Source organism: Mesorhizobium sp. B2-4-3, from assembly GCF_006442815.1.
In the GTDB taxonomy this organism is placed as follows: domain Bacteria; phylum Pseudomonadota; class Alphaproteobacteria; order Rhizobiales; family Rhizobiaceae; genus Mesorhizobium.
The window spans coordinates 1-56,008 of the sequence record NZ_VFVL01000034.1; the positions used below are offsets into that span (position 1 = coordinate 1).

The window sequence follows — 56,008 nt, forward strand, 5'->3', positions numbered from 1 at the left end:
GGCGGCCAGGCCAGAGGGGGGTGGGCGGCAACTCGACGCTGCAAGGCGAGCTCTTTGGAAGCTTCCGCTGCCGGCAGGCCGCAGAGACTAGCTAGCCATGCGCCCGCACCCCAAGCCCCAACCCTTCCCCCTCGACATGCTGGCTGTGAACCGCGCGAGCCCCGAGCATCTCACGCGCCAACTCTATCACGGCCTCGTCGCCATCATCCGCAGCCGCGCGCTGCCGCCGGGCTCCGAGCTGCCCTCCACCCGCGCCTTGGCCGCCGAGCTTGGCCTTGGTCGCAACACCATCGTTACCGCTTACGACCAGCTCGTCACCGAAGGCTATCTCGCCAACCGCCAGGGCGCGCGCCCGGTCATCGTCGACCTGCCGGACGGCCCGCGCGAGTCACCGCGCGAGGAACCGCCGGTGCCGCTGCGATCACCCTCGCTGCGCGGCCAGCAGCTGCTCAGCCAGCCCTATCATCACGGCAGGCCGGGCCACGTCGCCTTCCACCCCGGCATGCCGGATGCGCAGAGCTTTCCCTTCGGCGTCTGGGGCCGGCTGGTGGCGCGCCGCGCCAGCCATGGCGGCGAGACGCTGTTCGGCACCTATGACGTCACCGGCCACCCGGCGCTGAAGGAAGCGATCGCCGGCTATCTCTTCTCCGCCCGCGGCGTGCGCTGCCGCCCCGAGCAGATCGTCGTCACCACCGGCGCGCAGGCAGCCTTCGATCTTCTCGCGCGCCTGCTGCTCGACCCCGACGACACGGTGTGGATGGAAGAGCCCGGCTATTACGGCGCCAAGGCCGCCTTCACCGTGGCCGGCGCCAGGATCCTGCCCATCCCGGTCGACCAGGAGCGCGGCTGGCGTCTCGACCCGCCGGACCCGTTGCCCCGCCTCATCTATGTGACGCCGGCCTGCCAGCATCCGCTCGGCATCACTATGCGCATGGAGGAGCGGCTGCGCCTGCTCGATATCGCCGAGACCGCCAATGCCTGGGTGATCGAGGACGATTTCGACGGCGAATACCGCTTTCAAGGGCGCCCCGTGCCGGCGATCCAGAGCATGGACCGCGCCGGCCGCGTCATCTATGTCGGCACCTTCGCCAAGCTGCTGTTTCCCGCACTTCGCCTCGGCTTCATGGTGCTCCCCGTGGAGCTCGCCGGCCGCATCGTCAACGCGCTCTCCACCACCGGCCAGTTCGCGCCGCTGCTGCTGCAGGCAGCGCTCGCCGATTTCATCACCGAAGGCCACATGAGCCGGCACCTGAAGCGCATGCGCCGCATCTACGCCCAGCGCCGCCAGCTTTTTCGCGATATCGTGACCGAGCGCCTGCGCGACGAGATCACCCTCTCCCCCGCCGAAGCCGGCATCCAGGTGGTGGGCTATCTGAGGGAAGGCATCGACGACATCAAGGTCAGCCAGGCGGCGGCAAGAAGGGCCATCAACGTCTCGCCGCTGTCGAAATATTTCCAGAACACGGCGCCGACCCAAGGGCTGGTGCTGGGCTATGCGGCGTGCGATGCGGCGCAGACGCGGGATGGGGTGGAGAGGCTGGCGGCGGCGATACGCGAGACGCTGGGGTGAGGGGGTGCGGTGTTCCGGGGCGATATCAGGCTGCGCTCTGTATGCTGCGTTGACCCTCAATCTTCATAGCACTGAGCGCGGCTAGCCCCACCGCATAGCCCAAGGTCGGGTGAACTGCATCGCCAATCCACTTAGCGAGATGTTTGCGCTTCACCGCAAGACCGCTTGGCACAAAATCAAACCAATCTGGAAACCCCTGGATTCTAGCCGCTTCTCTTGGTGTTATAAGCCGCCGCTCAATGGGATGAACGTACCGCCCTTGCCCAGGTGTCCCGAAGCCGGTTGTTATAGTTTGCGCTGGTCGATCCCAATACATTCGCCCGTATACAGCCGTGTAGGATGTGCCGTTCTTATGGCAATCAGGCCTCTGGGAATCCGGCAAATCGTAAAGATTGTGGTCGAATAAATAGTTGATTCTCTCGGCGTTAATAGAAGAAACTACAGGAGTCGAATTTATTAACTCAATCGACTGCAAGTTGATAAGATCACCGATAGCCCAAGACAGTGGCATGCTTGAAGATTTCAACGCGTCAGAGAACGTCATAAGATAATCTTGGTTTAAGGGCGCCTCCTTCGATGCTACTAAAAAATGGCGAGCCCGCCGCTGCGCTGCTCCAAGATTGTCGGCCTTGATCACGCCCATGGAGGTAGAGTAGCCGGCTGACTTTAGAAGACCTACAGCTGTGGCGACCACATCGGAGTGCGAATTTTGCACAGTCGGTACATTCTCAATAATGACTGCTTTGGCTTTTAGTGCGACACCAAGCGCCACGGCGGTAACGTAGAGGTCATTTCTGGGGTCTTGACGACGGGTGTGGTTGTTTAGATTTGAGTGACCCTGGCATGGAGGGCCAGCAATGAAAACGTCGATCGACCCAATATTGTCAAGATCAGCGTGAACGGTCTCCGGTTCATAGCCAAATTGCGCGTTATCACCGAGTCCCAGTACATGAAAATCGACCAACGACGCGGCGCTAGCTGCGATTTTGCGCTTTGCACCCATATTGTAACTATGGATTTCCAGCGCCGCTGCGTCGGTGTCTATGATTGCTGGGAACTCAACCGCTCGGTTGACGGCCTGTGCCGCGAGGGCCATCCCCAACCCAAGGCCTCCTGATCCGCAAAAGGCGTCAACAATCCGGAGAGGGGCGCCTTTCTCCACTGACTGAACTTCGCTGCCGCGGAGCAGCGATTGCCACCAAGCATGGCGCGGCTCCAGCCCATCGTCGGCTAGATTAACGATAGATGTTTCCTCAGATTTGCCAGGAGCTAACTGCACCCTGCGCTTGAGCTTGGGCCCAATCCTCACATAGGTTTCATGCACTGAACACCTCACGCCGCGGCCGAGGCAATACGCTCCCATTGCGAATCGATGAAGCTCGTTGCCCGCGCCTCACTCATTAGCTCAAACATCAAATTAGTTCGAGCCCTTTTTAGCTGCTTCGCCAGTGCACGTATCTGAGCGATTTTCAGTCGGGGCTTGTCGTTCGCATTTGATGGGAACTGGAATGAAATCAGAGCGCGTGCGAACGTCCGACAATTTCCATAGCCCTGTCGGAAAAGATGGCTACGCCAAAAATCGATATCCCCCCTGCGTGCCAGGTCGTATTTGTCGGTGAGGTTATCGTCTACAGACAACTCCGCCCTAAGCCAAAGTCGATATAGAAGATTTTCAGTTGCCGCCCCGACGCCAAAGTTCTTAGGATCTCGGTCCTCGCCATACCTTCGATCAATCACGTTTTTGCAGTGGATCACGGCGAGCCAGGTCCAGAACTCCGGGTTCGCCAAGGCTGGATGGGCAGGAAGGATCTTATGCACATGAGCGGTGGCCGCAGCCTCAAAATCCCCGCCGCCGATAGCTCCCTTGGACGGTTTGTAGGTATCCAGCAATCCATTCAAAAATTTAGCCAACTGTTCACCGATGCCATCCCAGTCTTCATCGGCTCCATCATCGGAGTACCTCACTTCGGGCGGAGTCGACTCCGCCTGTCCTTCCCCGGGAAGGAGATAAGATCGCACTTCAGATCTGCTCATAATCGGATATGGCATAGCAATCCTTCCTACTTAATTGCTTGTACGACGGCGAGGCGGTCTTGAAGTATTGCGCGAGCACGGCCAGGAGTATTTATAGCATCTTTTAGCGCACTAAGGGTTATCGGTGAGCTCTTTCCCAGTTGTTGGAGAAGTGTTGCAAGAGGGCTACCAGAATGCGGAGTGTCTAAACTTTTCCATTCACTAAAGCTCTCGGTAAGAATTGACAAAACTATCTCAGTTGCCAAAAAAGGTTGAAATGCATCCCCCAAACTAGGGGAAGAGACAAGCTTATTATGCGCGTCTATGTGAATATAAACTCTCGCTACATAGGTGTCTTCTTCACTTTCCTCAGCTATGCCGCCGGCGTATTCGACGAAGTACAAAGTCTTAGGCGGAAAATGAGCAGCCACCCATTCCTCGTCGGTTCGCGTCCGAAGGTCAAAAAGAGTAGGGGTCGCGCGAGATTTTAGCGAAAAAGTTTTTTGCGCTAGCCAATGCCCTACGACGAACGGCGAGCCCGGCATTGGCTCGCGGTCATATCGAAGACAGATTGCTACAGTTAACTTGAGGTTTCTGCCTCCAGCAAAGCGGCCCAGTATCTCCGGTGAAATTGCCCAATCGGTAGGTAGAGACTCCGACAGAGGCAAACTAGCCAAGACTTCGGATCGCTTCAGAAACGGGTGCGTCGCGACGAGCACCAGTTCCAGATCGGATGCCTCGAGTCCCGATGGGAGCCAAGTCTCCGGGCCAACAACTGAAAAGAAAACGATCGGATCAAGTTTCTGAAAGGCAATTTCATCAAGATCAAAGGACGTTTCGTCTGAGATGTCACTGTCTTTGAAGAGCTTTATCCGACATGATCGAAGGGAATCTTCGGCGCTTTGAAGTTGGAAGAAAGGTCGAACTTCTCGAGGCTCTGTTCTGTGCCAAGCTGCAATCACGTTAAGCTCCCACGGCTTCGACTTCCGGAACGAAACGAACGGTCCACAGCGGATCGTATTTCTCTGTCTCGCACGAAAACCTCGAAGGCTTATCTGGAGACAGCACGAATGTCATCCATTCCGGGTTGTCGGGATCAACTTCAAGGGCGCTATCAGTTTTGATTGATAGCTTTAACGAATCGCCTGTGGCCCCATCTTCTATAATCGGGCACGTGACTTTCAACCGAACCTTTACAGCGCTGCTAGCTTCATCTGCCTTCAATCGAACGCTAAAGGTCGCCGCTAACTTTAACGCTTCACCGTCTGCCGAAGTGTGAGGTACCTTGTCGTATTCTAAGTGTATCGGAGCTGCCGCGACTTCAGGCTTTTTGGCAGTACCGCTCTTTGATGGTGATAATAGACTAGCAAGAGTTCGCTCAAGAAAAGTCAGTCGTTTCGGCTTGGAAGGCGTCGGAGGAGACGCCGTTTTCTGGGATGATTTTACTGTCTTTCTAATGCCCGAGAGGACCCGCTCCACGATCATTCGCTTAGAACCAGTCTGATCCTGCAGGCGCCTTGCCTCGGGATCCCACCGGTCATGAGCGGGCGGCTCAGAAGATCGCAAAACTAGATCAATGTCAGCAGAAGCGAGGAAGGCACCTGCCAAGACCGGCGTCCCAACGTTCCATTTCCTATAGTACGCTACAACCATCAGCGGGCTTCTAATGAGGGCAACCGAATCCGTCCTATCTTCAGCTACCGCGTAATCTCCATCCTCCTCCTGTTTGAGAACCGAAAGACCTAAGTAGCCGTCATTTTTGCCAATCGGCTTCTGAAACTGTGTTTTGCCGTCAGACGGCGATTTGCCGGTGGCGATGTCATATGCCTCGAGGAAAGGGCGAAGATGGTGTCGCTTCCTCGGCCTCGGAAGTTCCTCTTTTCCGTCCTCCCGAACGACGCGAACATCAAGCTTGTGGGAAATGAGGCGAGGCCACCACCAGTCCTCCACTCCCTCCAAGATGCCATCGGAAGACAGAAGAGTATCGACTATCAGCACGGACGTGCCGAGGTCGTCTGCACTACGATTGTCAAAGCCAAGGAGACTCGCCATGGCGTCTGCGGCATCGTTCAGCAATGGGTCGACGACCGGTTGGGCATCAGTTACGCTGGGAGAGTTGTCCAAGCCAAACCAGCCCCGACCCGTAAAGACTTTCTGCAGGTGTGCATGCTTACGATAGTATCCACACCCGAACAGAAGAGATAAAGGCTCTCCATTCTCATTTTTTGTTCGACTATATGCGAAAATCGTCTGTATACCAGAGTTTGCACTATATACAGACTTGCCATAGCCATAGGAACCGCCGGTTCCGTGTTCATCTTGCTCTTTGCCGCCATCGCCGAGGGTAAGCAGAAATTTGTAGAAATTTGAGTCGGAACTAGATGGGTCACCCTTAAGCCCCGTGGTGCCATGGTCGTTAATGTACAAAAGCCTAAGTGGAGTCTGCTTATCTGAAATTGTGGTTATGCAGTTGGGATCACGAAATCCCAAGCGATCAGCCCTCTCCTGAATGCTTGGCAGACCTGCGGCCTTGGCAAACGCGGCCTTGTGGGCGCCGGTGAGTGCCTTGGTGACAAAATCCACCGACACTTTCTGGTTTTCTTCTGCCCGAGCATCCACGCTGTTTTGGATGGCCTCCCTTGCAACAACAGCCTCAGGGTGCATACCCGAGGACGCCAAGGTGTTGGTGTACGCCTCGCCAACCGCGCCTCCCATGCGCGGGTTGGGCTCAAATACCCAGTTTGGCTTCTTTGATGCCTTCATTCCTACCCACTCCCAATTGCGTTTGCTTTGAAGCCCCCAAGAAAGCCTCAATATCGCCAATTGCTGCGTCCATGTCTCGCAACTGACACTGCCATACAGTCAGTACACGCCAACCGCGATTGGCAAGCTCATTCCTCTTGCGGTTGTCCCGCAATTTATTTGCCTCAAGCTTATCTGCCCAAAACGCTGCTCGCGTTTTCGGTCGAGTACCAAGTTTGCAGTTATGACCGTGCCAGAAACAACCGTTGACAAAGATGGCCGCCCTAAGCCTGGAAAACACTATGTCGGGCGTTCCTGGAAGGCCTTTGACATTGACCCGGTATCTCCAGCCTCTCGCGTGCAGCAAACTTCTGATCGTCATCTCAGGCTTGGTGCCGCGGTCTCGCACACGCGACATCAGTTCGCTGCGCTTTCTCGTAGTCAGATTATCCACGCCGCCAACTAATCCAGCTTGAACCCTTGTTCAGCACCTGTCACCGTCTCAGTAAACCGTGCCCGCGTCCCCTCTACAGCTTTCTGAAGGGCCTTCACGATCCTGCGGGCATCCTCCTCGCTGAATTCGTATGCCGCTCGATTTGACAGGTTTCCCACTAGGCGAATCTGCTCAAGTGCTCTGTTCACACGCTGGTTTGCCAACTTCACGAAGCTGGCTCGTTTGTCGCGCATTTCGTCCTCCAACCGGTATGACACATTTCCATAATGTGTGATACATCATGAAAATGTGCAAGATATGGTGCGGAGAAATATTCCTTTCAAGCAGGTCTGTCGAGGAACCGAGCGCGTCTTCAATGTCTGGATCCCATAGATTATCGCTGTTCCCGTTGAGAGATTATGCGTCTCGCTCGGTGCCTGCGATGAAAAGCTATGGACCATTCGACTGCCCTTCCCGAGAGATGGGTTACACTTTCGGCCCTTTGCGAGGAGAGCAAGGTGCCTTGGAAGGAGTGTAACGTCTTGGAAGAGCGGGCTGAAGTTACCACCTGCGGCCGCATCTGTTACAATCGCAGGAAGATCAACCTCAGCCTCGTCTTTGCCGGCCAGACCGTCGGCATCAAACAGGTCGAGGGCCATATCTGGCTGACCAGCTTCATGGACTATGATTTGGGATACTTCGATGATGAGACATGCAGGCTCGAACCACTCCAAAACCCCTTCGGGCCAAAAGTGTTACCCATGTCTCCGGTATAAACCGTAACCTATGTGTCCGGAACGGACCTTCGAGTAACTGGCGCACCCGACAGGATTCGAACCTGTGACCTCTGCCTTCGGAGGGCAGCGCTCTATCCAGCTGAGCTACGGGTGCTTCCCGGGAACCGGAAAACGAACCGGCCAGTAAGCCGGCCAGCCACGGCTTCTTAGCGGAAGCCGCTTCGGGCTTCAACGGCCAATTGGCGATTGTACGGGACTCCCCCTCCGTCCCGGCTTCGCCTGGGCCACCTCTCCCCACTCCGTGGGGCGAGGAACTGCGGCCCTCACCCCTCCGCCGGCGCCTTCGCCGCCCTGCGCCGCACCCGCCTTGCGGTGTGCTTCTGCTTCTTCGCGGTCAGCTCGTTCATCGCGTCGAGCTGCATCTGCTGCATTTCGGCCAGCCGCGTCCATTGGCGCGAGATGAGGTAGTCGAGCTTTTCGTGCAGGTGCCGCACTTCAAGCTCGGCCTTGAGGTTGACGCGGTACTCGTTGAAGGAACGCAGGCGGTCTTTCACCTCCTGGCGCTTCTGGCTCATCATGATCACCGGCGCCTGGATGGCGGCGATGCAGGAGAGCATCAGGTTGAGCAGGATGAAGGGATAGGGGTCGAAGGCACCGGTGGTGCCTTCGAACAGGTTGATGCCGATCCAGACCAGCAGGATGGCTGCGAAGGAGATCAGGAACCACCAGCTACCGCCAAAGGCGGCCATGTTGTCGGAGACGCGGTCGGGAAACGTCCGGTGTTCCTCGAACTCCTCCTCCGAGTTTTCCGAAATCGTGTCCTGTTTCGCGATCGATTCCACCACCTGGCGGTCGAGCTCGGAGAATTCGCCGTGCTCCTGCTGCAGCAATTCCTCCATGTAGCGCATGCGATAGCGGCCGAGCTCCTCGCGGCTGACGCGGGCGCCGCGCGGCAGGTCGGGATGGTCGGAGCGGATGCGGTCGGCAAGGCTGGGCCGCAGATCGTCGATGCGCACCAGGTCGCGCTTGCGGAATTTTCGCCCCGATATCGCCGAGGGTTTTTTCTTCGGCTTGACCCTGGTCGTGCCCGGAACATGCGGCTCGGAATCCGGCACGTCCGGCGCTTCGAGGATCTCGTCGGCGGCGGCTTGCGCATCTTCCGGCACCGTCTCCGCCTCGAGATATTCGCCGGCGATGTCGTTCTCGTCGTCGGGCTGCGCGGACGCCTTCGGGTCGCCTGCCATGGTCGGTGCTCCTGTTCGCGGGCTTTGCGGCTACGATACGCCAAGCCGGCGCAGCATATCCATTGCCAGTGTGAATCCCGTGTGACCGAACAAGTTCTTGTGATGGGCTGCGGGGCGGGCTTGCCCGGCCGCACTCGCATAGGGCGGCGCTCGCCCCCTCATCCGGCCGCTTACGCGGCCACCTTCGCCCCGACGGGGAGAAGAGGCTGGCGCCAACGCTGGCAATCTCCTCTCCCTCGGGGGGTCCGAAGGACGGGCGAGACCCGTGGCTCGCCCCGGAATGGTCAGCCGAGCGAAGCGGAGGCTGGGTGAGGGGGAGCGCCGCCGGAGATTCTCGCCACCCCTGGAGCAATCGTCTTCGCCGGCTGGCCTTGATCCAGATCAAGCCAGCCCCTGTGGCGGGCCTGATAGGCTGACTATATCGAAACCAGGCCTGAGCGTTCAGGCTCCCGCCACCTGGGGCGCGCGGCGCCCCGAGAAATGAGGGATCGCCACCATGTACAAGAAAATCCTGATCGCCACCGACGGTTCGGAACTCGCCCAGAAGGGCGTCGCTCACGGGCTGGAACTGGCCAAGGGCCTCGGCGCCACCGTGGCTTTCGTCACCGTCTCCGAGCAATTCCCGGCGCTCGCCTGGGGCGGCGCCATGGCCGGCTACGTCGCCGCCGACGAACTGGTCAACTATGAGGAAAGCGCGCGCAAATACGGCCGCGAGGTGCTCGACAAATGCAAGGCCGAGGCCGATGCGAAGGGCGTGGCCTCCAGGGGCATCCATATCGAGAACCGCACGCCCGCCGAGGCGATTCTCGAAGTTGCGGGCGCCGAAGGCAGCGACCTCATCGTCATGGCCTCGCACGGCCGCCGCGGCCTCGGCCGCCTGGTTCTGGGCAGCCAGACGGCGGAAGTGGTGTCGCTGACGGAGATCCCGGTGCTGGTGGTTCGGTAGGGTCCGCCGATATTCAGGTGAGGCCGGCCTGCGCGGGGCGGCGCCTCCCGTCAGTTCGTCATTCCAGGGCGGAGCGACGCGAAGCGTCGCGCAGACCCTGGAATCCATGCCGTTTCGCCTGCCGAAGAATGCAGCGGTGCAGAAAGAGGCTGTCTACGCTGGCGCTCCGGTGCCATTGTCTGCACCGTCGCGACGTTCACAGGTCACGGCATGGATTCCAGGGTCTGCGCGCTTCGCTTTGCTCCCTGCTCCGCCCTGGAATGACGAAGGAACGGCTTCGCCGTCCCTCAGGCGTCATTCCGGAAGAGCGGCAGGCGCTCCTCGCGACCGCCTACTGCGCCGGCAGCAGCGGCGCGCTGGGCGACGCCAGATCCGCCGACGGCAGATCGGATGCCGGCGAACCCGGCAGCGCCGACGCAGGCGTCGCCGAATCCGGTGGCGGCAGCCCTGGCAAAGCCGAGTCCGGCGGCGGCAATTGGGGAAGCGGCGAGCCCGGCTGCTGCCCGGAATACATCAGCCTGGGCTGGCTTGCATCGGCGGTCGTGGGCGCCACGCTGCGCTGGATCAGCGCCTCGACATGGTCGTTGCGCTGGCGCGCGGTATCGGCACCCATCACCACCACGATCAGATGCCTGCCGTCGGCATTGTAGGAGGTGACGATGTTGTAGCCGGAAGCTCTTATGTAACCGGTCTTGATGCCGTCGACGCCGCGCACCCGTCCCAGCATGTCGTTGTGGCCGCGCACCAGCCGGCCGCGGAACATGAAGTCGCTTTCGGAGAAATAGTGGAAGTGCTGCGGGAAGCGGTGTTCCAGCGCCATGCCCAGCACCGCCATGTCGCGCGCCGTGGTCACCTGGCCGTCGTCGGGCAGGCCGCAGGCATTGCGGAAACTGGTGCCGGTCATGCCGAGCGAGCGCGCCTTGGCGGTCATCATGGCGGCGAACTGGTCCTCCGAGCCGCCGCCCAGATATTCGCCCATGGCCACCGCCACGTCGTTGGCAGACTTCACCACCATGGCGCGGATGGCGGAATCGACGTCGATCGTCTCGCCGCGACGGAAACGCAGTTTCGTCGGCGGCTGCGAGGCGGCGTGGTCGGAAACCGGGATCCGCGTTTCCTTGGTGACGCGGCCGGACTCCAGCGCCTCGAACAGCATGTAGAGCGTCATCATCTTGGTCAGCGACGCGGGATAGCGCTGCGACCTCGAATTGACCTCGAACAGGGTCTTGCCGGACGAAGCGTCGACCACGATCGCCGCATATTTCTGCGGTTGCGCCGGCACGGTCAGCACGCTTTCCGGCGGCGTCGTGGTGCAGCCGGCAACCAGCGCGAGCAATGCCAATACGGCGATGAGTTTCTGGAGGAAAGGGAAGGGACGGGGCAAGACTTGTTCTAAAGCTGTTGCTAAGATGCGGCGAAGCTAGCGTAACCCATGCGCCGCGTCCAACTGGTTAACGCGCACAGCAAGGCATTTGCCCAGGTTTTGGAGGTTCGCGCTGCTGGCGACGCTGCCAATCTCCCCCCTTGCGGGGGAGATGCCCGGCAGGGCAGAGGGGGATGCTGTCCGGCCGGCGTGGCCTTCGTCATTCTAGGGCGGAGCAAGGAGCGAAGCGACGCGCGCAGACCCTAGAATCCATGCCGTGACGGTTGAGAGCCGCCGCAGTCCAGGACGGCCAGCGCTTCGATGACATTTCACGCTGGATGGCGTCAGTGATGTCGAGATACTCCTCACCAGACGGGACGCTGCACACCGTAACGGCTGGTCAAGCGGGCGCCTTGGCTAGTCTTGCGCTAGGCATGCGACGAGCAAGGTCGCTGGTGACGGCGTTGATCGTCGCCATCGCCATGGTGCTGCTCCATCTCTCCCTTGTGGGGGAGAAAGGATTTTCACGATCTTGGCGGAGCTAAGTCGTAGAAAATCCAAGAGAGGGATTTCACAGGGCGCAAGCGCAGTGATGCAAAATGCTGGTTGCTCCGCTTGCGCGCGCTCCATCGAACAGGCTTTGCTTGCGCAAAGATTCGCGGGAGGCATTCATGGACACGCTCACCATCGGCGCAAAAGGCATCTCGGTCTCGCTCGATCTCGCCGTCGGCCATATCGCCGCCATGGACATCGAAGCCGACGGCCGCGTTCTAAAACCCCTGCACCGCGCGCCCTGGGTCGGTTCGCCGCGCCAGAGCCTGCCGGAAACCCTGCCCGAAGGCACGGTCCGCCTGTCCGGCGATTTCCTTTGCGCGCCCTTCTCCACCAGCGACGTCGAGGTCGCACCCCTGCATGGCTGGCCGGCCAACAGTCAGTGGGACGTCGTCGAGAACGGCGCGGTTCCCGGCGGCTGGCGCGCGGTGTTCCGGCTGCGCCGCAAGGTGATGGGCGCCACCATCGACAAGGTCTTCACGCTGCGCGATGGCCATCCCTTCCTCTACCAGGAGCACATCTTTTCCGGCGGTTCCGGCGCGATCTCCGTCGCCCACCATCCGATGACGGTGATGAAGGGCGGCGGCCGGTTGGCCTTCTCGCCGAAGCGCATGGCCGTCACGCCCCCGACGCCGCCGGAGCCAGATCCGGCGCGCGGCCGCTTCATGCTGGCCTATCCGGCCCGCACCACCGACCTCACGCGGTTCCCGCTCGCCGCCGGCGGCACAACCGACCTCACCGACTACCGCATGGAAGACAGGCGCGAGGATTTCATAACCCTGGTCGAGGCGGATCACGGCGGCCCGGGCTGGACGGCTATTGCCCGCCGCGCCGAGCGGGATCTGGTGCTGGTGCTGAAGAACCCGGCCGAACTGCCGGTGACCATGCTGTGGTTCTCGAATGGCGGCCGCGACTACGCCCCCTGGAGCGGCCGCCACGTCGGCGTGCTCGGCGTCGAGGACGGCCGCACGGCCGTCGGCCACGCCGATTCGCTCGGCGACAACTGGTTGAAGCATGAAGGCGTGGCCACAGCCTTCGCGCTCGCCGAGGGACGGTCGATCTCCTTCCGCCATGTCATCGGTGGGGTGCCGTTTGCCGAAGCCGAGCCGCCGAGCGGCCTGGAGGCGGCACCTGACCGCTTGCGCCTCGTCACCGCCGGCGGCACGGCGCGGGAGCTGCCGTTCGACGGCGGGTTCCTGCGCATCGGCCGCCCGGTTCCTGCGTGAGAGGTCGGCCAGCGCCTGGGAGTTCGTCATTCCAGGGCGGAGCAAGGAGCGTAGCGACGCAGCGCAGACCCTGGAATCCATTCCGTGACCTTGGCCGAAGAGTGCAGCAGAGCAGAATTCCGTATCGCCGCACCGCTTCAAAGTCGCGGCATGATCCTCGGGTCTGCACGCGTCGCTTCGCTCCTTGCTCCGCCCGTGGATGACGACGGGATCCCGGCTAATCTCGAAGGCGGGAGACTGCCAACACGCGGTCAAAACGTTGGCATCTAGAACGAGGTTTGAAATTTCCATCTTTCACCGCCAAGATGCCGGCTGAGCCGCAGCCGGAAAGCCCCGATGTCCGAGATCGCCCATATCACAGCCGCCATCTTCAAGCGCGCCGGCGGAGCCAGGCGCTTCGTTGTCGCCATCGCCGGTCCGCCGGGCTCCGGCAAGTCGACACTCTCTGCTGCATTGCATGAGCTGCTGCCGGAAGGCACATCCGAGATCGTGCCGATGGACGGCTTCCATTATGACGACATCATTCTCAACCGTCGCGGCCTGCGCCCCCGCAAGGGCGCGCCGGAAACCTTCGATTTCGCCGGCCTCGAGACGCTCTTGAAGCGCATCCGCTCCGGCGAACCCGATATCGCGATTCCCGTGTTCGACCGCAGCATCGAACTGTCGCGCGCGGCGGCCGAAATCGTCGGCGCCGACACCAAGTTCATCTTGGTCGAGGGCAACTACCTGCTGCTCGACGAGGAGCCGTGGTCGCGGCTGGCGCCTTTGTTCGACTTCACCATCTTCGTCGACGTGCCGCGGGGCGAGCTCGAGCGCCGCCTGATGGAGCGCTGGCGGGAGCATGGCAAGTCCGACGAGGACGCCCGCGCCTGGATCGCCTCCAACGACATGCCCAACATCGAGCGCGTGCTGGCGCGGCGCCGGCCGGCCGACATGGTCATTGCTCAATGACCTTGGTGATTGGTTAACCTGCTCAATTTTCAATATTTTTCGGCGGGAACTTTAAGGTTTTCACGCCGTTATGACCCTATCCCGAATTGTCCGGCGCCGGAGCAATTCCAGGAAGGCGCGCACCGCTTTGCCTCCGGAATTGCAAAAAAGAAAATGACAGGAGCCGTCAGATGACAACCAACAGCAGAAAGCCCGCGCCCAAGAAAAGCAGGGCCAACCAATCCAGGGCGGCGACGCAGGCCAAGGCTGACGCCAGCCCCGCAATAACGAAAGACGCCAAGCCGACTTTCGGCAAGGCGGCGCCGAAGAAAGTGACGCCTGGCGCTGCCCACAAGGTCGCGGCCAAGAGCGTGAAACATGCCAAGTCGCCGGCTGGCAAGTCGGGGCCGATCCGCACCGTGGCCAGCGTCGCGACAGGAGCGGTCGTTGCGACCGCTAGGCTCGCGGCTTCCGTGTTCGGCCGCGGCGGCGCCAAGGCCAAGGCGAAATAGCGCCTTTACGCGATTCCGGACGGCGAAGTCGCCGAGCCGGACCTTCGCGATTGGCCACCACGACAGCTCGGTCGTCATTCTAGGGCGGAGCAAGGAGCGAAGCGATGCGCGCAGACCCTAGAATCCATTCCGTGACGCTAAGGCGTTGCAACGTTTACAGAATTCTGCACCGTTGCACTCTACGGCAAGGGCCACGGCATGGATACTCGGGTCAAGCCCGAGTATGACGACGTGACGGGGGTTTCGGCTAATCTCCAACGTGGGCGCTAGCCGCGCCCGCTTAGCCCACCGCCACCTTCAGCCAAAGCGCCTTTTTGCCGAGCGTCGAAACCAGCCCGGCATGGGCCGCGCGATCGACCTCGGTCAAGCGCGCCCGCAGGGCTTTTTTGTTGCGCCCACCGCTGCACGTTTCCCGAAGCTACTTCAGCCCTTCGCCGGGATGGTAAGACCCCGCTTCACCGCCGGCCGCGCCAGGCCGCGCTCCAGCCATTCGGCGACGGTCGGGAAATCATCGAAGCCGACCAGTTCCCGCGCCTCGTAGAAACCGATCAGGTTGCGTACCCAGCCCAGCATCGACACATCGGCGATGGTGTAGTCGTCGTCCATGATCCACTTGCGGCCCTTCAGGCGCGTTTCGACCACGCCGATCAGCCGCCGCGACTCGTCGCGGTAACGCTCCAGCGGCCGCTTGTCGGCAATCTCGCGCCCGGCGAATTTGTGGAAGAAGCCGACCTGCCCGAAGATCGGGCCGATCGCCGCCATCTGGAAGAACACCCACTGGATCGTCTCGTAGCGCCGCGCCGGATCGGCGGGAATGAGCTTGCCGGTCTTGTCGGCCAGATAGAGCAGGATGGCGCCGGACTCGAACAAGCCGATCGGCTTGCCGCCCGGACCGTCCGGATCGATGATCGCCGGTATCTTGCCGTTCGGATTGAGCGACAGGAATTCCGGTGTCCAGCTCTCGTTCTTGCCGATGTCGACGTAATGCGGCTCGTAGGGCAGGCCGATCTCCTCCAGCGCGATCGACGCCTTCACGCCGTTGGGCGTCGTGGCGGAATAGAGCTGCAGGCGATCGGGATGCTCGGCCGGCCAGCGCTTGGCGATCGGAAAGGCGGACAGGTCGGTCATCGAAAACTCCGGATGCGGATTGGCGCCGGGGCGACGCTCATGGCGGGTGAAGAAGAATTAAGACCCTGGCCGGCCGGGATCAATACGCCGCCAGCCGGCTTTGCCGTGCACCACAGTCAACCGGGTGGCTGCGATCAGACCGTCTTGAAGGCCAGCACCGCGTTGGTCCCGCCGAAGGCGAAACTGTTGCTGAGCGCCGCGCGCACCTTGCGCTCGCGCGCCGTGTTCGGCGTCACGTCGAGGTCGCATTCCGGGTCCGGCTCGCGGTAGTTGGCGGTCGGAGGCACGATGCCGTCGCGGATCGCCATCACGCAGGCGATCATCTCCAGCCCGCCGGAAGCGCCGAGGCAATGCGCATGCATCGACTTGGTCGAGGACACCGAAAGCGAACGCGCATGCTCGCCGAAGACGCGCTTGATCGCCGCGGTTTCGATCTGGTCGTTGGCCTTGGTGCCGGTCCCGTGCGCGTTGAGGTAGTCGACATCTTCCGGATTGAGCCCGGCATCCGCCAGGCAGAAACGCATGGCCGCTTCCGGCCCTTCCACGGTCGGCGCGACGATGTCGGAGGCATCGGCCGAAAGCCCGACGCCGGCGATCTCGGCCAAGATGGTGGCGCCGCGCGCCATCGCGTGATCGTAGCTTTCGAGCACCGCCATGCCGGCGCCTTCGCCCAGCACCAGGCCGGCTCGATCGGCCGAGAACGGCCGACAGGTGTCGGGCGAAAGCACCCTAAGCGCCTCCCAGCCCTTCAGCACGCCCCACACCAGCGGCGCTTCGGTGCCGCCGGCGACCATCACGTCGGCGCGGCCGAGCCTGATCTGGTCGACGGCCGAGGAAATCGCATGGTTGGCGGACGAGCAGGCCGAAGTGGCGCCGAAGACAGGGCCGCGCAGCCCGAGCGTCATGCTGACCTGGCCGGCGGCCGCGCCCGGCATCACTTTTGGCACGGTGAAGATGGCGGCGCGGTTGCGCCCCTCGAGCAGAATGGCGCGGTAATTCTCTTCGATGGTCTCGAAGCCCGCGACGCCGATGCCGACGATTGCGCCCATCCGGTAGGTGTTGTCGGCATGGGCCGTCAATCCGGACTGCCTCATGGCCTCGCGCGCGGCGATCACCGCCAGCAGGCTGAAGCGGTCCATCGACACGACCTGCTTGCGGTCGATGCCATGGTCCGGCAATTCCTTGATCTCGCAGCCGGTCTTGACCTTGAGGTCGTGCAGCGACGGGTTGTCGATAGGGCCGATGGCCGACCGGCCGGCGCGCATGGCCTCCCACATCGCCGGCACACCGTTGCCAAGCCCGCAAATCCCGCCAATGCCGGTGATGACGACGCGTTTTTGCATGCAGTCAGGCTTTTTTCGCGATCAGCTCGCGAACTGCCTCGACCATGTCGCCGACGTTCTTGAGATTGCTCCAGGCATCGACCGTGTTCATTTCGATCTCGATGCCGTATTTTTCCTCGAGATCGAAAATGATCTCGGTCAGCTCCAGCGAATGGATGCCGAGCGTGCCGAGATCGGTGCTGGCGGTGATTTCCTCGCCGCCGGTATCGGCATGTGCCTTGATCTTTTCGATGATCTCGGTCGTCAGCTGGTCAGCCATTCGGTTCCTTCCCTGTCGTTGCCCGACGCCAACTGATCAGCGCCCCTTTTTGATCCCCGGACCCAACAAACGCCGTTGCCCTTACCTCGCCAGGCACCGCGCGACCGCTCCAAGGTGGCTTCCCTCTATAGAAACCGAAACGATGTCAAGCAACAAGCGATATCGACAAAGCCGCCGGAGTGCTTAACCTGGGATCGTGGACATGATCGACGACACCTTGACATCCCAACCTGCCTCGCCCCTGGCGGCCCCTTCCTTGCCTGCCGCGCAACGTGTTGCCGGCCTAGGCAGGCTTTTCTGCGGCGAAAGCGGCGGCCGGACGCGTCTGCGGCGGCTTTACCAGGACGGATCGGCCAAGATCCGCCTGCCGGCGGTGCAAGGCGATCCGCTCGAGGCGGTGCTGATCAACACCGCCGGCGGGCTGACCGGCGGCGACCGCCTCGGCTGGATGATCGAGGTCGGCGCCGGCGCCTCCGCCGCCATCACCACCCAGGCCTGCGAGAAGGTCTATCGCGCCGCCGCCGACAGGGCCGAGACAAGCGTCCGCCTGCGGGTCGATCCGGGCGGCCGCTTGGCCTGGCTGCCGCAGGAAACCATCGTTTTCGACCGCGCCGCCTTCGCTCGCACGCTGGATGTCGAGCTTGGCGACGATGCCGAGGCATTGGTGCTCGAAGCCACGCTGTTCGGCCGGCTGGCGATGGGCGAGCGCACAACCAACGGCAGTTTCCATGACCGCTGGCGGGTCCGCCGGGGCGGCGCGCTGATCCATGCGGAGGATTTTCGCGTTGGGCCGGATATCGCGGCAACGCTGCGGCGGCCAGCGGCGGCCGGCGGCGCGCTTGCCGTCGCCACATTGCTGCTCGTTTCGCCGCAAGCCGAAAGCCTGCTGGAGCCGGCCCGCGCCATCATCGGCGATCCGGTCATCGGTGGTTGGGGCGGCGCCAGTTTCTGGCGCGTCGGCCGATCTGGCAAGCTTCTTGCGAGGCTTTGTGCCGGCGACGGCTACCAGCTCCGCAAGCGGCTGGTTCCGCTCGTCGAACTGCTCAATGGGCGGGCGGGCCTGCCTAAATTGTGGTCACTCTGATTTCGATTGCCGGGACATTGCATGAACCTGACGCCGCGTGAAAAAGACAAGCTGCTCATCTCCATGGCGGCGATGGTGGCGCGCAAGCGGCTGGAGCGCGGCGTCAAGCTCAACCATCCCGAAGCCATCGCCCTGATCACCGACTTCGTCGTCGAAGGCGCGCGCGACGGCCGCCCGGTCGCGGACCTTATGGAGGCGGGCGCCCATGTCGTCACTCGCGCCCAGGTCATGGACGGCATCGCCGAGATGATCCACGACGTCCAGGTCGAGGCGACGTTTCCCGACGGCACCAAGCTGGTGACCGTGCACGAACCGATCAGGTGAGGAGAACGACCCTTGCTGGAGCTCAGGCCGAATTGCGAATGCTGCGACAAGGATCTGCCGCCGGAGGCGGCCGATGCGCTGATCTGCACCTTCGAATGCACCTTCTGCGCCGGCTGCGTGGACAATGTGCTGGGTGGCGTCTGCCCCAATTGCGGCGGCAATTTCGCGCCGCGACCGATCCGGCCGGCGGCCAAATTGGTGAAATATCCGCCGTCGACCAAACGCGTGCTCAAGGCCGAAGGCTGCGGCCCGCGCAAGGCCGCTTGATCAGGTCAATTGGAAAGGCAGAAAGATGATCCCCGCTTCGACAAAACGCAGCACGCTTGCCGCGATCCTTTTCCTGGCAGCCGCCATGCCGGCCTACGCCCATGTCGGCGCAGGCTCCACCTCGTCCTTCGCCGCCGGCTTCGCGCACCCTCTGTCCGGCCTCGACCACATGACAGTCATGATCGCCGTCGGCTTGTGGGCGGCGCTGAAAGGTGGCAAGGCGGTTCTTGCCTGGCCGCTCGCCTTTGTCGGCGTGATGCTGGCCGGCGGCGTGCTCGGCATGCTGCATGTGCCGGTGCCCTTCGTCGAGCCGGGCATCCTCGCTTCCATGGTGGCGCTCGGCCTGCTGGTGGCGCTGGCGATCGACCTGCCGGTCTCGGCGGGGGTCGCCATCATCGGCCTGTTCGCGCTGTTCCACGGTCACGCCCACGGCACGGAAGTCGCCGAAAATGCCGGCGGGCTGGAATATATGGCGGGCTTTGCGATCACCACGGCGCTGCTCCACGGCGTCGGCATCGCGGCCGGTCTCGGGCTAGGCTCGCGTTTCCGCGGCCTGGCGCGCGTCGCCGGCGCTGCCTGCGCGGCGGTTGGCCTCGGCCTTGCCTTCGGCGTGCTGTGAGGGCGCGATGATCCCCGGCGAAGTCATCACGGCCAAAGGCGACATCGAGCTCAACAAGGGGCTAACGACCGTCACGCTCAAGGTCGCCAACAGCGGCGACCGGCCGATCCAGGTCGGCAGCCACTATCATTTCTTCGAGACCAATGAGGGCCTGAAATTCGACCGCGACCGCGCACGCGGCATGCGGCTCGACATCGCCGCAGGCACGGCCATGCGCTTCGAGCCCGGGCAGGAGCGCGACGTCACGCTGGTGCCGCTGGGCGGCAAGCGCGAGGTCTATGGCTTCCAGCTCAAGGTGATGGGCAAATTGTGAGGTCCGCCGGCGCGCTCACATCACTTCGGGGGCTTGGCGGCGGCATAGATGACGACCTTCCCCGGATTGTCGAACTCTACGGCGAGCACGTCCTCTGCCTGCACGCGCCGCGAATCGATCGCGTTGAAGAGCAAGGCGTTCGCCTCGATCTCCTGGCGCAGTTCGGCGACATCCTCCTGATGCTGCTTCACCTTGTTCTCTATCGCCGGCGGCGGCCCGCCTTCGCTGCGCGCCGCGTCGGTCAGGAAGACGATGTCGACCGTGTCGAGCTTGGTGGTCTTGCGCACCGTGCCGATGTTGTCGCGGGTGCGGTCGATGGCCGTGATGACCTTTCCGGCTTCCGTCTTGGAGAGCGCTTCCTCCTGGCGGATGTCGGAATCGACGATTGCCGCGGCAGGCCTGTCGCTGTCCAGCGGCTGCGCCGCGAGTGCAACATGGGGCGCGGCCACGAAAAGCGTGGCGGCAACCACGAAACTCCATCTTGCAAGGCGGCTCGCCATCGCTCGCTCCTGACTGAACTCGTGGCGGGGCGAAAACAGCGAAACGGTCCTGCCTGGCCGCAGGTTCCCTTCAAAAGCTGGCCGGCGGACCGCGAAGCGGCCCACATTCCCTTCAAAATATGGCTGGCGGACCGCAATGCGGCCCGCATTCCCTTCAAAATATGGTTGGCGGACCGCGAAGCGGCCCGCCTGGGCGTGCAATCAGCTTGCCTTCTTGGTGATCAGCGTCAGCGCGCCGTTGGGCTGCAGGCTGGCGGCGATCACCTGCGCCGAACTCACGCCCTTGGCTTCGAGGGCGGATTTCACCTTGGGCGTCGCGTCAATCGACTTGCGCAATGTCTGCAGGCCGGCATCGCCGCGCTGCGCCACGATCTGATTGACCTGCGTCTGCGCGTCCTTGGGCAGCTCGGTGATGTCGATCACGTTGACGCTCTGGATCGACGGTGCCGCGGGCTGAGTCTTCGGCGCGGTCGGCGCGGGGCTGGGCTGCGGCGTCGGCTGCTGCTGGGCATTGGCGGCGCCCGCCATCAACGTGGCGGCGGTTGCGGCGAGAAGTATCGCTTTGAGCATGGATATTCCTTCCATCGATTTGGCAAACGGTCGTTTTGGGCTGACCGGGGCACCTCAACCGCCAAATGGGAGCGCAAGGTGTCGCCGAGCGGGTCATTGCGTGACCATTGGGTGGCGACAATGTGCACCTCGCATTCATTCAACCTGAATTTCGGGAGCAATCGCTGATGGCCAGGATAACCCGCGCCGCCTATGCCCAGATGTATGGACCGACGGTTGGCGACAAGGTGCGGCTTGCCGACACCGAGCTCTTCATCGAGGTGGAGAAGGATCTCACCGTTTATGGCGAGGAAGTGAAATTCGGCGGCGGCAAGGTCATCCGCGACGGCATGGGCCAGAGCCAGGTGACGCGGGCCGGCGGCGCGGTCGATACCGTCATCACCAACGCGCTGGTCGTCGATGCGCTTACCGGCATCGTCAAGGCCGATATCGGCCTCAAGGACGGCCGCATCGCCGCGATCGGCAAGGCCGGCAATCCGGACACGCAAGCCGGCGTCACCATCATCATCGGGCCGGGCACGGAAATCATCGCCGGCGAGGGCAAGATCCTGACGGCCGGCGGTTTCGACGCGCATATCCACTTCATCTGCCCGCAGCAGATCGAGGAAGCGCTGATGAGCGGCGTCACCACCATGCTTGGCGGCGGGACCGGCCCGGCGCACGGCACGCTGGCCACCACCTGCACGCCGGGACCGTGGCACATGGCGCGCATGATCCAGTCCTTCGACGCCTTCCCGATGAATATCGGCCTGTCCGGCAAGGGCAATGCGTCAAAGCCGGCAGCGCTCGAGGAAATGGTCTTGGCCGGCGCCTGCTCGCTGAAGCTGCATGAGGACTGGGGCACGACGCCCGCCGCCATCGACTGCTGCCTGTCGGTCGCCGACGACTATGACGTGCAGGTGATGATCCATACCGACACGCTGAACGAATCGGGCTTCGTCGAGAATACCGTGGCGGCCATCAAGGGCCGCACCATCCACGCCTTCCACACCGAGGGCGCCGGCGGCGGCCACGCGCCCGACATCATCAAGGTCTGCGGCCTGCCCAACGTCATCCCGTCCTCGACGAACCCGACCAGGCCCTACACGGTCAACACGCTGGCCGAGCATCTCGACATGCTGATGGTCTGCCACCATCTGTCGCCCTCGATCCCCGAGGACATCGCCTTTGCCGAAAGCCGCATCCGCAAGGAGACGATCGCGGCCGAGGACATCCTGCACGACATCGGCGCCTTCTCGATCATCTCTTCCGACAGCCAGGCCATGGGCCGCGTCGGCGAGGTGGCGATCCGCTGCTGGCAGACCGCCGACAAGATGAAGCGCCAGCGCGGCGCGCTGCCGCAGGAAACCGGCGACAACGACAATTTTCGCGTCCGCCGCTACATCGCCAAATACACCATCAACCCGGCCATCGCGCACGGCCTGTCGAAGGAGATCGGCTCGATCACGGTCGGCAAGCGGGCGGATCTCGTGCTGTGGAATCCGGCCTTCTTCGGCGTCAAGCCGGAGATGGTGCTGGTCGGCGGCTCGATCGCGGCCGCTCCGATGGGCGACCCGAACGCCTCGATCCCGACGCCGCAGCCGATGCATTACCGGCCGATGTTCGGCGCCTATGGCAAGGCCTTGACCAACTCCTCGGTGACCTTCGTTTCGAAGGCGGCGCTCGACGCCGGCCTGCAAGGCAGGCTGGGCGTCGACAAGGCGATGGTCGCGGTCGAGAACACGCGCGGCGGCATCGGTAAGCATTCCATGGTGCTGAACGACGCCACGCCGCATGTCGAGGTCGATCCCGAGACATACGAAGTGCGCGCCGACGGCGAGCTGTTGACCTGCGAACCGGCGACCGTGCTGCCGATGGCGCAGAGGTATTTCCTGTTTTGACCTTTAGGCCGCAAAGTCACCCGCCATTGGCTTAAGATCGAAAACGGCGCATTATGCGAGTATGAATAAAATTCAGATACAGCGTCGGCATAAGTCTACACCCATTGAGACGGACTACGCTCAGTGGTGCGCCGAGCAAGGCGCGCTGTTGCGCGAAGGTCGTCTCTCCGACCTCGATCGCGAGAATTTAGCGGAGGAGATCGAGAGCTTGGGGCGGAGTGACAAGAGGCAAATTGCGAACAGACTTGGCACCTTGCTCCTGCATTTGCTCAAATGGGAATTCCAGGAGGAAATGCGCAAGACTGGCTGGTTACTCACCATCCGCGAACAACGGCATCAGATCAAAAAACTGATCGACGAGAGTCCGAGCCTGAAAGCGTATCCGCAAACTCAACTTGCTAGCGAATTTGAGTTTGCGCGGCTGAATGCAATTGACGAAACGGGCCTGCCCGGAAAGCATTTCCCGCTCGATTGTCCTTATCGAATCGCTGACGTTCTCGATCAGGATTTCCTCCCCGGCGCTCCGTGGTCGCCGGATCAACTCACTCGCGGATAGGGACGCGGGTTCCCCGATGGTCCAGATGCCGCATAAGCGGCCCACCATAAGCCCGCATTGTGATTATGCATGCCCACCGAAATCGCCTCTCCCCACGACATCTTCCCGCATATCCGCATCGTCATGGGCATGGTGATCGGCCTCGGCGTCACGCGGCTGCTTTCGGGAACCGCCCGCATCGTCCAGCACCCCGGCCAATACCGCATCTACGCGGTGCATCTCGCCTGGGTCGCCTCGGTGCTGCTGATGCTGGTGCATTTCTGGTGGTGGGAGTTCGGCCTCTACGCCATCGAGAACTGGACCTTCGGCAAATACCTTTTCATCATCTTCTACGCCATCACGCTGTTCCTGCTCTGCGCGCTGCTGTTCCCGGATTCGATGCTCGACTACACCTCCTACGAGGATTATTTCTACTCGCGCCGCGCCTGGTTCTTTGGCCTGCTCGGCGCGACTTATCTGCTCGACGTCGTCGACACTTTGCTGAAGGGGCCGGAGCATTTCGCCCGCTTCGGCAACGAATATCTGTTCCGCACGCCGGTCTTCGTCGCGCTCTGCGTCGCAGCTATCCTGGTCCGCGACCGCCGCTTCCACGTTGCCTTCGTGGCGGCGACGCTGATCTACCAGATATCGTTCATCCTGCGGCTGTTCGACACCATCGTCTGAGCGTTCGCGATGCGGTAGGGTTCTCGGAAAGGCAAGAGTTCAACCATGTACAAGGCCGTCGGATCGCGCGGCTCCCGTGTCAGCCGGGTGCTCTGGATGCTCGAGGAGATCGGGCAGCCCTACGAGTTCGTCGAGGTCAAATTGCGCTCGCTGGAGGCCTATGCGCTCAACCCTTCCGGCAAGGTGCCGATCCTGATCGATGATGACCTCAAAATCACGGATTCGGCAGCGATCTGCGTCTATCTGGGGGACAAGCATGCGGATCGGGGCATGGGCGCCAATCCGGGCCTCGCCGGCCGCGCTGAGATGGACTCCTGGATGCATTTCGCCCAGAGCGAATTGGAAGCGCCGCTGTGGAACAAGCTGCGCCACCGCTTCCTTTTGCCCAAGGACGTGCGCGTCGATGTAGGCCCGGCCGCGGCCCATGATTTCGCATCCGAAATAAAGGCGCTGGACCGCCGGCTTGGCGACAGATCCTTTGCGTTGGGCGACCGGTTCTCCGCCGTCGATGTCCTGCTCGGCGACATGGGCGGCTGGGCCCGCGCCGGCCGTTTCCCGATCGACTCCGAACGGGTGAATGCCTATTTCGACCGTGTGCTGTCGCGACCCGCTCGTGCCCGCGCCCAAGCCACCGCATCGGCCCGAAAATCGGAACCGATTTTCGGAAAGCACGATGCGTCGATTAAAAAGTGTTAGAGCGTCCTTTGCGCGTCCAAGAGGACGCGCGGCGCTCTAATGGCGGAGCCATGAAATGAAGCTCAACATAAACACCGATTTCACGAAATTCCCGCGCGCCGTCTCGGTGCTTGCGGCCGGCGATCCGGCTTTGGCCACGCCCTACGACAAGGCCGTGCTTGCCCATGACGAGCGGCATCTGCGCCGCCGCGCCATCGAGACCGCGGCCGGCGACAAGGTGCTGGTCGACCTGCCTGAGCCGGTGACGCTCGGCAATGGCGACCGCCTGGTGCTGGAGGACGGCCGCCAGCTCGAGATCGTCGCAGCACCCGAGGAGGTCTACGACATCCGCGCCCGCGACGCGGTTCATCTTACCGAGCTCGCCTGGCACATCGGCAACCGTCATCTCGCGGCGGCGATCGAGGCGAACCGCATCCTCATCCTGCGCGACCATGTCATCAAGGCGATGCTGGAAGGTCTCGGCGCCACGGTGAGTGAGGTTCTGCTGCCGTTCAGCCCAGTGCGCGGCGCTTATTCCGGACATGGGCACGAGCACGGCCATTCGCATGATCACGATCATGATCACCATGACCATGATCATCACGACCACGACCATCACCACCATGGTCACCACCACCATCATGACTGATCAGCTTTCCAGCGTCGCGCTTTTGCGGCTGATGGCCTGGCTGTCACCGGCCTTTCCGGTCGGCGGCTTCGCCTACAGCCACGGCCTCGAGCGCGCCGTGCATGATGGACTGATCGCCGATCGGAAAGATCTCGCTGGCTGGCTGGAGACGCTGATCGAGATGGGCTCCGGCTGGAACGACGCCGTGCTCTTCGCAGAGAGCTGGCGGCGTGCGCGCGACGGTGGCGATCTCAACGAGGTTGTCGCGCTGGCCGAAGCGCTTGCCGGGTCCCAGGAACGCCACATGGAAACCATGCTGCAGGGCGCGGCCTTTCTCCAGGCGACGGCCGCCTGGTCGCCTCCGGTGTTGGGACGTCTGCCGGCCGACTGCCCCTATTGCGTTGCGGTCGGCGCTGTTGCCGGCAGCGGCGGCATCGACCTTGCGCAGGCGCTGTCTGCCTTCCTGCAGGCTTTTTTCTCCAATCTCGTGCAGGCTGCAATCAGGCTCGGCGTCGTTGGTCAAACCGATGCGGTCGCACTGTTAGCCGGCTTTGAAACATCGGCCATAGACATGGCTGCCCACGCGGCTGCCTCGACGCTTGACGATCTGGGCGGCGCGGCCTTCATGTCCGACATCATGGCGATGAGCCATGAAACGCAATACTCACGGCTGTTCCGCTCATGATCGTGCTTGCCGTCGTCCTCTCCTTCATCCTGCTCCTGATCACCACGCTGCATGTCTATTGGGGCATAGGCGGCATCTGGCCGGGCACGGACCAGGCCTCCTGCGCCCGCGCCGTCGTCGGCTTCCGCGGCGTCGACGAGATGCCTTCGACCGCCGCGAGCTTCGCGGTCGCCGCTTGCTTGGCGCTCGCGACGCTCTGGCCGCTGGCGCTCGCTGGCGAGTTCGCCACGCCCTTTCCACGGGAAGGCCTTGCGGCCACGGCGTTGATGATCGGCCTCGTCTTCCTCGGACGCGGCATTGTCGGCTTCACGCCCCGGTGGCGCAGGCTTGCGCCCGAACAGCCTTTCGCGCGGCTCGACCAGCGCCTCTATTCGCCGCTCTGCCTGTTGATCGGGTTGGGCTTCGCAGTCCTTGCCATCACGGAGTTTCCGGCATGACGTCGAAAAACGGTCCCCTTCGCATCGGCATCGGCGGCCCTGTCGGCTCCGGCAAAACCACGCTGACCGAAAAGCTCTGCAAGGCGCTGCGCGACGACTTCTCCATCGCCGTCGTCACCAACGACATCTACACCAAGGAGGACGCGATGATGCTCGCGCGGCTACAAGCATTGCCGGAAGACCGCATCGTCGGCGTCGAGACCGGCGGCTGCCCGCACACCGCCATCCGCGAGGATGCTTCGATCAACCTGCGGGCGATCGCCGAGCTGAACAAAAAATTCCCCGATCTCGACATCATCTTCATCGAATCCGGCGGCGACAACCTCGCCGCCACCTTCTCGCCCGACCTTGCCGATCTCACCCTCTACGTCATCTCGGTCTGTCAGGGCGAGGAGATCCCGCGCAAGGGCGGACCGGCCATCACCCGCTCGGATTTCCTCATCATCAACAAGAGCGATCTGGCGCCCTATGTGAACGTCAACCTCGACATCATGGAAAGCGACGCCGGTCGCATGCGCGGCAAGCGGCCGTTCGGCTTCACCGACCTGTCGCGCGGCAAGGGCTTGCAAGAAGTGGTCGATTTCATCGTCGCGCAGGGCGGGCTGCAGTCGGAGCGGCCTGCCGCCTAAGCCGCTGACCTACCAGTTTGCGGTTGCTGGCAGCGGCTTCGCACGGCATTCTCACCCAAACAGGAGGATTTTCGATGAGCCTTGCCCGCCTGCACAAGGAACCGCTGAGCAACCTGCCCTACTATGAGGAGCGGGTCGATCTTGCCGCCGCCTTCCGCTGGACCGCGCGGCTCAACATGCACGAGGCGGTGGCCAACCACTTCTCGCTGTCCGTCAACGACGACGGAACCAAGTTCCTGATGAACCCCAACCAGGTGCATTTCTCGCGCATCAAGGCGAGCGACCTGCTGCTGATCGACGCCAACGATCCCGAAACGCTGTCCGGTCCCAACGCGCCGGACCCGACCGCCTGGGGCCTGCACGGCGCCATCCATCGCAACGTCCCGCATGCGCGCTGCGCCATGCATGTCCATTCGATCCATGCCACGGTGCTTGCCTCGCTTGCCGATTCGACGCTGCCGCCGGTCGACCAGAACTCGGCCATGTTCTTCAACCGCCATGTCGTCGACGCCAATTATGGCGGGCTGGCTTTCGAGGAGGAGGGAGAGCGCTGCTCGCAGCTTCTCACCGACCCCAAGGTCAAGGTGATGGTCATGGGCAACCACGGCGTCATGGTCATCGGCGACAACGTCGCCGATGCCTTCAACCGCATGTTCTATTTCGAGCGCGCCGCCGAGACCTACATCAAGGCGCTGTGGACTGGCCGCCCGCTGCGCACGCTCTCCGACGAGATCGCCGAGAAGGCCGCGCGTGAGATGGACGATTACCCGGGCCAGGCCGAGCGCCATCTGGCCGAGCTGAAAGCGATCCTCGATGAGGAAGAGCCGGTCTACCGGAATTGATGCTGGCCCCTTCCTTCTCCCCCGGTTACGCTACGCTATGCACCATCATCTTCTGTGACTGGCGCGAGTGATCAGGCCGAGGCTTGATTGCCACGTGGTTCCCCCAATCCGTCGCTGCTTCGCAGCGCCACCTTTCCCCCCTCCGGAGGGAAAGGAAGGGAGCGTTGCTGGACGAGCGTTGACCGCAGGAAGCTTGACGCCTTTCCTCTACCCCGTCGATCGGGGGAGAGGTGGCTCGGCAAAGCCGAGACGGAGCGGGGGTCGACCAGCGCTACTAAGACAATGCATGCGCCAAGCAGCCACGCACGCTATCGCCAAAAGCCAGTTGCTTGGAAAGGTGTGCATGCCGTAGCCCGTTTCACGGGGAGAAGGTGCCGGCACGGATGAGGGGCAGCGCTGACGCTGCCTCAGAGTCCCAATTGCGCCCGCAACTCTTCAGCGCTGTTGATGACGATCGCTCCGGCCGGACCTTCCATCGGCGCCTCGGGCCAGAAGATCGTCTTCATGCCCGCCGCCAGCCCGGCCATGGCGCCGGTCAGGCTGTCGTCGACGGCAAAAGCATCCGCCGGATCCACGCCGGCGAGATAGGCGGCGCGCAGGAAGGGTTCGGGAAGCGGCTTGCCATCGATCACGTCGTTGCGGCTGACCGTCATCATGCCTGGATAGGTGAGGCCGACGGCGCGCAGATTGGCATCGACGATCAGCCGGTCGGAGTTGGACACCACCGCCTGCTCGACGCCGAGGGCGCGCAATTCGTTGAACACCTCGATCGCGCCGGGGCGTGGCTTCAGTGTTTCGGCCAGCGGCAGATAGTGATCGTATTTACGCACGATCCAGTCGTCGAAGGGCAGCGACAGGCCGAACTCGTCGCGCAGCATCTCGTAGACCGGCCATGCCGCGATGCCCAGCACGCGCTCGTGCAGGTCGACCGGCGGGGCGACGCCGACGCTGCGCAGCGCTGCCACAAGTGCTGCCTCGTGGAGCGGCTCGCTGTCGACCAGCGTCCCGTCCATATCCCAGAAAACGGCTTTCGGCGTCATGCGCGGCTCCCTTCGCCGATCCCCTTAAAGCATGTCTCCCGAAAGTGGTAACCGGTTTCGGGACAAAGACATGCGCAAAATAAAACACTAAAGCGCATGGAGCGAACCTGAAAGATCGCGACGCGCTTTAGTACGTTTCCCGGTGGAGATAAACCATCCCGCCGGCAAATGGTTGGGCAAGCGGCGGATCGACCCCTCGGGAGCCCTGCAACGCTTCCAAGCAATTGCTCTTTCGATAGACAATTGCGCGTTGGCGCAATCGCTGTAAGCTATGGCGCCCGTTTCAACATTCTTGCGGGCGGGGAGGCAGGACGTGAATTCGCGACAGGAAACCGGCAGCACAAGGTTGGACGACGCCGCGCGCGCCGGCTGGCTCTATTATGTTGCCGGCAACACACAGGACCAGATCGCCGCCAAATTAGGCATTTCCAGGCAGACGGCGCAGCGGCTGGTGTCGCTGGCCATGTCGGAGGGCCTGATCAAGGTGCGGGTCGATCACCCGATCGCCAACTGCCTCGACCTCGCCACACGGCTGAAGTCGCGCTTCGCGCTCGACCTTGTCGAGGTGGTGCCGAGCGATCCGGCTTCGAACTCGACGACGATCGGCATCGCCGAGGCGGCGGCGGCCGAGATCGAACGCCGGCTGCGCTCGGAGGCCCCCATCGTCATGGCGATCGGCACCGGGCGCACGCTGAAGGCGGCGATCGAGCAATTGCCGCCGATGGAATGCCCGCAGCACAAGGTCGTGTCCTTGACCGGCAACATCTCGCCCGACGGCTCGGCAGCCTTCTACAACGTCATCTTCACCATGGCCGACCGCGTCAAGGCGCGGTCCTTCCCGATGCCACTGCCGGTCATTGCGTCCTCGCCGGAAGAGCGCGAGATGCTGCTCAACCAGCCGATGATCCAGCCTACATTGGCGCTGGCGGCCGAGGCCGATGTCACCTTCGTCGGCATCGGCGACCTCGGGCCCAAGGCACCCCTCTATGAGGACGGCTTCATTTCCGAAAGCGAGTTGAAGGCGCTGCAGAAGGCCGGCGGCATCGCCGAAATCGTTGGATGGGTGTACGACCGGGAGGGTCGCATGATCGAGGGCATCACCAACGACCGGGTGTCCTCCGCCGCGCTGCCGTCGCGGGAGAGGTCGCTGGTCATTGCTCTGGCCATGGGCGAACGCAAGCTGCCGGGCATCCTAGCCGCCGTCAACCGCCGGCTGGTCAACGGCCTCATCACCGACGAACGGACGGCCGAAGCCTTGCTTGCCGGCTGATTGCCCATAAAAGGCGCCGGCTATTGCGAACGGCCGCGCGGATCGTTGCCGTCGAGAAAGCCCATGTCGCGCTGCAGATGCTCGGATAATTCCCGGGCATCGAGATAACCGCGCCGGCGGCTTGAAAACCTTGCAAATTCCCGCACGAGCGTGAAAAACCACCCTTGCGCCGGGGTGGAAAGGAGCTTTTCCTGAACCGTGACCATGATCGTCAGCCTTCGCAATGCTTGAACTGGATTGATCGTCGACCCCAAATATCGGGATGGCCGGTTCGTGCTTCCAATTAAACCTCGATCATGACCCATAAGGAGGCCTTATGCCCGATCTGAAGCCCCCGCAGCTTTCGCCGCTGCCGCCGCTGCAGGCGATCCGGGTGTTCGAGGCGGTGGCCAGGCACCTGTCCTTCACCAAGGCCGCGCAGGAGCTGGGCATGACCCAGGCGGCCGCGAGCTACCAGATCAAGCTGCTCGAGGAGCGGATCGGCGCGCCGCTGTTTCTGCGCCGCCCGCGGCAGATCGAGTTGACCGAGCCCGGCCAGCGCCTGGCGCCCGCCGTCAGCGAAGCCTGCGCCATCCTGGGCCAGGCCTATGCCGCGGCGCGCGGCGGCGCCGACGGCCTGCTCTGCATCACCACCGTGCTGACCTTTGCCTCGAACTGGCTGGCGCAGCATCTGGGCGCGTTCCAACTCGCCCATCCCGCACTTGCCGTGCGGCTCGACACGTCGAGCCGCCTGACCGATTTCGCGCGCGAGGATGTCGATCTCGCCATCCGTTCCGGTGGAGGCAAATGGCCGGGCCTGGAGGCGCATAAGCTGCTCGACGCCGATTTCACGCCGATGCTGAGCCCGAAGCTCGCGGCGAGCATCGGCGGCGTCAACGATCCGGCGGACCTGTTGCGCTTGCCGATCCTCGACCCCGGCGACATCTGGTGGATGCAATGGTTCGAGGCCGCCGGCGTGACCGGGCACGACCTCGCAAAACGGCCCGGCTCCAGCATGGGCGCGCAGGCCTATGAGGCGAACGCGGCCATGGCCGGCCATGGCGTGGCGATCCTGACCAGGGCGTTGTTCAAGAACGAGATCGCCGACGGCCGCCTGGTCCAGCCCTTCGACCTGGTCGGCGACGACGGCCATGCCTATTGGCTGGTCTATCCGACGGCGCGCCGCAACGTGCCGAAGATCCGCGCCTTCCGCGACTGGATCCTGGCCGAGATCGCCTGCCCGTAGCCCGCCCGCCCTTAGCTTCCTCTCCCAACATGCCGGCCGCATCGCTGGATCGGGTCACGTAACGTCATTTCTGCTGCGTTGCAGCATAGATTCAGGGTTGACATAATTCACGCCAAGTGAGTAATTGCCCATAGCCAAGGCAAATGCTCAACTTGGTTTATGGGAGGAATTTGATGAAACTTCGCACGCTCACCCTGGGCCTGTTGTCGGCCAGCGCTCTCGCTTTCGCCGCGCATGCCGAATCCATCACCATCGCCACCGTCAACAATGGCGACATGGTCCGCATGCAGAAGCTGACGGACGACTTCACCAAGGCCAACCCCGACATCCAGCTCAACTGGGTCACACTTGAAGAGAACGTGCTGCGCGAGCGCGTCACCACCGACATCGCCACCAAGGGCGGCCAGTACGACGTCATGACCATCGGCACCTACGAGGTTCCGATCTGGGCCAAGCAGAGCTGGCTCCTGCCGCTCGACAAGCTCGGTGACGACTACGACGTCAAGGACATCATCCCGGCCATTGCCGGCGGCCTTTCGGTCGACGGCAAGCTCTATGCCGCGCCCTTCTACGGCGAAAGCTCCTTCGTCATGTACCGCAAGGACCTGATGGAGAAGGCGGGCCTGAAGATGCCCGATGCGCCGACCTGGGACTTCATCAAGCAGGCCGCCGACAAGATGACCGACCGCGCCAACGGGGTGAACGGCGTGTGCCTGCGCGGCAAGGCCGGCTGGGGCGAGAACATGGCCTTCCTCACCGCCATGTCGAACTCCTTCGGCGCCCGCTGGTTCGACGAGAACTGGAAGCCGCAGTTCGATCAGCCCGAGTGGAAGAACACGCTGCAGTTCTATGTCGACCTGATGAAGGCCGACGGTCCGGAGGGCGCTTCGTCCAACGGCTTCAACGAGAACCTGGCGCTGTTCCAGCAGGGCAAGTGCGGCATGTGGATCGACGCCACCGTGGCGGCGTCCTTCGTCTCCGATCCGAAGGCCTCGCAGGTCGCCGACAAGGTTGGCTACGCGCTGGCGCCCGACAACGGCCTCGGCAAGCGCGGCAACTGGCTGTGGGCATGGTCGCTGGCGATCCCCGCCGGCACCCAGAAGGCCGATGCCGCAGAGAAGTTCGTCTCCTGGGCAACCAGCAAGCACTATGCCGAGCTGGTCGCCTCGAAGGAAGGCTGGGCCAACGTTCCTCCGGGCACGCGCTCCTCGCTCTACGCCAATGCGGAATACCAGAAGGCGGCGCCCTTCGCGAAGATGACGCTGGACTCCATCAACGCCGCCGACCCGACGCATCCGACCGTCAAGCCAGTGCCCTATGTCGGCGTGCAGTTCGTTGCCATTCCTGAATTCCAGGGCCTCGGCACCACCGTCGGCCAGCTCTTCTCGGCCGCCCTTGCCGGCCAGTCGAGTGTCGACGATGCGCTCAAGCAGGCCCAGGACGCAGCCACCGCGGCGATGACCGAAGGCGGCTACATCAAGTAAGGCTCCTCCCGGTGCCGAACGCCGGTCGCCTATCATGACCGGCAGGTGGCCGCCCGAAACCCAGTTCGGGCGGCCACCCTTCAAAATCGGGAAAATTCTGGCACAAGTCTGAAAATCCGGCTGACCTTGGGAGGGTGACCGTCATGGCTACTCAGCAAACCCGTTCGCTTGCCCGTTTCATGATGGCGCCATCGGTGATCCTGCTGTTCATCTGGATGATCGTGCCGCTGGCCTTCACGCTGTGGTTCTCGTTCCTGCAATACAATCCGCTGAACCCGATCCGCGACGGCTTTGTCGGTCTCTCCAACTACAAGCTGTTCTACGACAATCCGGCGTTCTTCGCCGCCATTCTAAACACCCTGACCATCGTCGTGGCGGTCCTGCTGATCACCATCATCGGCGGCATTCTTCTTGCGCTGCTGCTCGATCAGCCGATCTGGGGTCAGGGGATCGTGCGCATCCTGGTCATCTCGCCGTTCTTCGTCATGCCGCCGGTGGCGGCGCTGGTCTGGAAGAACATGATCATGCACCCGCAATACGGCGTCTTCGCCGACATTGCGCGCTTCTTCGGCGCCCAGCCGATCGACTGGTTCGGCCAGCACCCGCTGACGGCTGTGATCATCATCGTCGCCTGGCAGTGGCTGCCCTTCGCGACGCTGATCCTGCTCACCTCGCTGCAGTCGCTCGATGGCGAGCAGAAGGAGGCGGCCGAGATGGACGGCGCCGGCTTCCTCAGCCGCTTCATCTATCTGACGCTGCCGCACATGTCGCGCGCCATCACCGTTGTCATCCTGATCCAGACGATCTTCCTGCTCTCGATCTATGCCGAGATCCTGGTCACCACCAATGGCGGCCCGGGCTATGCCTCCACCAACCTGCCCTTCCTCGTCTACCAGAAGGCGCTGCTGGAGTTCAAAATCGGCCAGGCCTCCGCCGGTGGCGTGATCGCCGTCATTCTCGCCAACATCGTTGCCTTCTTCGCCATGCGCGCCGTCGGCAAGAACCTCGACAAATAAGGGAGGACAAGATGGCACGCGCAGTCACCACCCAGCACAAGACCATCGCCACGGCCGCGGCCTGGATCGTCGCGCTGCTGATCTTCTTTCCGATCCTTTACACGATCATCACCTCGTTCAAGTCCGAGCAGGAGGCGATCCAGGGCTTCGCCCTGATCCCATCCGGGACCTTCGAGAGCTATTCGGAGGTCCAGCAGCAGAGCGGCTACTTCAAGTTCTTCTTCAATTCGGTGCTGCTGTCGGTCGGCTCGACCATCCTGGCGCTGCTGATCGCGGTCCCTGCCGCATGGTCGATGGCCTTCTCGCCGACCAAGCGCACCAAGGACATCTTGATGTGGATGCTGTCCACCAAGATGATGCCGGCCGTCGCGGTGCTGTTCCCGATCTACCTGATCTTCCGCGACACCGGCCTGCTCGACAGCCGCATCGGCCTGATGGTCATGCTGATGCTGATCAACCTGCCGATCGTGGTGTGGATGCTCTACACCTATTTCCGCGAGATCCCGGGCGAGATCCTGGAAGCGGCGCGCATGGACGGCGCCTCGCTGTGGAAAGAGATCATCTATGTGCTGACGCCGATGGCCGTGCCCGGCATCGCCTCGACCATGCTGCTCAACATCATCCTCGCCTGGAACGAGGCGTTCTGGACCATCCGGCTCACCACCACCAATGCCGCGCCGCTGACCGCCTTCATCAGTTCCTTCTCCAGTCCGCAAGGCCTGTTCTGGGCAAAGCTTTCCGCGGCCTCGACACTGGCGATCGCGCCGATCCTGATCATGGGCTGGTTCAGCCAGAAGCAGCTGGTGCGCGGCCTTACCTTTGGCGCCGTGAAGTAACAACGCCCAAGCGGCGGACGACGAAGACCATCCCCGGGAGGAAGCCATGGGAAACATCACACTCAAGAACGTCTCCAAGTCCTTCGGGTCGACGGTGATCATTCCGGACATCGACCTCAACATCGAGGACGGCGAGTTCGTCGTGTTCGTCGGCCCATCGGGTTGCGGCAAGTCCACGCTGCTCAGGCTGATCGCCGGGCTCGAGGACACCAGCGGTGGCACCATCTCGATCGATGGCCGCGACGTCACCGGCGAGGCGCCGGCCAAACGCAAGCTTGCCATGGTGTTCCAGTCTTACGCGCTCTATCCGCATATGACGGTCGCCAAGAACATCGGCTTCCCATTGAAGATGGCCGGCGAGGACCAAGCGACCATCGACAAGAAGGTGAAGGATGCAGCACGCGTCCTCAACCTCACCAACTATCTCGAGCGTCGCCCCGGCCAGCTCTCCGGCGGCCAGCGCCAGCGCGTCGCCATCGGCCGCGCCATCGTTCGCCAGCCTTCGGCCTTCCTGTTCGACGAGCCGCTGTCCAACCTCGATGCCGCACTGCGCGGCACCATGCGGCTCGAGATCAGCGAGCTGCACCATCAGTTGAAGACGACGATGATCTACGTCACCCACGACCAGGTCGAAGCCATGACCATGGCCGACAAGATCGTCGTGCTCAACGCCGGCAATATCGAGCAGGTCGGCTCGCCGATGGAACTCTACAAGACGCCGAAGAACCTCTTCGTCGCCGGCTTCATCGGCTCGCCTAAGATGAACCTCATCGAGGGCGCGCCGGCTGACAAATACGGCGCCAAGACTATCGGCATCCGGCCCGAGCATCTCAACATCTCGACCACGTCGGGCGACTGGAAGGCGACGGTCGGCGTCGCCGAGCATCTTGGCTCCGACACTTTCCTGCACGTCCAGGCGGACGGTATCGGCACCGTCAATGTCCGCGCCGACGGCGAGGTCGGCGTGAAACACGGCGATACCGTCTACCTGACGCCTGACAAGGCCAAGCTCCACCGCTTCGGCGCCGACGGCAAGGCGCTGGCCCAGTGAGGATGGGACAGTGAGGCTGAAAGGCAAATCGGCGCTGATCACCGGATCGGCGCGCGGCATCGGCAGGGCCTTCGCCGAAGCCTATGCGCGCGAAGGCGCGACGGTGGCGATTGCCGACATCGACCTCGACGCGGCGCAAGCGACGGCGAAGGCGATCGGCCCGGCCGCTTACGCAGTCCAGCTCGACGTCACCGACTTGTCCTCGATCGAGGCGGCGGTGAAGGCGGTCGAGACCAGAACTGGCGGCCTCGACATACTGATCAACAACGCGGCGATCTTCGACCTTGCGCCGATCGTCGAGATAACCAAGGCGAGCTACGAAAGACTGTTCGCCGTCAATGTCGCCGGCACGCTGTTCATGCTGCAGGCGGCTGCCCGCTCCATGATCGCCGCTGGCCGGGGCGGCAGGATCATCAACATGGCGAGCCAGGCTGGCCGTCGCGGCGAGCCGCTGGTCGCCGTGTATTGCGCCACCAAGGCCGCCGTCATCTCGCTCACCCAATCGGCGGGCCTCGATCTCGTCAAGCATCGCATCAACGTCAACGGCATCGCGCCGGGCGTCGTCGACAGCGACATGTGGGACCAGGTCGACGCGCTGTTCGCCAAATACGAGAACCGGCCCAAGGGCGAGAAGAAGCGCCTGGTCGGCGAAGGCGTTCCTTACGGTCGCATGGGCAAGCCCGAGGACCTCGCCGGCATGGCGGTTTTCCTCGCCAGCGACGAGGCCGAATACATTGTCGCCCAGACCTACAATGTCGATGGCGGCCAATGGATGAGTTGACCGGGATGGGCTGAGGGGGAAGGCGCTTCTCTTCTTTCCTCCGGAGAAGACGCCATGGGGCGGGTGAGGGGCGGCATGCTGGAACACCAGGTGTTGCCCCTCATCCTCGCTCTCCCAAGGAGGCGTAAACAGTCGGGCTGCGGATCGGCCAAAGGGTAAAATGAGATGACCGTGAAACTCTCTTCCTCGAATCTCGCCAGGCTGCCGGCCAAGGTCGCCGGCCCGAAATACGATCGCTCCGCCCTGAAGGCGGGCATCGTTCATTTTGGCATTGGCAATTTCCACCGCTCGCACCAGGCGGTCTATCTCGACGACCTGTTCGGCACCGGCGAGGGCCATGACTGGGCGTTGATCGGCGCCGGCGTGTTCGAGGGCGAGAAGATCGGCCGTTCCAAGCTGCAGGAACAGGACTGGCTGACCACCGTCGTCGAGCAGGACCAGGGTCATATGAGCGCCCGCGTCACCGGCGCCATGATCGATTTCCTGATGCCCGGCGACGCGGCCGCGATCATTGACCAACTCGCCGATCCGGCGATCAAGATCGTCTCGCTGACCATCACCGAGGGTGGCTATTTCATCGACCCGGCCTCCGGCAAGTTCAACCCGGCCCATCCCGACATCGTCGCCGACGCCCAGCCGGGTGCTGCGCCGAAGACCGTCTTCGGCATCATCCTTGCCGGCCTGCTGCGCCGGCGCGCCGACGGCATCGTGCCGTTCACCGTCATGTCCTGCGACAACATCCCCCATAACGGCCACGTCACCTCCGACGGCGTCATCGGCCTAGCCAGGCTGATCGACGAGGATCTGGCGAAATGGGTGGAGGACAAGGTCGCCTTCCCGAACGCCATGGTCGATCGCATCACCCCGGCCACCAGCGACCGAGAGCGCAAGATCCTCGCCGACGATTTCGGGCTGGAGGACAATTGGCCGGTGTTCTGCGAGCCGTTCAAGCAATGGGTGCTGGAGGACCGTTTCACCGCCGGCCGCCCGGCGCTGGAAAAGGTCGGCGTGCAATTCGTCAAGGACGTCTCGCCCTACGAGCTGATGAAGATCCGCATCCTCAATGGCGGCCACGCCACCATCGCCTATCCGGCCGGCCTGATGGACATCCATTTCGTCCATGAGGGCATGCAGGAGCCGCTGGTGCGCGCCTTCCTGTCGAAGCTCGAGCATGACGAGATCATCCCGACCGTGCCGCCGGTGCCGGATACGGATCTGGAGGATTACTACCAGCTCATCGAACGGCGCTTCTCCAACCCCAAGATCGGCGACACCATCCGCCGGCTTTGCCTCGACGGCTCCAACCGCCAGCCGAAATTCATCATCCCGACGATCGCCGACCGGCTGAAGGCGGGCGAGGGCGTCGCCGGTCTCGCGCTGGAATCGGCCCTGTGGTGCCGCTACTGCTTCGGCACCACCGACAGCGGCGCCGTCATCGAGCCGAACGACCCGAGCTGGGACCGCATGCAAGCCACCGCGAAGGCGGCGAAGGGCGATCCGAAGGCCTGGCTGGCGATGGAAGACATCTATGGCGATGTCGGCCGCTCGCCCGTCTTCGCCGAAGCCTTTGCCCACGCCTTGAAGGCCCTGTGGGCGCACGGCGCGCGTGAAACCCTGACGCGTTACCTCGCCGGCACGCTCTGAAAGCGCCGGAAGCGACGGCCATGACGCCGGAACTGGTCATCTTCGACTGCGACGGCGTGCTGGTCGACAGCGAGGGGCTTTCGGTCTCGGCGCTGCTTGGCATGATCGAGCTCGCCGGCGGCACGGTGAGCGAGGACGCCGCCTACGAGCATTTCCTCGGCAAGAGCATGAAGAGCGTGCGCGAGATCCTCGGCCAAGAGTTCGGCCTCGAGATCAGCGACCGGCATCTGACCGCCATGCGCGTCGACCTGATGCGCAAATTCCGCGAGGAATTGAAGCCGATCCCAGGCGTCAAGGAGGTGCTACCGAAGCTCGGCCGGCCTTTCTGCGTCGCGTCGTCCGGCACGCTGGAGCGGATCCGCTACGCGCTCGACGTCACCGGCTTGCTTGCCTTGCTGGAGCCGCATCTGTTCAGCGCCAGCATGGTCAAGCGCGGCAAGCCGGCGCCCGACCTTTTCCTGCATGCCGCCGCCAGCATGCGGGCGCATCCGCGCAATTGCCTGGTGATCGAGGACAGCCCGGCCGGCGTTGCCGCCGCCCGCGCGGCGGGCATGCACGTTTTTGCCTTCACCGGCGGTTCGCATGCCTCCAATCCCGCCCTCAAGGCGCGGCTTGCGTCGACGGAACCGGACTTTATATTCGCTGACATGCTGCAATTGCCCGATCTGATTGCAGGCCTGGGAGCGAGAGAAAAAGCATCTTGACGAAGAGTTTCGTTTGCGCGGTCGATGTCGGCACCGGGAGCGCCCGCGCGGGCATTCTCGACGCGCGCGGCAACCTGCTCGGCCGCGCCGATCATCCGATCGCCATGCATCAGCCCAAGCCCGATCACGCCGAGCACGATTCGGAAGATATCTGGTCGGCGGTGTGCAAATCCGTGCGGTCCGCTCTGCAGAAATCCAGCGTCGCCGCTGGGGATGTCGCCGGCATCTCTTTCGACGCGACCTGCTCGCTGGTCGCGCGCGACAGGCAAGGCAGCCAGATCAGCGTCTCGGTCACCGGCGAGAAGCGTTGGGACACCATGGTCTGGCTCGATCATCGCGCCATCGCCGAGGCCGACGAATGCACGACGAGCGGTCACGCCGTTCTCGACTATATAGGCGGCGTGATGTCGCCGGAGATGGAAACGCCGAAGCTGATGTGGCTGAAGCGTTATCTGCCGAAGACATGGAATGAAGCCGGCTATCTATTCGACCTTGCCGATTTCCTGACCTGGAAGGCGTCAGGCTCGCTCGCTCGCTCGCAATGCACGCTGACGGCGAAATGGACCTATCTCGCGCATGAGGAAAAAGGCTGGCGGCGCGACTTCTTCGAGCTCGTCGGGCTCGGCGATCTTTTCGAGCACGGCAACCTGCCGGAAAAGGCCAGCTCCGTCGGCGCCGATATCGGCCCACTGACGGCCAAGGCCGCCGCCGAGCTCGGCCTCACCGAAAAATGTCGGGTGGGCGCCGGCGTCATCGATGCCTATGCCGGCGCGCTGGGCGTCCTTGGCGGCTTTGCCGGCGACGAGAAGGACATCAGCCGGCATTTGGCGCTGATCGCCGGCACATCGTCCTGCGTCATGGCGATGTCGCCCGACCCGCAGCCCTTTGCCGGCGTCTGGGGCCCCTATTACGGAGCGGCATTGCCGACGCTGTGGCTGTCGGAAGGCGGCCAGTCGGCCACCGGCGCGCTGCTCGACCACATCATCCGCTGGCATGGCGCCGGCGGCGAGCCGGACGCGGCCATGCATATGAAGATCGCGAGGCGTGTCGCCGAGCTGCGCGCCGAGGACGGCGACGCGCTGGCCGCGAGGCTGCACGTGCTGCCGGACTTCCACGGCAACCGTTCGCCGCTCGCCGACCCGCATGCGGTCGGCGTCATCAGCGGCCTGACGCTCGATTCCTCCTTCGACAGCCTGTGCAAGCTCTACTGGCGCACCGCCGTCGGCATCGCGCTTGGGGTGCGCCATGTGCTCGAGGCGCTGAACGAGAACGGCTATCTGATCGACACGCTGCATGTCACCGGCGGCCACACCAAGAACCCGCTTTTGATGGAACTCTACGCCGACGCCACCGGCTGCACCGTGGTCGAGCCCTTGGCCGACGAGGCGGTGCTGCTCGGCACCGGCATGGTGGCGGCGACTGCCGCCGGGATCTACCCTGACCTCAACGCGGCCTGCGTCGCCATGCAGCAAGGCGGCCGCACGCGCGCGCCCAACAAGGAAGCCGGCGCCCGCTTCGACCGCGACTACCGGATCTTCCTCGAGATGCACCGCCAGCGGCAGGCGATTGACGCGATCCGCTGACGCCGGAAGATCGCCTTACTGCTTGCGCAACGACGCCCCCGAGGTCGCGTCGAACAGATGGATGCTTTCCTCGTCGAAGCTGTAGCGAACCGGCGCGCGCAGCGCCGGGCATTCGCGCGCCGGCACCAGCGCGCTGATCTCCTTGCCGCCGGAGCCGAAAGTCACCAGCGCGTCATTGCCGTGGAATTCGATGAGATCGGCGGTGCCTTGCAGCAGGTTTCCTGCGCCGGCTTCCGCCGTCTTCAGATCCGGAGGCCGAATGCCGAGCATCACGCGATCGCCGTGCTGCAGATGGAAGTCGCCGCCTTGCAGCGACAGCACTGTCCCCGCGCCGGTCAGCGTCCAGCCATCCTTGCCCTTGCCGACCATGGCCTCGATGAAATTCATGTTCGGCGTGCCGATGAAGCCGGCCACGAACAGGTTGCCCGGGCGGCGATAGATTTCCGCCGGCGAGCCGATCTGCTCGATCACGCCGTCCTTCAACAAGACGATGCGGTCGGCGAGCGTCATCGCCTCGAGTTGGTCGTGCGTGACATAAACGGTGGTGGTCTTCAGCGACTGGTGAAGCCTGGCGATCTCGACGCGCATATGGTTGCGCAGCTTGGCATCGAGGTTGGACAGCGGCTCGTCGAACAGGAACACTTTCGGCGTCTTGATCATGGCACGCGCTATCGCCACGCGCTGCTGCTGGCCGCCGGAAAGCTCGGTCGGCTTGCGGCCGAGATAGGGTTCCAGGCCAAGCGTTTTCGCGACGGCATCGACGCGCTTCTTGATCTCGGCCGCCGGCACCTTCTGCCGCTTCAGTCCGAAGGCGACATTGTCGAAGATGGTCATATGCGGATAGAGCGCATAATTCTGGAACACCATGGCGATGCCGCGATCGCCGGGCTCGAGATCGTTGACCACCGTGCCGCCGATCGACACCTCGCCGCCGCTGATGTCTTCCAGCCCGGCCAGCATCCTGAGCAGCGTGGACTTGCCGCAGCCGGAGGGCCCCAGGAACACGACGAATTCATGCTCCTCGATAGCGAGGTTGAGATCGCGGATGACGCTCGTGGCGCCATAGGCCTTGTCGACATGGGAGCAAACGATCGCGGACATGCCTTATCCCTTCTCGCCGGTCAGCAGGATCTGCAGCTTGACGTCCTGCGGCTTGCCTTGCGCGGCGCGCTCGAATGCCTTGATGCTTTCGTCAAAATCATAGGTGCCGGTGATCAGTGGCTTGAGGTCGACCTTGCCGGAAGCGATGAGCTGCAAAGCGCGATCGAAGATGTTGGCATAGCGGAACACGGTCTCGATGCGCACCTCCTTGGCGATCGCCGCCGGCACGTTGAGCTCGACCGTCTCCACCGGCAGCCCGACCAGCACCACCGCGCCGCCCGGCCGCACGATGTCGAACAGATTGGCGAAGGCCTTCGGGCTGCCGCTCGCCTCGAAGACGATGTCGGCGCCCCAATTGTCGGTCGCGCTCCGCACCGCGTCGACCAGCGACTGCTCGCCGATATTGACCGGCACGATGCCTGCATATTGCGCGGCGATCTCAAGCTTGGGTGCCGAAAAGTCGGAGATCAGCACCTTGGAGCAGCCGCCCGCCAGCGCGGCCAGCGCGATCATGATGCCGATCGGGCCACAGCCGACGACGACGGCGACATCGCCCGGCACGATGCGGGCGCGCGCCGCCGCCTGCATGCCGATGGCGAAGGGCTCGACCATCGCGCCCTCGGCGAAGGAGACATTGTCCGGCAATCTGTAGGTGAAGGCCGCCGGATGGACGGCGTAGGGCGCGAGAATGCCATGCACCGGCGGCGTCGCCCAGAAGCGCACGTCCGGATCGACATTGTAGATGCCGAGCTTGGCCGCGCGCGACGCAAGGTTCGGCACGCCGGGCTCCATGCAGACGCGATCGCCGACCTTCAGGCTTGTGACATTGGCGCCGGTTTCGACGATCGTTCCCGAGGCCTCATGGCCGAGCACCATGGGCTCGCGAACTATGTAGCTGCCGATGGCGCCGTGCGTGTAGTAATGCACGTCGCTGCCGCAGACGCCGACCGTGTGGATGGCGATCCTGACGTCGTCCGGTCCGACGTCTTGCGGCAGCGCGATCTCGCGCAGCGACAGTTCGCCTTTTTTCTCAAGCACCAGTGCCCGCATCGGGTATCCTCGCATCAATTTTTCTTTTGCCGGAAAACGGAATTCAGGAAGCCGCTCAAAACACCGAGGAACAAAAGCGGCGGCAGCGACAGAAGCACGACCGAGGCGTTGAGGATTCCCCACGGCACGTTCATGCCTTGCTGGGAAAGCTCGGAAGCGACGATCGGCAGGGTCTTGGCATTGGAGCTCGACAGCATCAGCGCTATCAGGAACTCGTTCCAGACCAGCACGAAGCTGAACGCGATGGCGCCAATCAGCGAGCGCGCCGCGACGGGGAGCGCGATCCGCCAGAACACCGAATAGGCGCCATAGCCGTCGACGAAGGCGGCTTCCTCGATTTCCTTCGGCACGCCCTGGAAGGCGGGAATGGCGAGCCACATGATCACCGAGATGGTCAGCAGCGAGTAGGTCACGATCAGTGCCGGCAAAGTGTCGTACAGCCCGACCTGCAGCCAGATCACCATCAGCGGGATAGCCACCGCCACCGGCGGCAGGAAGCGCAGCGACAAGACGAAGAACTGGATGTCGCCGGCGAAGCGGTTGGGATAGCGCGCCACCGCATAGGCCGCCGGCAACCCGAGCACGACGCCGATCAGCACCGCCGAACCGCAGGCGACCACCGAATTGTAGAGCCCGGTCAGCACGCTGTCGCGGCCGAGGATGTAGCTGATGTTGGCGAGCGTCGGCGTGAAGATCGCTTTCGGCACCCGCGTGATGATGTCGACATTGTTCTTGAGCGCGTTGAGCGCCGTCCAGACCAGCGGGAACACGGCCAGGAACCCGGCCAGCGCCAGGATGGCCTTGGCGATCAGGCGGCCCGGTCTCATCGGATATGGCTTCATGCCTGCACCCGCTTCCAAAGCATGGTGAAGGTGATGACGGTCGCGATCATCATCAGCACTGCCATGGCCGATGCGTAGGAGACCTTGCCGGACTCGATGAAGCCCTGCGAGAAGGCGTACATGTCGAGCGTCTCGGTCGCGACGCCGGGCCCACCGCGCGTCATCACATAGATCAGGTCGAAGGAGCGCAGCGACTCGATCATCTTGACGAACATCAGGCTGATCAGCGGCGCCTTCAGCATCGGCAGGGTGACATAGGCGTGGATCTGCCAGCGCTTGGCGTGGTCGAGCCTGGCCGCCTCGATCGGCTGCGGCGGCAAGGTTTCGAGCAGCTTCAGCACGATGACGGCGAAGAACAGCCCCCATTGCCAGACATCGACCGAGGCGACGGCGAACAGCGCGGTGGCGGGCTTGGACAGCGGATCGAAGATCAGCCCGCCGGTGACGAGCCGGTAGGGATAGGTGGCGATGCCGTAAAGCGGGTGGTAGGCGAACTTCCAGACGAAGGCCGCCGAGACGCGCGGCAAAAGCACCGGGATGATGAACAGCAGGCAGTAGACATTACGCATACGTGGGCCGGCGACCTCGAACATCAGCACGCCGAGTCCGATCGCCACCACCATAGTCGCCACCACGGTGACGATCTCCCATTTCACCGAAACCCAGACGGCGTTGAGGAAGCGGCGGTCGGTAAAGAGATCGGCGAAGTTCGAGAACCAGACCCAGGAATAACCCGGCGTGCTCAGCTCGCGGTTCTGCAGCGCGATCACGATGGCATAGAGCGTCGGCACCATCGACAGCACCAGAAGGATGGCGAGGGTCGGAACCAGAAATGTGACCGGCAGGGAAGAGCGGCGGCGGCGCATTGCTATCCTCGGATTTACTGCTGTCTGGCGAAGATTCCGCGGCGCGGATCCCGGCACTCCTTCGAATGCCGTGGATCGCGCGCCGCGGGCGGGAGGATTACTTCTTCTTCGCCAGCTCATTGGCATAGGCATCGAGCTCGTTGAGGCCGCCCTTGATGTCGGTGCGGGTGCCCGTGATCAGCTCTTCCAGGATGATGCCCCAGCGGTCGCCGAGATCGGGCCAGCGCGGATCCTGCCAGAAGTTCACCGCCGTCACCTTGCCGGTGTCGGCCAGCGCCTTGCCGAGATCGGCGCCGTAGATGTCGGCGAATTCCTTGCTGGTGAGGACGCTGGTACGGTTGAGCTCGCCGAATTGATGCGCATCGAGCCGGCGCTTCTCGTTCTCCTTCGACGTCGCCCAGGCGATGAACAGGCCGGCGCATTTCTTCGCGGCGTCGTCCGCATTGGCCTTGGTGCCGATGGCGAGCCCGTGGCCGTAGCCGCCGCCTGGCAGCGGCGAGGGCGGCGGCAGGAAGCCGATCTTGCCGACCACCTGCGAGGTCTTGGGGTCCACCGCCATGCCCGACAGCGGCGTCGATTCGACGAGGATGGCGACCTGGCCGGACAGGAAGGCGCCGGTCGATTCATCCCAGCTGCCGGTCTGCGTTCCGGGCGCCGAGTCCTTGAACAGCTTCAGGTAGGTCTCGGTCGCCTTGACGGCGGCGTCCGAATTGAAAGCCGGCTTGTCGCCGTCGAACCACGTGCCGCCATAGGCCTTGAAGAACGGCATCCAGCGCCAGACATTGGCGCCCGAGCCGCGCGCGCCGCGCAGCGCGATACCGTACACGCCCTTGTCGGCATTGGTCAGCTTTGGCACGTCGGCGATCAGCTCGTCCAGCGTCTTCGGCGGCTGGATGCCGGCGGCCTCCAGCACGTCCTTGCGGTAGACCATCAGGTCGCCGCCACCGGTCAGCGGCGCGAACCATACCTTGCCGCCATAGGTGGCGACCTTTTGGCGGCCCGGATCGAAATCGGCATAGTCGTATTCAGCCGGATAATAATCGGTCAGAGGCACGATCCAGCCGGAAGACGCAAACAGCGCCACATTGGCTTCGTCGACATAGTAGACGTTGTAGTTGCCGACGGTGGAGGCATCGGCGCGCGACTTGGCGCGGCGGTCGTTCTCGTTGAGGTAATCGATCTGGAAGGAAGCGCCGGAGAGTTTCTTGAACTCGTCCTTCGAATCCTCCAGCAGCGTCAGGCCGTCGCGCGGCTGCGCCAGCACCTTGACCGGCGCCGAGCAGACCGGCGCCTGGGCAAATGCTGCGGTTGAAACGGAAGCGGTAAGCACGAACGCTGCGCTGAGGCTGGCAGCAAGCCGGGTTGAATTCATTGGTTTTTCTCCTCCAGGAACACTCGCGAAAGCGGCAGGTCCTCGGACTAAGCGACCCTCACCGTCGCCCGGTCGACCTTCCACCCGCCGCCAAAATGAGCAGTTGGAGAGGGAGAGACTAGAAGCCCCGTTGCAGCAGACCTGTACTTTTATGCATTGTGCGCCGCAAAAAATGGCGCCGGCAGAGTCTGCCCGTCACACGAGTATCGGTACGATTAGAGCAATTCCAGGAAAAGTGCGCAGCGGTTTTCCGTCCGGAATTGCGATGGAACAAAAAGCTAGGGCGGCGAAATCAGGCCCGCAACGTCAGCCGCTGCCGCGACAGCTTGCGGTAGGATGACGGCGTCATCTTGTGCTTGCGCAGGAAGGCGCGGTTGAAGTTCGAGATGTTCATATAGCCGACCTGGAAGCAGATGTCGGTGATCGGGATCTCGGTATCGGCAAGCAGCTTGCAGGCCTGCCAGAGCCTGAGCTTGGCGACATGGTCGCTGAACGAGTTGCCGGTGTTCTTCTGGAAGAAGCGCGAGAACGTGCTTTCGCTCATGCCGGCCAATTGAGCCACGTCGGGCAGCTTCAGATCCTCGGCAAAATGCTGGAACAGATAGGTCAGCGATCGCTGGATGATATCCAGCGACTCGGCATCGAGAAGCGGCGAAAAATCCGGCGACGACAAAAGTTCGTATTCCTCGGTAGTGGCTAGAAGATCCAGCAGTTCGAGGAACATGCGGAACCTCGCCAGCCCGTGCACCTCCCCCATTTTTTCCATCAGCCCGGCGCCGTCGAGCGCGGTCTGGCCGTGGAAGACCATGCCGCGCAGCGAGCGTTCCAGGAACGGTTCCAGCTCACGCAGTTCCGGCAGCAGCCCGGCCGAGCCGCGCAGCCGCTCGGGATCGAATTGCAGCACGATATCGCGACTCTCGATCAGCTCGCCCGGCTGTACCGCGGTCACCCAGTCATGCGGCAGGCCGCCGCCGACGATCGTCAGATAGCCCGGCCCGAACTCGCCGATATGGTCGCCGACCAGCACGACGCCGGATGATTTCCTGAGCAGATGGATTTCGTATTCGGGGTGAAAATTCCAGACATTGCGCTCCCACGGATAGTCGTCCAGCCGCCACAGGAAACTGTCGCTGGCCTCGGTCACGATGTGCTCGAAGGCAGGTACCGTGCGCGGGATCGCGGCCGTGTTCTTTCTGCGCCTGAACGGCATCCATTCCTCCCGGCGTGGCGGGCTGTCCGTATCAGCGCTTTTCGTAGCAGGCCAGCCTTGGCAAGTGAACGGACGGGTTGGGCTCAGCCGGACCGCTCCAGTGAGCGGCTAGGCTTTTACCACTCGGTCGCAGACGATGCCGTTGCGCTGCATGGCGTTGCGCGTATCGATGATGAGGCGCGAATGATTTGCCAGGAGCCCGTAGTCGACCCCGTCGTGATCGGTGACGATGACGACCGCGTCATAGGCAGCGATCGAGTCGCGGTTGAGGCGGATGCAATCCTTGCCGGCCAGCATCGGGTGCTTGCGCGTCTTTGGGATGCGCGCGACGTGAGGGTCATGATAGGCAATGTCGGCGGCGCGTGTCTCGAGCAGCTCGATCAGCTTGAGCGCCGGGCTTTCGCGCACGTCCGACACGTTCTTCTTGTAGGCGACGCCGACGATCAGGATGGCTGCCTGGCTCAGCGGCAGGCCAAGCTGCGTGTCGAGCGCTTCCGAGAGCTTCGACATGACGTAGTGCGGCATGGAGACGTTGATCTCGCCGGCCAGCTCGATGAACTTCGTCGACACTTCGAACTCGCGCGACTTCCAGGTCAGGTAGAACGGATCGATCGGGATACAGTGGCCGCCGAGCCCTGGACCGGGATAGAACGGCATATAGCCGAAAGGCTTCGTCTTTGCCGCCTCGATGACTTCCCAGATGTCTATCCCCATCGCGGAATAGATGACCTTGAGCTCATTGACCAAGGCGATGTTGACGGCGCGGAAGATATTTTCCGTCAGCTTCACCACTTCGGCCACCTTGATGCTCGAGACAGGCACGACCTTCTCCACGATCGCGCCGTAGAAGAGCGCCACCAGTTTCGCGGCGACCGGCCCGTCGCCGGCGACAACTTTCGGAATGGTGGCGGTTTCGAAGCCGATGCTGCCCGGGTCCTCGCGCTCGGGCGAATAGCCGAGGAAGAAATCCCTGCCGGATTTGTAACCCGTCGCTTCCAGGATGGGCTTCATCACCTCGTCGGTGGTGCCGGGATAGGTGGTCGATTCCAGCACGACAAGCTGGTGCTTGCGCAGATGAGCCGCGATGGCGCGCGTCGTTCCTTCCACGAAGGAGAGGTCCGGCTCCCGCTGCTTTGTCAGCGGCGTCGGGACGCAAATGGATATCACATCGCACTCTTCGAGGGCCGCGAAGTCCGATGTCGCCTGGAAACGCCCGCTTGCGCTGATGTCCTGCAGCGCCTCGTCGGCAACGGCGCCGATATAGGACCGGCCCGCCTTCAGCCTCTCGATCTTGCTGTTGTCGATGTCGAAGCCGATCACCCGGAAGCCGGCCCGCGCCGCCACCGCGGCAAGCGGTAGGCCGACATAGCCAAGCCCGATGACCCCGATCGTGGCCGTTCGTGATTCAAGTTTCGAATGAAGTGTCGCGCCGCGAGCCTGCTCGACCAAAGTCATTGTTGCCCTCCACCAGGGCGGCTGACCGGAACCGGCGCCGCATTGCAATGCCGTGAATTCTGACGAACAGGACTTCTGGTAGCCGGCGTCATAACCCCACGTTGTCGTGGGTCCCTCTGCAACTCTTGTGCCAGGAGAGTTGCTTGCCGCCTAAGCCTAGCGCGGAGCCGTGAAGGCAATCAGGCAGCGGCTCACGGCGGATCAAGATTCTGCGGATTGTCAAGCGCGCTGCTTGTGCCGGTTTCGCACGCGGTTGTTCCACTTTAGGTCATCTTAAAGAAGGAGCATCGAAAAACGCAATGATTACAAGAAGGTAATTAACCACTGTTGTTTATCATATTATTAACTATCAGTTGCTTTGCCTGGGGAAATCCTCGTTTCATGGAGCAAGGCGCACAATAAGGGGGTGCGGCTTTCTTCTTTGCAAACGAGGATTGTCGCTCGATGAGCATGAACAGCAACGAAGTCAGATGCCTTGTCGCGGGAGGCGCGGGGTGTCTCGGGACCAACCTCGCCCGTCGCCTTCTCGATCAGGGCGCGCAGGTCGACGTCGTCGACAATCTCTCCACCGGTCGCCAGGCGAATGTCGACCGGTTGTCGCGCCATCCAAACTTCGGCTTCATCAAGATGGATATCGCCGATCCGGCAATCTGCCGGCGATTGCAGCGCCGTCGTTACAGCCATGTCTACAACCTGGCCTGTCCAACGGGCGTTCCCAACATCAAGCGGCTGGGCGAGCAGATGCTGATGGCCTCGTCCGCCGGAACGCTGAACCTGTTGAAGATCGCGCGCAGGTGCAAGGCGAAATACCTGTTCGCCAGCACCGCCGAGACTTATGGCGACCCGGACGTCTTCCCGCAGCCTGAGACCTATGTCGGGCGGGTCGATCCGGTCGGGCCGCGCAGCCCTTATGAAGAAGGCAAGCGCTTCGGCGAGGCATTGACCCGTTTTTGGGGCGGCAAATACGGAATCGAGGTGCGCATCGTGCGCATTTTCAACACCTATGGCCCCGCCATGTCGCCCAAGGATCAGCGTGTCATCCCGCAGATGTTGACCCGCCTCATCGCCGGCCAGCCCGTGCCGATCTACGGCGACGGAACGCAGACGCGAACCTTTCTCCATGTGGACGATCTGGTGAACGGACTTCTCACCGTCGTCGAAAAGGGAGTCAGCGGCGAGGTCTACAATGTCGGCGGCGACGAACAGATCACCGTGCGCGACCTCTTCACAACGGTGAAAAAGGCGACCGGCCTCGCGGGCGAAGCAGCCTTTCGCGAGCATTTCATCGAGGATCACCGCGGCCGCTGGCCGGACACGACCAGGCTTCGAGCCCTCGGCTGGCGGCCGAACATCTCGTTGGAAGCAGGCATCCGCCAGAGTTATCAGGACCTGCTTCGCTCGATGGGCATCAAGCCGGCCCGCTCGGCTCTCGGTCCCGCGCACAGGAGGGACGGCGGCTTGCCGGTCCCGGGCGATCGGTTGCAGCCCGCAGCGCCATGAGCCCGACGGCCGCCCTCAACATGACCTTGATGGTTCTCAGCGCGTCGCTGGGCATAAACATCGCATTCTGGTGCACGGTCGGGCTGCTGCGCTTCATCGCCGAGCTCGGCAGCAGCAAGGCTGCTGAAGCGCCTCGCTTCATCAGTGTCGCCGATGTCGCGGTTGTCATTCCCGCGCATAATGAAGAGATCGCGCTTCCCAAATGCATTGCCGCCCTCAAGGCGATCATCCCGGCCCGGCAGATCTATGTCGCCAGCGACGGATCGAAAGACGCCACGGTTTCCATCGCCCGGAGCCTCGGCTGCAGGGCCCTTGATATCCGGCCCAACGGAGGCAAGGCCAAGGCCATAGCCAGGGCAATCAAGCACTATCGCCTTTGCAAGCGTTTCAAGGCGGTGCTGATCCAGGATGCCGACTCTGAGATCGACCCGCATTATTTCGACCACGCCCTTCCGCTGTTTGACGACCCGGGCGTCTGCGCCGTCGCGGGCCATGTTCTGTCGCGCTGGCGCGATCAGCGCCTGCCGACGCTGGATATGCTCTTCGCCGCCTATCGGACACGTCTCTACAGGGTCCTGCAGACGGCGTTCCAATATGGCCAGTCCTGGAAATGGACCAGCGTGAGCTATATCGCGCCAGGCTTTGCAAGCATGTATCGCACCCAGGCTCTGACCCAGATCGACATCACGGCGCCGGGCCTCGTGATCGAAGACTTCAACATGACTTTCGAGGTGCAGCACAAAGGGCTGGGCCGTGTCGCCTATACGCCGAGAGCGCGATGCTCGTCGGAAGATCCGTTCAACCTCTCCGACTACCGCAAGCAGGTGCAACGCTGGTATCTGGGCTTCTGGCAGACGGTGCGCCGGCATGGCGTCTGGCCAAGCTGCTTCTGGCTGTCGCTCGGCGGCTTGCTGGCCGAATTGCTCGTCATATCGGTTTTCGCGCTCGCTCTGCCCCTGGCCACTCTGGCGTATCTGGCGACCGGCCTTGAAGTGCCCGCATTCTCGATCGGCCAATTGGCGATACGGCCGGTCTCGCCCGTCATTCTCCTCGTTCTGTTCCTCACCGTCGACTATGTGCTCACTTTGATCGTCGCGGTCATCGAGCGGCGGCCGAGCCTGATGCTCTACGGCATCGCCTTTCCCGCCATCCGGCTTCTCGACGCCGCTCTTTTCCTGCGCGCCCTCGTCAAATCCTTCTCCGCGAAATCCGATGGCCGCTGGGTGAGCCCGGCGCGGTACGCGATTCCCGCCGCCGACAGGAGGCACGCATGACCATAACCCGGCGTTCGGTCCTCCTCGGCGGTATCGGCATCCCGCTCCTGGCCGTTGCCGGGCGAGGTGTCGCTACGGCCGCGGCGCGCCTGCCCAATCCGCTGATCGTGACCGTCAGCGGCGTCGGCGCCCGCGCCGACACAGGCAAGCTCGAAGCTGTCGCAAACGCCTTTTCGTCCGCCGGTCTGCCGATCGCCATGACCATCAAGATGGCAGGCGATCCCGGCGACATCCCAGGCTACAGCTCCGGCCTGGCCAAGTGGATCAGGCAGTCCGTGGAACTGGCTCCGAACGCCATCGAATTCGGAATCCATGCCACGAAGATCGCGCCGGCCGATCCTTATCTGCAGGCACGGCAGGCCGGCGAGATGCAGGCCGCCTTCTCGCACATGATCAACGCGTTCGACCGTTACAAGTCCAAGGCCGTCATCACCGCGCTGACGCTGACCACCAATCAGCCGCTGCAATCGCCTCAGGACGCCGCATCGATGAGGTCGGCCGGCATTCGCACCGTCATTCGTCTTGCGGGCGAGCCAGACGACAAGGTCGGCCAGCAGCCTCCGGATGGAGGCTACTGGATGACCAACACCGGCCTTGTGAACACCGTCGCCTCGGCGCGAACATCCGCCACATCGGGCAATGCGACAGCCGCGCTGACGGCGCCGGCCGCGCTTGCGCGGAATATCGCGGCTTTTGCCGCCAACATCGACCCGATCATCGTTGAAATCCCCTTTGACGCGCTCGCCGGCCTGTCCAATACCGATGCGGCCGACTACGCGTCCGGCGTCGCCAAGGCGGGGCTTGCAGCGGTTTCATCAGGCACCGTGCGTGTCCTGACGCCGCAGAAGCTCTATACGCAGAGCCGCGCTGCCGGCAGGCGCTACATCGTGGTCAGGGTGGACGACCTGCGCCTCGACAGCGACACCGATCCGAGCCACATGGCCTTCGTCAAGGGTTTCATCGAAGCCGGCTATCCAGTCACCAACGCCATCATCCCGGCTCCCAAGGCGGGCCCGCTGTCGGCGGACGAAACCAGCAAGGCCTTTCTGCGATCGATGCTGGCGGACCCGCGCTACGATATCGCGGGACATGGCTGGCACCATACGCCGTCCGAGCTGCTCGGAAACTCGCTCGCGAAGGACGTCGACCTCATCCGGGACTGCATGAGCGAAATCTATCGCTCCACCGGCAGGCTGCCGCTGACCTATATTCCTCCGAACGACGATTTCGACGACAACACGCTCGATGCCGTGGCCGGCACAGGGACGCCGATGTTCGCCGCCGAGAAGGGCAACATGCGCTGGTTCAACGGCCTCGACAGGCGCGGAATCCTGCATGTGTCCAATACCGTCAAGTTCGAAGCCGCTTGGACCGGCGACCTTCCCTATTTTTCGCAGGAACAGGTCTTCGATTATCTTGGAGAGGACAATGACGCGGTCTTCTGCATCCACCCGGACACCGCCAAAACACCAGAAAAGAAGCACGTGATACTCGATTCCATCACCCGGATGGCGGCCATGCCGGGCACGACGCTGGTCAATTTCGCGCAGTACTACAAAGCCGTCTGCCCGGCCATGCCGAAGGTGGATCGCATCAGGCAAGCCCGTGCCGACGTGTCGGTGAAGGACTGGACAAAACCCGATCCGTATCGGCTGGAGGAGGAGGCGCTGAGGGCCGATGCCGAATTGGCCTGGACCTATTTCGACTGGGGCGCAAGGCATTACCACGGCATGGCGCCCGCCACGTCCTGGATCGAATCCGGCAAGCAGACCGGATATCCGTTCGTCACGATGTGGGATATCGGATCGCATATCCTGGCGGCGGTTTCCGCCCAACGCCTGCGCATCATCGACCAGGCCGAATTCGAGAAGACGATCGATCGGATCCTCGCATTCCTGGGCCAGGGCGATTTCAGCTTCGCCGGGGCAAAGCTTCCAAATACCGAGCGGCGGCTGAGTTCGAAGGGCGGCGAGCGCGATGGTTTCGATAGCGCCGATACCGGGCGCCTGCTGGTCGCGCTGAAGGTGCTGGACAGCTACACGGAGGGTGCCTTCCCGGTGTTCAAGCTGGTGCGGCATTGGTCGTTCGGACCCGTCCTCGAGGATGGCGAGATGCATGTGGTGAGCGACAGCGGCAAGATTTCGTCGGGACAGTACAACAGCTATGCCGGCTATGCCGGCCGCGGATATAGCCTCTGGGGCGAAGCGATATCGCCGGTCTTCGGCACCGCGGACCCGAGCAACGACATGGACGCCGCCCTCGCGGCCATGGTGGAAATCCAGCGGCGCGGCCGCATCGCGACCGAGCCTCATGTCACCGAGGAAGTCGAGCTGGGCGCATCGCCGCATGGGCGCCTCATGGCGGACATCCTCTACGCCGCCCAGATGAAACGTTTCCAGGAGACCGGCATCCTGACCTGCGTTTCAGAGAGCGCTATGGCCGGGCCTCCCTATTTCACCTACCAGGGCTACCAGTTGACCGACGATGGCGGCACTTTTCCGGTCGACACGTTGAAGACCTCAGCGCCCAACAAGGCGTCAAAGCTTTCCGACTCGTTGCGGCTGGTCAATTCCAAAGGCGCCTATCTATGGCTCGCGGCCAGGCCGGGCGACTACGCGCAAAAGCTCGTGACCTATGTCAGGGAGCGCGCCAGGATGAAGGCAATAGGCTTTTCCGCCGGAGTGTCCGAGCGTACGGGCAAGCGCATCGAGGTCACCGACATCAACACCAACGGCATCATCCTGGAGTCCGTCGCCTATATACTCGGTGGCCGCAAACCGCTGCTGTGGCGGGCTGAGGCCTGAACCCCGCCGCATCCGGCGGCGACGCAATCGCGCTGCACGGCGCCGCGTCACTTGATACGGTTGCGGCAGGCCGCGGCAGGTAGCGTCGGCTGGATCAATCGCTAGCCGGGCCTCCTCCCTTGCCAACATGTCGCATTTCGTTCACAAGGCGACGCAAATGGTGCCATTTCGCGCCGTTGTTGTGCGGCTTCCGGCCCTTTGGCCGACGCGCCGTGTTCTGAAAGAGCGGAACAATGTCTGCGATCGAAGCCGGTGCTCGCGCGCCGGAAAACCTTTGGCGTCAGGAAATCAGGGCGACGATCGCGCTCGCCTGGCCGATGGTGCTGACCAATCTCGGCCAGACCGCCATGACCGCGACCGACGTCATGATGATGGGCCGCCTGGGTGCCGACACGCTCGCCGCCGGCGCGCTCGGCTCCAACCTCTATTTCATGCCGCTGATCTTCGGTCTCGGCCTGATGCTGGCGACCTCGCCGATGATGGCGACCGAGCTCGGCCGCCGCCGCCATTCGGTTCGCGACCTGCGCCGCACGGTGCGCCAGGGCCTGTGGCTGGCGATCCTCATCGCGATCCCGATCTGGACTTTTCTCTGGCATGGCGAAGCGGTGCTTTTGGCCATGGGCCAGAAGCCGCAGCTCGCGCATCAGGCAGGCATCTACCTGCGCTGGCTGCAATGGGCGGTGCTGCCCTTCTATTTCTATATCGTGCTGCGTTCCTTCATCTCGGCGCTGGAGCGGCCGGGCTGGGCGCTGATCATCGTTTTCGTCGCGGTCGCCTGCAACGCCTTCTTCAACTGGGTGTTCATGTTCGGCAATCTCGGCGTCAAGTCGATGGGCATTGCCGGCTCCGGCCTCGCCACCACTCTGTCAAGCATGCTGATGTTCGTCGGCTTGGCGGCAGTGGTGATCAAGGAGAAGAAGTTCCGCCGCTACCGTCTGTTCGGCCGCTTCTGGCGCTCCGACTGGCCGCGTTTCCGCGGATTGCTGAGACTCGGCCTGCCGATCGCCGGCATCCTCGCCTTCGAGGTCACGATCTTCAATGCGGCGGCCCTGCTCATGGGCCTGATCGACGCGGATTCACTGGCCGCCCATGCGATCGCCATCCAGATCGCCTCGATCTCCTTCATGGTGCCGCTCGGACTCAATCAGGCGGTCACGGTCCGGGTCGGCCTGGCGCACGGCGCCGGCAACCCGGAAGGCGTTTCGCGCGCCGGCTGGACGGCCTTCGTCATCGGCGTCTCGTTCATGGCGCTGATGGGCCTGGTGATGATTCTGTGGCCGCATGCGCTGATCAGCGCCTTCATCGATCTCGCCGATCCGGCCAATGCCAGGGTGATCACGCTTGCCGTGTCGTTCCTGGCGTTTGCAGCGCTGTTCCAGATTTTCGACGGCGCCCAGGCAGTCGCCGCCGGCATGCTGCGCGGCTTGCACGACACCAAGGTGCCGATGATCTACGCCGCGATCGGCTATTGGGGCGTCGGCCTGCCGCTCGGCGTGCTGCTCGCCTTCCATTTCGGCCTGAACGGCGTCGGCATCTGGATCGGCCTGGCCTCGGGGCTGGCCGTGGTGGCGGCGCTGCTCTTGGCGCGCTGGCTCAGGCGTGACCGCATCGCGCCGGCGCTGTCCTTCGGGCATTGAAAGCAAGGACGCCCAGTTGCCAACGCTCGGATAGGCTCAGGCCTCACGATCGATGCAGAAGGGGGTTCATTCACGCAGCCTCTGAAATCACACGTCGCCGAGCAAGGCCGCACTCCTTCGCTGATTGGCTTGCGGGTTGACCATATCGGCGTGTCCTTCGCCGCTCATCATGGCCCACAGGTTCTTGGCCGCATGCCAGCCGATGGCCTGAGTTCCTTCAGTCGTCCAGGCCGCGACATGCGGCGTGCACAAGACGTTGGGTAGCGAAAACAGCGGATCGTCGGTCTTCGGCGGCTCTTGGTCGAACACGTCGAGCGCCGCACCCGCGATTTGGCAATTGGCCAGCGCTGCTCGTAGAGCCGTGTAGTCGATCAGCGATCCGCGCCCGGTGTTGACGACGATGGCTGACGGTTTCATCTTCGCGAACGCAGCGGCGTTCAGGATGTGATGGTTATCCGGGCTTGGCGTTGCGTGCAGCGTCAGGAAGTCGGATTGCTCCACCAGTGTGAGGAAGTCGACGAGTTCGATGCCTGGAGGAGCTTCCTTCAGGAAGGGATCATAGGCAAGGATGCGGGCCTCCCAGCCCGACAGCC

Annotated in this window: 57 protein-coding genes and 1 tRNA gene (1 of these 58 cut by a window edge); 34 read left to right on the top strand and 24 right to left on the bottom strand. The window is 63.0% G+C overall.

Annotated elements, in window-relative coordinates:
• Positions 1-97 precede the first annotated feature (97 nt).
• Positions 98-1,570 (top strand): PLP-dependent aminotransferase family protein, encoded by a 1,473-nt coding sequence (locus tag FJ956_RS25235; protein WP_140674384.1) that lies wholly within the window; start codon positions 98-100, stop codon positions 1,568-1,570.
• A 25-nt stretch (positions 1,571-1,595) separates the two neighbouring features.
• Here the strand turns inward: FJ956_RS25235 and FJ956_RS25240 are convergent, their stop codons facing one another.
• From FJ956_RS25240 to FJ956_RS25265, 6 genes are read right to left on the bottom strand one after another with little or no spacing between them, the layout of a single operon-like run.
• Positions 1,596-2,894, bottom strand: a complete 1,299-nt coding sequence (locus FJ956_RS25240) for a DNA cytosine methyltransferase (protein ID WP_181170123.1) — start codon at positions 2,892-2,894, stop codon at positions 1,596-1,598.
• An 8-nt stretch (positions 2,895-2,902) separates the two neighbouring features.
• On the bottom strand, positions 2,903-3,619 hold the full coding sequence (locus tag FJ956_RS25245) for a DUF6339 family protein (protein WP_140674388.1): 717 nt from the start codon (positions 3,617-3,619) through the stop codon (positions 2,903-2,905).
• 11 nt (positions 3,620-3,630) lie between these two features.
• Positions 3,631-4,545, bottom strand: coding sequence for a hypothetical protein (locus FJ956_RS25250; protein ID WP_140674390.1), 915 nt, complete (start codon positions 4,543-4,545; stop codon positions 3,631-3,633).
• A 1-nt stretch (position 4,546) separates the two neighbouring features.
• Positions 4,547-6,346 (bottom strand): hypothetical protein, encoded by a 1,800-nt coding sequence (locus tag FJ956_RS25255; protein WP_140674393.1) that lies wholly within the window; start codon positions 6,344-6,346, stop codon positions 4,547-4,549.
• Positions 6,312-6,779: a very short patch repair endonuclease gene (locus FJ956_RS25260; RefSeq protein WP_181170124.1), complete on the bottom strand. Its 468-nt coding sequence runs from the start codon at positions 6,777-6,779 to the stop codon at positions 6,312-6,314. Before FJ956_RS25260 ends, FJ956_RS25255 begins: the two co-directional genes overlap by 35 nt.
• Positions 6,780-6,787: 8 nt before the next feature.
• Entirely contained in the window at positions 6,788-7,012 is a 225-nt protein-coding gene (locus FJ956_RS25265; RefSeq protein ID WP_140674396.1) for a hypothetical protein, read from the bottom strand.
• A 288-nt stretch (positions 7,013-7,300) separates the two neighbouring features.
• On the opposite strand from FJ956_RS25265, the gene FJ956_RS25270 reads away from it, so the two are divergent.
• Positions 7,301-7,534, top strand: coding sequence for a transposase (locus tag FJ956_RS25270; protein WP_246681616.1), 234 nt, complete (start codon positions 7,301-7,303; stop codon positions 7,532-7,534).
• A gap of 38 nt (positions 7,535-7,572) precedes the next feature.
• Here FJ956_RS25270 and FJ956_RS25275 read toward each other — a convergent pair.
• Positions 7,573-7,649 (bottom strand) — tRNA-Arg (locus FJ956_RS25275).
• 169 nt (positions 7,650-7,818) lie between these two features.
• Positions 7,819-8,739: a DUF1003 domain-containing protein gene (locus FJ956_RS25280; RefSeq protein WP_140674399.1), complete on the bottom strand. Its 921-nt coding sequence runs from the start codon at positions 8,737-8,739 to the stop codon at positions 7,819-7,821.
• 496 nt (positions 8,740-9,235) lie between these two features.
• On the opposite strand from FJ956_RS25280, the gene FJ956_RS25285 reads away from it, so the two are divergent.
• Positions 9,236-9,685 (top strand): universal stress protein, encoded by a 450-nt coding sequence (locus FJ956_RS25285; RefSeq protein WP_140674401.1) that lies wholly within the window; start codon positions 9,236-9,238, stop codon positions 9,683-9,685.
• Positions 9,686-10,016: 331 nt separating this feature from the next.
• Here the strand turns inward: FJ956_RS25285 and FJ956_RS25290 are convergent, their stop codons facing one another.
• On the bottom strand, positions 10,017-11,069 hold the full coding sequence (locus FJ956_RS25290; RefSeq protein WP_140674403.1) for a D-alanyl-D-alanine carboxypeptidase family protein: 1,053 nt from the start codon (positions 11,067-11,069) through the stop codon (positions 10,017-10,019).
• Between the two features lie 650 nt (positions 11,070-11,719).
• Between FJ956_RS25290 and FJ956_RS25305 the strand changes: the two genes are divergently transcribed.
• The 3 genes from FJ956_RS25305 (at position 11,720) to FJ956_RS25315 (ending at position 14,268) form a co-directional block, all read left to right on the top strand.
• Positions 11,720-12,826 carry a hypothetical protein gene (locus FJ956_RS25305; protein ID WP_140674407.1) on the top strand — a complete coding sequence of 369 codons (1,107 nt, stop codon included), beginning with the start codon at positions 11,720-11,722 and terminating at the stop codon, positions 12,824-12,826.
• Positions 12,827-13,162: 336 nt separating this feature from the next.
• Entirely contained in the window at positions 13,163-13,777 is a 615-nt protein-coding gene (locus FJ956_RS25310) for a nucleoside triphosphate hydrolase (RefSeq protein WP_140682520.1), read from the top strand.
• A 170-nt stretch (positions 13,778-13,947) separates the two neighbouring features.
• Positions 13,948-14,268: a hypothetical protein gene (locus FJ956_RS25315; RefSeq protein WP_140682517.1), complete on the top strand. Its 321-nt coding sequence runs from the start codon at positions 13,948-13,950 to the stop codon at positions 14,266-14,268.
• A gap of 423 nt (positions 14,269-14,691) precedes the next feature.
• On the opposite strand, the gene FJ956_RS25325 is transcribed toward FJ956_RS25315, so the two are convergent.
• The 3 genes from FJ956_RS25325 to FJ956_RS25335 form a co-directional block, all read right to left on the bottom strand.
• The gene (locus FJ956_RS25325; protein ID WP_140682514.1) at positions 14,692-15,396 is read right to left on the bottom strand and encodes a glutathione S-transferase N-terminal domain-containing protein; all 705 of its coding nucleotides are present in this window, start codon (positions 15,394-15,396) and stop codon (positions 14,692-14,694) included.
• Between the two features lie 134 nt (positions 15,397-15,530).
• Positions 15,531-16,739, bottom strand: coding sequence for a beta-ketoacyl-[acyl-carrier-protein] synthase family protein (locus FJ956_RS25330; protein WP_140682511.1), 1,209 nt, complete (start codon positions 16,737-16,739; stop codon positions 15,531-15,533).
• Between the two features lie 4 nt (positions 16,740-16,743).
• The gene (locus FJ956_RS25335; protein WP_041003067.1) at positions 16,744-16,998 is read right to left on the bottom strand and encodes an acyl carrier protein; all 255 of its coding nucleotides are present in this window, start codon (positions 16,996-16,998) and stop codon (positions 16,744-16,746) included.
• A gap of 202 nt (positions 16,999-17,200) precedes the next feature.
• Here FJ956_RS25335 and FJ956_RS25340 point away from each other — a divergent pair, with 202 nt between their 5' ends.
• From FJ956_RS25340 to FJ956_RS25360, 5 genes are read left to right on the top strand one after another with little or no spacing between them, the layout of a single operon-like run.
• A complete protein-coding gene (locus FJ956_RS25340; protein ID WP_140682508.1) occupies positions 17,201-18,082 on the top strand; it encodes an urease accessory protein UreD in 882 nt (293 codons plus the stop codon).
• A 21-nt stretch (positions 18,083-18,103) separates the two neighbouring features.
• Entirely contained in the window at positions 18,104-18,406 is a 303-nt protein-coding gene (locus FJ956_RS25345) for an urease subunit gamma (protein ID WP_140682505.1), read from the top strand.
• Positions 18,407-18,418: 12 nt separating this feature from the next.
• Positions 18,419-18,673: a DUF1272 domain-containing protein gene (locus tag FJ956_RS25350; protein ID WP_140682503.1), complete on the top strand. Its 255-nt coding sequence runs from the start codon at positions 18,419-18,421 to the stop codon at positions 18,671-18,673.
• 25 nt (positions 18,674-18,698) lie between these two features.
• On the top strand, positions 18,699-19,292 hold the full coding sequence (locus tag FJ956_RS25355) for a HupE/UreJ family protein (protein ID WP_140682500.1): 594 nt from the start codon (positions 18,699-18,701) through the stop codon (positions 19,290-19,292).
• Between the two features lie 7 nt (positions 19,293-19,299).
• Positions 19,300-19,605: an urease subunit beta gene (locus FJ956_RS25360; protein WP_140682498.1), complete on the top strand. Its 306-nt coding sequence runs from the start codon at positions 19,300-19,302 to the stop codon at positions 19,603-19,605.
• Positions 19,606-19,625: 20 nt separating this feature from the next.
• Here FJ956_RS25360 and FJ956_RS25365 read toward each other — a convergent pair whose 3' ends face one another.
• Both FJ956_RS25365 and FJ956_RS25370 read right to left on the bottom strand, forming a co-directional pair.
• A complete protein-coding gene (locus FJ956_RS25365) occupies positions 19,626-20,105 on the bottom strand; it encodes a hypothetical protein (protein ID WP_140682495.1) in 480 nt (159 codons plus the stop codon).
• A 201-nt stretch (positions 20,106-20,306) separates the two neighbouring features.
• Positions 20,307-20,675 (bottom strand): hypothetical protein, encoded by a 369-nt coding sequence (locus tag FJ956_RS25370; RefSeq protein ID WP_140682492.1) that lies wholly within the window; start codon positions 20,673-20,675, stop codon positions 20,307-20,309.
• Positions 20,676-20,839: 164 nt separating this feature from the next.
• Here FJ956_RS25370 and ureC point away from each other — a divergent pair, with 164 nt between their 5' ends.
• The 9 genes from ureC to FJ956_RS25415 all read left to right on the top strand — a co-directional run bounded on the left by ureC (position 20,840) and on the right by FJ956_RS25415 (position 27,670).
• Positions 20,840-22,555: an urease subunit alpha gene (gene ureC, locus FJ956_RS25375; protein WP_181170345.1), complete on the top strand. Its 1,716-nt coding sequence runs from the start codon at positions 20,840-20,842 to the stop codon at positions 22,553-22,555.
• 61 nt (positions 22,556-22,616) lie between these two features.
• Positions 22,617-23,111 carry a DUF29 domain-containing protein gene (locus FJ956_RS25380; protein WP_140682486.1) on the top strand — a complete coding sequence of 165 codons (495 nt, stop codon included), beginning with the start codon at positions 22,617-22,619 and terminating at the stop codon, positions 23,109-23,111.
• 69 nt (positions 23,112-23,180) lie between these two features.
• A complete protein-coding gene (locus tag FJ956_RS25385) occupies positions 23,181-23,774 on the top strand; it encodes a hypothetical protein (RefSeq protein WP_140682483.1) in 594 nt (197 codons plus the stop codon).
• A 45-nt stretch (positions 23,775-23,819) separates the two neighbouring features.
• A complete protein-coding gene (locus tag FJ956_RS25390) occupies positions 23,820-24,470 on the top strand; it encodes a glutathione S-transferase family protein (protein WP_140682480.1) in 651 nt (216 codons plus the stop codon).
• Between the two features lie 55 nt (positions 24,471-24,525).
• The gene (gene ureE / locus FJ956_RS25395; protein ID WP_140682477.1) at positions 24,526-25,098 is read left to right on the top strand and encodes an urease accessory protein UreE; all 573 of its coding nucleotides are present in this window, start codon (positions 24,526-24,528) and stop codon (positions 25,096-25,098) included.
• Complete coding sequence (locus FJ956_RS25400) at positions 25,091-25,762, top strand: urease accessory protein UreF (RefSeq protein WP_140682523.1); 672 nt, start codon at positions 25,091-25,093, stop codon at positions 25,760-25,762. Before ureE ends, FJ956_RS25400 begins: the two co-directional genes overlap by 8 nt.
• Positions 25,759-26,199 carry a DUF3995 domain-containing protein gene (locus FJ956_RS25405; protein WP_140682474.1) on the top strand — a complete coding sequence of 147 codons (441 nt, stop codon included), beginning with the start codon at positions 25,759-25,761 and terminating at the stop codon, positions 26,197-26,199. Before FJ956_RS25400 ends, FJ956_RS25405 begins: the two co-directional genes overlap by 4 nt.
• On the top strand, positions 26,196-26,828 hold the full coding sequence (gene ureG, locus FJ956_RS25410) for an urease accessory protein UreG (RefSeq protein ID WP_140682471.1): 633 nt from the start codon (positions 26,196-26,198) through the stop codon (positions 26,826-26,828). Before FJ956_RS25405 ends, ureG begins: the two co-directional genes overlap by 4 nt.
• Positions 26,829-26,902: 74 nt before the next feature.
• Complete coding sequence (locus FJ956_RS25415; RefSeq protein WP_140682468.1) at positions 26,903-27,670, top strand: class II aldolase and adducin N-terminal domain-containing protein; 768 nt, start codon at positions 26,903-26,905, stop codon at positions 27,668-27,670.
• A gap of 407 nt (positions 27,671-28,077) precedes the next feature.
• On the opposite strand, the gene FJ956_RS25420 is transcribed toward FJ956_RS25415, so the two are convergent.
• A complete protein-coding gene (locus FJ956_RS25420; protein ID WP_140682465.1) occupies positions 28,078-28,710 on the bottom strand; it encodes an HAD family phosphatase in 633 nt (210 codons plus the stop codon).
• Positions 28,711-29,023: 313 nt separating this feature from the next.
• Here FJ956_RS25420 and FJ956_RS25425 point away from each other — a divergent pair, with 313 nt between their 5' ends.
• Positions 29,024-29,980 carry a sugar-binding transcriptional regulator gene (locus tag FJ956_RS25425; RefSeq protein ID WP_140682462.1) on the top strand — a complete coding sequence of 319 codons (957 nt, stop codon included), beginning with the start codon at positions 29,024-29,026 and terminating at the stop codon, positions 29,978-29,980.
• A gap of 20 nt (positions 29,981-30,000) precedes the next feature.
• On the opposite strand, the gene FJ956_RS25430 is transcribed toward FJ956_RS25425, so the two are convergent.
• A complete protein-coding gene (locus FJ956_RS25430) occupies positions 30,001-30,186 on the bottom strand; it encodes a hypothetical protein (RefSeq protein ID WP_140682459.1) in 186 nt (61 codons plus the stop codon).
• A gap of 110 nt (positions 30,187-30,296) precedes the next feature.
• Here FJ956_RS25430 and FJ956_RS25435 point away from each other — a divergent pair, with 110 nt between their 5' ends.
• The 9 genes from FJ956_RS25435 (at position 30,297) to FJ956_RS25475 (ending at position 40,304) form a co-directional block, all read left to right on the top strand.
• Entirely contained in the window at positions 30,297-31,205 is a 909-nt protein-coding gene (locus FJ956_RS25435; RefSeq protein ID WP_140682456.1) for a LysR substrate-binding domain-containing protein, read from the top strand.
• Between the two features lie 173 nt (positions 31,206-31,378).
• Complete coding sequence (locus tag FJ956_RS25440; protein ID WP_140682453.1) at positions 31,379-32,689, top strand: sugar ABC transporter substrate-binding protein; 1,311 nt, start codon at positions 31,379-31,381, stop codon at positions 32,687-32,689.
• 143 nt (positions 32,690-32,832) lie between these two features.
• Positions 32,833-33,705 (top strand): sugar ABC transporter permease, encoded by an 873-nt coding sequence (locus FJ956_RS25445; protein ID WP_140682450.1) that lies wholly within the window; start codon positions 32,833-32,835, stop codon positions 33,703-33,705.
• An 11-nt stretch (positions 33,706-33,716) separates the two neighbouring features.
• Positions 33,717-34,541, top strand: coding sequence for a carbohydrate ABC transporter permease (locus FJ956_RS25450; protein ID WP_140682447.1), 825 nt, complete (start codon positions 33,717-33,719; stop codon positions 34,539-34,541).
• 46 nt (positions 34,542-34,587) lie between these two features.
• Positions 34,588-35,592, top strand: a complete 1,005-nt coding sequence (locus FJ956_RS25455) for an ABC transporter ATP-binding protein (RefSeq protein WP_140682444.1) — start codon at positions 34,588-34,590, stop codon at positions 35,590-35,592.
• 10 nt (positions 35,593-35,602) lie between these two features.
• Complete coding sequence (locus FJ956_RS25460) at positions 35,603-36,373, top strand: L-iditol 2-dehydrogenase (RefSeq protein WP_140682441.1); 771 nt, start codon at positions 35,603-35,605, stop codon at positions 36,371-36,373.
• A 165-nt stretch (positions 36,374-36,538) separates the two neighbouring features.
• Positions 36,539-38,017 (top strand): mannitol dehydrogenase family protein, encoded by a 1,479-nt coding sequence (locus FJ956_RS25465; RefSeq protein WP_140682438.1) that lies wholly within the window; start codon positions 36,539-36,541, stop codon positions 38,015-38,017.
• Positions 38,018-38,037: 20 nt separating this feature from the next.
• Positions 38,038-38,721: an HAD family hydrolase gene (locus tag FJ956_RS25470; RefSeq protein WP_140682435.1), complete on the top strand. Its 684-nt coding sequence runs from the start codon at positions 38,038-38,040 to the stop codon at positions 38,719-38,721.
• A complete protein-coding gene (locus FJ956_RS25475) occupies positions 38,718-40,304 on the top strand; it encodes an FGGY-family carbohydrate kinase (RefSeq protein WP_140682432.1) in 1,587 nt (528 codons plus the stop codon). The genes FJ956_RS25470 and FJ956_RS25475 overlap by 4 nt, the downstream gene beginning before the upstream one ends.
• A gap of 15 nt (positions 40,305-40,319) precedes the next feature.
• Here FJ956_RS25475 and ugpC read toward each other — a convergent pair whose 3' ends face one another.
• The 7 genes from ugpC to FJ956_RS25510 all read right to left on the bottom strand — a co-directional run bounded on the left by ugpC (position 40,320) and on the right by FJ956_RS25510 (position 48,200).
• Positions 40,320-41,405: a sn-glycerol-3-phosphate ABC transporter ATP-binding protein UgpC gene (gene ugpC, locus FJ956_RS25480; protein ID WP_140682429.1), complete on the bottom strand. Its 1,086-nt coding sequence runs from the start codon at positions 41,403-41,405 to the stop codon at positions 40,320-40,322.
• 3 nt (positions 41,406-41,408) lie between these two features.
• Positions 41,409-42,455: an NAD(P)-dependent alcohol dehydrogenase gene (locus tag FJ956_RS25485; protein WP_140682426.1), complete on the bottom strand. Its 1,047-nt coding sequence runs from the start codon at positions 42,453-42,455 to the stop codon at positions 41,409-41,411.
• A 14-nt stretch (positions 42,456-42,469) separates the two neighbouring features.
• Positions 42,470-43,282 carry a carbohydrate ABC transporter permease gene (locus FJ956_RS25490; RefSeq protein ID WP_140682422.1) on the bottom strand — a complete coding sequence of 271 codons (813 nt, stop codon included), beginning with the start codon at positions 43,280-43,282 and terminating at the stop codon, positions 42,470-42,472.
• An 11-nt stretch (positions 43,283-43,293) separates the two neighbouring features.
• Positions 43,294-44,163 (bottom strand): sugar ABC transporter permease, encoded by an 870-nt coding sequence (locus tag FJ956_RS25495; protein WP_140682419.1) that lies wholly within the window; start codon positions 44,161-44,163, stop codon positions 43,294-43,296.
• A 97-nt stretch (positions 44,164-44,260) separates the two neighbouring features.
• Positions 44,261-45,535 (bottom strand): extracellular solute-binding protein, encoded by a 1,275-nt coding sequence (locus FJ956_RS25500; protein ID WP_140682416.1) that lies wholly within the window; start codon positions 45,533-45,535, stop codon positions 44,261-44,263.
• A gap of 292 nt (positions 45,536-45,827) precedes the next feature.
• Complete coding sequence (locus FJ956_RS25505) at positions 45,828-46,745, bottom strand: AraC family transcriptional regulator (protein WP_140682413.1); 918 nt, start codon at positions 46,743-46,745, stop codon at positions 45,828-45,830.
• A gap of 108 nt (positions 46,746-46,853) precedes the next feature.
• Positions 46,854-48,200 (bottom strand): nucleotide sugar dehydrogenase, encoded by a 1,347-nt coding sequence (locus FJ956_RS25510; protein ID WP_140682410.1) that lies wholly within the window; start codon positions 48,198-48,200, stop codon positions 46,854-46,856.
• 444 nt (positions 48,201-48,644) lie between these two features.
• Here FJ956_RS25510 and FJ956_RS25515 point away from each other — a divergent pair, with 444 nt between their 5' ends.
• From FJ956_RS25515 to FJ956_RS25530, 4 genes are all read left to right on the top strand, one after another.
• Positions 48,645-49,700 (top strand): NAD-dependent epimerase/dehydratase family protein, encoded by a 1,056-nt coding sequence (locus FJ956_RS25515; protein ID WP_140682407.1) that lies wholly within the window; start codon positions 48,645-48,647, stop codon positions 49,698-49,700.
• Positions 49,697-50,974 carry a glycosyltransferase family 2 protein gene (locus tag FJ956_RS25520; protein ID WP_140682404.1) on the top strand — a complete coding sequence of 426 codons (1,278 nt, stop codon included), beginning with the start codon at positions 49,697-49,699 and terminating at the stop codon, positions 50,972-50,974. Before FJ956_RS25515 ends, FJ956_RS25520 begins: the two co-directional genes overlap by 4 nt.
• Positions 50,971-53,778 carry a DUF3131 domain-containing protein gene (locus FJ956_RS25525; protein ID WP_140682401.1) on the top strand — a complete coding sequence of 936 codons (2,808 nt, stop codon included), beginning with the start codon at positions 50,971-50,973 and terminating at the stop codon, positions 53,776-53,778. The genes FJ956_RS25520 and FJ956_RS25525 overlap by 4 nt, the downstream gene beginning before the upstream one ends.
• Before the next feature lie 233 nt (positions 53,779-54,011).
• Positions 54,012-55,415, top strand: a complete 1,404-nt coding sequence (locus FJ956_RS25530; RefSeq protein WP_140682398.1) for an MATE family efflux transporter — start codon at positions 54,012-54,014, stop codon at positions 55,413-55,415.
• A gap of 87 nt (positions 55,416-55,502) precedes the next feature.
• Here the strand turns inward: FJ956_RS25530 and FJ956_RS25535 are convergent, their stop codons facing one another.
• Positions 55,503-56,008: the final stretch of a hydroxyacid dehydrogenase gene (locus tag FJ956_RS25535; RefSeq protein ID WP_140682396.1), read on the bottom strand. 520 nt of this gene lie beyond the right edge of the window; only the last 506 of its 1,026 coding nucleotides appear in the window; the start codon falls outside the window, past its right edge; its stop codon occupies positions 55,503-55,505.

Bases quoted from the DNA above. Each gene is read 5' to 3' on its own strand.
- FJ956_RS25340 (WP_140682508.1), top strand. From the start codon at position 17,201: ATGATCGACGACACCTTGACATCCCAACCTGCCTCGCCCCTGGCGGCC.
- FJ956_RS25530 (WP_140682398.1), top strand. From the start codon at position 54,012: ATGTCTGCGATCGAAGCCGGTGCTCGCGCGCCGGAAAACCTTTGGCGT.
- FJ956_RS25485 (WP_140682426.1), bottom strand. From the start codon at position 42,455: ATGCGGGCACTGGTGCTTGAGAAAAAAGGCGAACTGTCGCTGCGCGAG.
- FJ956_RS25255 (WP_140674393.1), bottom strand. From the start codon at position 6,346: ATGAAGGCATCAAAGAAGCCAAACTGGGTATTTGAGCCCAACCCGCGC.
- FJ956_RS25430 (WP_140682459.1), bottom strand. From the start codon at position 30,186: ATGGTCACGGTTCAGGAAAAGCTCCTTTCCACCCCGGCGCAAGGGTGG.
- FJ956_RS25310 (WP_140682520.1), top strand. From the start codon at position 13,163: ATGTCCGAGATCGCCCATATCACAGCCGCCATCTTCAAGCGCGCCGGC.
- FJ956_RS25380 (WP_140682486.1), top strand. From the start codon at position 22,617: ATGAATAAAATTCAGATACAGCGTCGGCATAAGTCTACACCCATTGAG.
- FJ956_RS25265 (WP_140674396.1), bottom strand. From the start codon at position 7,012: ATGCGCGACAAACGAGCCAGCTTCGTGAAGTTGGCAAACCAGCGTGTG.
- FJ956_RS25345 (WP_140682505.1), top strand. From the start codon at position 18,104: ATGAACCTGACGCCGCGTGAAAAAGACAAGCTGCTCATCTCCATGGCG.
- FJ956_RS25325 (WP_140682514.1), bottom strand. From the start codon at position 15,396: ATGACCGACCTGTCCGCCTTTCCGATCGCCAAGCGCTGGCCGGCCGAG.
- ureE (WP_140682477.1), top strand. From the start codon at position 24,526: ATGAAGCTCAACATAAACACCGATTTCACGAAATTCCCGCGCGCCGTC.
- FJ956_RS25515 (WP_140682407.1), top strand. From the start codon at position 48,645: ATGAGCATGAACAGCAACGAAGTCAGATGCCTTGTCGCGGGAGGCGCG.
- FJ956_RS25315 (WP_140682517.1), top strand. From the start codon at position 13,948: ATGACAACCAACAGCAGAAAGCCCGCGCCCAAGAAAAGCAGGGCCAAC.
- FJ956_RS25525 (WP_140682401.1), top strand. From the start codon at position 50,971: ATGACCATAACCCGGCGTTCGGTCCTCCTCGGCGGTATCGGCATCCCG.
- FJ956_RS25490 (WP_140682422.1), bottom strand. From the start codon at position 43,282: ATGAGACCGGGCCGCCTGATCGCCAAGGCCATCCTGGCGCTGGCCGGG.
- FJ956_RS25450 (WP_140682447.1), top strand. From the start codon at position 33,717: ATGGCACGCGCAGTCACCACCCAGCACAAGACCATCGCCACGGCCGCG.
- FJ956_RS25400 (WP_140682523.1), top strand. From the start codon at position 25,091: ATGACTGATCAGCTTTCCAGCGTCGCGCTTTTGCGGCTGATGGCCTGG.
- FJ956_RS25505 (WP_140682413.1), bottom strand. From the start codon at position 46,745: ATGCCGTTCAGGCGCAGAAAGAACACGGCCGCGATCCCGCGCACGGTA.
- ugpC (WP_140682429.1), bottom strand. From the start codon at position 41,405: ATGTCCGCGATCGTTTGCTCCCATGTCGACAAGGCCTATGGCGCCACG.
- FJ956_RS25355 (WP_140682500.1), top strand. From the start codon at position 18,699: ATGATCCCCGCTTCGACAAAACGCAGCACGCTTGCCGCGATCCTTTTC.
- FJ956_RS25455 (WP_140682444.1), top strand. From the start codon at position 34,588: ATGGGAAACATCACACTCAAGAACGTCTCCAAGTCCTTCGGGTCGACG.
- FJ956_RS25510 (WP_140682410.1), bottom strand. From the start codon at position 48,200: ATGACTTTGGTCGAGCAGGCTCGCGGCGCGACACTTCATTCGAAACTT.
- FJ956_RS25280 (WP_140674399.1), bottom strand. From the start codon at position 8,739: ATGGCAGGCGACCCGAAGGCGTCCGCGCAGCCCGACGACGAGAACGAC.
- FJ956_RS25335 (WP_041003067.1), bottom strand. From the start codon at position 16,998: ATGGCTGACCAGCTGACGACCGAGATCATCGAAAAGATCAAGGCACAT.
- FJ956_RS25330 (WP_140682511.1), bottom strand. From the start codon at position 16,739: ATGCAAAAACGCGTCGTCATCACCGGCATTGGCGGGATTTGCGGGCTT.
- FJ956_RS25495 (WP_140682419.1), bottom strand. From the start codon at position 44,163: ATGCGCCGCCGCCGCTCTTCCCTGCCGGTCACATTTCTGGTTCCGACC.
- FJ956_RS25245 (WP_140674388.1), bottom strand. From the start codon at position 3,619: ATGCCATATCCGATTATGAGCAGATCTGAAGTGCGATCTTATCTCCTT.
- FJ956_RS25385 (WP_140682483.1), top strand. From the start codon at position 23,181: ATGCCCACCGAAATCGCCTCTCCCCACGACATCTTCCCGCATATCCGC.
- FJ956_RS25440 (WP_140682453.1), top strand. From the start codon at position 31,379: ATGAAACTTCGCACGCTCACCCTGGGCCTGTTGTCGGCCAGCGCTCTC.
- FJ956_RS25405 (WP_140682474.1), top strand. From the start codon at position 25,759: ATGATCGTGCTTGCCGTCGTCCTCTCCTTCATCCTGCTCCTGATCACC.
- FJ956_RS25235 (WP_140674384.1), top strand. From the start codon at position 98: ATGCGCCCGCACCCCAAGCCCCAACCCTTCCCCCTCGACATGCTGGCT.
- FJ956_RS25415 (WP_140682468.1), top strand. From the start codon at position 26,903: ATGAGCCTTGCCCGCCTGCACAAGGAACCGCTGAGCAACCTGCCCTAC.
- ureG (WP_140682471.1), top strand. From the start codon at position 26,196: ATGACGTCGAAAAACGGTCCCCTTCGCATCGGCATCGGCGGCCCTGTC.
- FJ956_RS25435 (WP_140682456.1), top strand. From the start codon at position 30,297: ATGCCCGATCTGAAGCCCCCGCAGCTTTCGCCGCTGCCGCCGCTGCAG.
- FJ956_RS25470 (WP_140682435.1), top strand. From the start codon at position 38,038: ATGACGCCGGAACTGGTCATCTTCGACTGCGACGGCGTGCTGGTCGAC.
- FJ956_RS25500 (WP_140682416.1), bottom strand. From the start codon at position 45,535: ATGAATTCAACCCGGCTTGCTGCCAGCCTCAGCGCAGCGTTCGTGCTT.
- FJ956_RS25520 (WP_140682404.1), top strand. From the start codon at position 49,697: ATGAGCCCGACGGCCGCCCTCAACATGACCTTGATGGTTCTCAGCGCG.
- FJ956_RS25465 (WP_140682438.1), top strand. From the start codon at position 36,539: ATGACCGTGAAACTCTCTTCCTCGAATCTCGCCAGGCTGCCGGCCAAG.
- FJ956_RS25445 (WP_140682450.1), top strand. From the start codon at position 32,833: ATGGCTACTCAGCAAACCCGTTCGCTTGCCCGTTTCATGATGGCGCCA.
- FJ956_RS25360 (WP_140682498.1), top strand. From the start codon at position 19,300: ATGATCCCCGGCGAAGTCATCACGGCCAAAGGCGACATCGAGCTCAAC.
- FJ956_RS25305 (WP_140674407.1), top strand. From the start codon at position 11,720: ATGGACACGCTCACCATCGGCGCAAAAGGCATCTCGGTCTCGCTCGAT.
- FJ956_RS25285 (WP_140674401.1), top strand. From the start codon at position 9,236: ATGTACAAGAAAATCCTGATCGCCACCGACGGTTCGGAACTCGCCCAG.
- FJ956_RS25390 (WP_140682480.1), top strand. From the start codon at position 23,820: ATGTACAAGGCCGTCGGATCGCGCGGCTCCCGTGTCAGCCGGGTGCTC.
- FJ956_RS25370 (WP_140682492.1), bottom strand. From the start codon at position 20,675: ATGCTCAAAGCGATACTTCTCGCCGCAACCGCCGCCACGTTGATGGCG.
- FJ956_RS25420 (WP_140682465.1), bottom strand. From the start codon at position 28,710: ATGACGCCGAAAGCCGTTTTCTGGGATATGGACGGGACGCTGGTCGAC.
- FJ956_RS25365 (WP_140682495.1), bottom strand. From the start codon at position 20,105: ATGGCGAGCCGCCTTGCAAGATGGAGTTTCGTGGTTGCCGCCACGCTT.